The 57,671-nt window shown below is 51.7% G+C and carries 49 protein-coding genes, 1 pseudogene and 1 riboswitch (2 of these 51 only partly in view); of the genes and pseudogenes, 25 read left to right on the top strand and 25 right to left on the bottom strand.

The features are described 5' to 3' along the window. The 4 genes in view from JFY74_03810 to mraZ are tightly spaced (at most 23 nt apart) and all read right to left on the bottom strand, a layout consistent with a single transcriptional unit that may run on beyond the window. Positions 1 to 444, bottom strand: the start of a protein-coding gene (locus JFY74_03810; GenBank protein ID QQG29199.1) for a peptidoglycan glycosyltransferase FtsI. The gene continues 1,320 nt to the left of window position 1, outside the view; only the first 444 of its 1,764 coding nucleotides appear in the window; it begins with the start codon at positions 442 to 444; its stop codon lies beyond the left edge, outside the window. Positions 445 to 467: 23 nt separating this feature from the next. Next, positions 468 to 788 (bottom strand): cell division protein FtsL, encoded by a 321-nt coding sequence (gene ftsL / locus JFY74_03805; GenBank protein ID QQG29198.1) that lies wholly within the window; start codon positions 786 to 788, stop codon positions 468 to 470. Continuing rightward, positions 785 to 1,729 (bottom strand): 16S rRNA (cytosine(1402)-N(4))-methyltransferase RsmH, encoded by a 945-nt coding sequence (gene rsmH / locus JFY74_03800; protein QQG29197.1) that lies wholly within the window; start codon positions 1,727 to 1,729, stop codon positions 785 to 787. The genes ftsL and rsmH overlap by 4 nt, the downstream gene beginning before the upstream one ends. 2 nt (positions 1,730 to 1,731) lie before the next feature. Then, on the bottom strand, positions 1,732 to 2,190 hold the full coding sequence (mraZ, locus tag JFY74_03795) for a division/cell wall cluster transcriptional repressor MraZ (GenBank protein ID QQG29196.1): 459 nt from the start codon (positions 2,188 to 2,190) through the stop codon (positions 1,732 to 1,734). Between the two features lie 886 nt (positions 2,191 to 3,076). Between mraZ and JFY74_03790 the strand changes: the two genes are divergently transcribed. After that, positions 3,077 to 3,514, top strand: a complete 438-nt coding sequence (locus JFY74_03790) for an L-alanine exporter AlaE (protein QQG29195.1) — start codon at positions 3,077 to 3,079, stop codon at positions 3,512 to 3,514. 66 nt (positions 3,515 to 3,580) lie between these two features. Here the strand turns inward: JFY74_03790 and cra are convergent, their stop codons facing one another. From cra to JFY74_03770, 4 genes are all read right to left on the bottom strand, one after another. Then, positions 3,581 to 4,585: a catabolite repressor/activator gene (gene cra, locus JFY74_03785; protein QQG29194.1), complete on the bottom strand. Its 1,005-nt coding sequence runs from the start codon at positions 4,583 to 4,585 to the stop codon at positions 3,581 to 3,583. Positions 4,586 to 4,852: 267 nt separating this feature from the next. Further along, a complete protein-coding gene (ilvN, locus tag JFY74_03780; GenBank protein ID QQG29193.1) occupies positions 4,853 to 5,344 on the bottom strand; it encodes an acetolactate synthase small subunit in 492 nt (163 codons plus the stop codon). A 2-nt stretch (positions 5,345 to 5,346) separates the two neighbouring features. After that, positions 5,347 to 7,065 carry an acetolactate synthase 3 large subunit gene (gene ilvI / locus JFY74_03775; protein ID QQG29192.1) on the bottom strand — a complete coding sequence of 573 codons (1,719 nt, stop codon included), beginning with the start codon at positions 7,063 to 7,065 and terminating at the stop codon, positions 5,347 to 5,349. A 485-nt stretch (positions 7,066 to 7,550) separates the two neighbouring features. After that, positions 7,551 to 9,356: a long-chain fatty acid--CoA ligase gene (locus JFY74_03770; protein QQG29191.1), complete on the bottom strand. Its 1,806-nt coding sequence runs from the start codon at positions 9,354 to 9,356 to the stop codon at positions 7,551 to 7,553. 410 nt (positions 9,357 to 9,766) lie between these two features. Here JFY74_03770 and leuA point away from each other — a divergent pair, with 410 nt between their 5' ends. Genes leuA through leuD form a run of 4 tightly spaced genes read left to right on the top strand, consistent with a single transcriptional unit; the run spans position 9,767 to position 14,475 of the window. Next, on the top strand, positions 9,767 to 11,365 hold the full coding sequence (gene leuA / locus JFY74_03765) for a 2-isopropylmalate synthase (GenBank protein QQG29190.1): 1,599 nt from the start codon (positions 9,767 to 9,769) through the stop codon (positions 11,363 to 11,365). Further along, complete coding sequence (leuB, locus tag JFY74_03760; GenBank protein ID QQG29189.1) at positions 11,365 to 12,456, top strand: 3-isopropylmalate dehydrogenase; 1,092 nt, start codon at positions 11,365 to 11,367, stop codon at positions 12,454 to 12,456. The genes leuA and leuB overlap by 1 nt, the downstream gene beginning before the upstream one ends. 2 nt (positions 12,457 to 12,458) lie before the next feature. Next, positions 12,459 to 13,859 (top strand): 3-isopropylmalate dehydratase large subunit, encoded by a 1,401-nt coding sequence (gene leuC, locus JFY74_03755; GenBank protein ID QQG29188.1) that lies wholly within the window; start codon positions 12,459 to 12,461, stop codon positions 13,857 to 13,859. A 13-nt stretch (positions 13,860 to 13,872) separates the two neighbouring features. After that, complete coding sequence (leuD, locus tag JFY74_03750) at positions 13,873 to 14,475, top strand: 3-isopropylmalate dehydratase small subunit (GenBank protein ID QQG29187.1); 603 nt, start codon at positions 13,873 to 13,875, stop codon at positions 14,473 to 14,475. Positions 14,476 to 14,731: 256 nt separating this feature from the next. Here leuD and JFY74_03745 read toward each other — a convergent pair whose 3' ends face one another. The 4 genes from JFY74_03745 to JFY74_03730 all read right to left on the bottom strand — a co-directional run bounded on the left by JFY74_03745 (position 14,732) and on the right by JFY74_03730 (position 18,756). After that, positions 14,732 to 15,043, bottom strand: a complete 312-nt coding sequence (locus JFY74_03745) for an AzlD domain-containing protein (protein ID QQG29186.1) — start codon at positions 15,041 to 15,043, stop codon at positions 14,732 to 14,734. Next, on the bottom strand, positions 15,040 to 15,774 hold the full coding sequence (locus JFY74_03740; protein ID QQG29185.1) for an AzlC family ABC transporter permease: 735 nt from the start codon (positions 15,772 to 15,774) through the stop codon (positions 15,040 to 15,042). The genes JFY74_03745 and JFY74_03740 overlap by 4 nt, the downstream gene beginning before the upstream one ends. Positions 15,775 to 16,076: 302 nt before the next feature. Next, positions 16,077 to 16,913, bottom strand: coding sequence for an AraC family transcriptional regulator (locus JFY74_03735; protein ID QQG29184.1), 837 nt, complete (start codon positions 16,911 to 16,913; stop codon positions 16,077 to 16,079). Between the two features lie 223 nt (positions 16,914 to 17,136). Next, positions 17,137 to 18,756, bottom strand: coding sequence for a Tar ligand binding domain-containing protein (locus JFY74_03730; GenBank protein ID QQG29183.1), 1,620 nt, complete (start codon positions 18,754 to 18,756; stop codon positions 17,137 to 17,139). Positions 18,757 to 19,445: 689 nt separating this feature from the next. Here JFY74_03730 and JFY74_03725 point away from each other — a divergent pair. Next, a complete protein-coding gene (locus tag JFY74_03725) occupies positions 19,446 to 19,673 on the top strand; it encodes a hypothetical protein (protein ID QQG29182.1) in 228 nt (75 codons plus the stop codon). Between the two features lie 29 nt (positions 19,674 to 19,702). Beyond that, complete coding sequence (locus JFY74_03720) at positions 19,703 to 20,263, top strand: hypothetical protein (protein QQG29181.1); 561 nt, start codon at positions 19,703 to 19,705, stop codon at positions 20,261 to 20,263. 145 nt (positions 20,264 to 20,408) lie between these two features. Here the strand turns inward: JFY74_03720 and JFY74_03715 are convergent, their stop codons facing one another. Further along, entirely contained in the window at positions 20,409 to 20,573 is a 165-nt protein-coding gene (locus JFY74_03715) for a glucose uptake inhibitor SgrT (protein QQG29180.1), read from the bottom strand. A gap of 90 nt (positions 20,574 to 20,663) precedes the next feature. On the opposite strand from JFY74_03715, the gene sgrR reads away from it, so the two are divergent. The 4 genes from sgrR to thiQ all read left to right on the top strand — a co-directional run bounded on the left by sgrR (position 20,664) and on the right by thiQ (position 25,800). Beyond that, positions 20,664 to 22,322, top strand: coding sequence for an HTH-type transcriptional regulator SgrR (gene sgrR, locus JFY74_03710; GenBank protein ID QQG29179.1), 1,659 nt, complete (start codon positions 20,664 to 20,666; stop codon positions 22,320 to 22,322). A 37-nt stretch (positions 22,323 to 22,359) separates the two neighbouring features. Then, positions 22,360 to 22,456: riboswitch (TPP riboswitch) on the top strand. 83 nt (positions 22,457 to 22,539) lie between these two features. Further along, entirely contained in the window at positions 22,540 to 23,520 is a 981-nt protein-coding gene (locus JFY74_03705) for a thiamine ABC transporter substrate binding subunit (protein ID QQG30441.1), read from the top strand. Next, positions 23,496 to 25,103 carry a thiamine/thiamine pyrophosphate ABC transporter permease ThiP gene (thiP, locus tag JFY74_03700; protein QQG29178.1) on the top strand — a complete coding sequence of 536 codons (1,608 nt, stop codon included), beginning with the start codon at positions 23,496 to 23,498 and terminating at the stop codon, positions 25,101 to 25,103. The genes JFY74_03705 and thiP overlap by 25 nt, the downstream gene beginning before the upstream one ends. Further along, on the top strand, positions 25,090 to 25,800 hold the full coding sequence (gene thiQ, locus JFY74_03695) for a thiamine ABC transporter ATP-binding protein ThiQ (GenBank protein ID QQG29177.1): 711 nt from the start codon (positions 25,090 to 25,092) through the stop codon (positions 25,798 to 25,800). The genes thiP and thiQ overlap by 14 nt, the downstream gene beginning before the upstream one ends. 4 nt (positions 25,801 to 25,804) lie before the next feature. Here the strand turns inward: thiQ and JFY74_03690 are convergent, their stop codons facing one another. Next, entirely contained in the window at positions 25,805 to 27,427 is a 1,623-nt protein-coding gene (locus JFY74_03690) for a family 43 glycosylhydrolase (protein QQG29176.1), read from the bottom strand. A 517-nt stretch (positions 27,428 to 27,944) separates the two neighbouring features. On the opposite strand from JFY74_03690, the gene ilvB reads away from it, so the two are divergent. Continuing rightward, on the top strand, positions 27,945 to 29,609 hold the full coding sequence (gene ilvB / locus JFY74_03685; protein ID QQG29175.1) for an acetolactate synthase large subunit: 1,665 nt from the start codon (positions 27,945 to 27,947) through the stop codon (positions 29,607 to 29,609). A gap of 5 nt (positions 29,610 to 29,614) precedes the next feature. After that, entirely contained in the window at positions 29,615 to 29,926 is a 312-nt protein-coding gene (ilvN, locus tag JFY74_03680; GenBank protein ID QQG29174.1) for an acetolactate synthase small subunit, read from the top strand. A gap of 35 nt (positions 29,927 to 29,961) precedes the next feature. On the opposite strand, the gene JFY74_03675 is transcribed toward ilvN (JFY74_03680), so the two are convergent. Continuing rightward, positions 29,962 to 30,732, bottom strand: coding sequence for a DedA family protein (locus JFY74_03675; GenBank protein QQG29173.1), 771 nt, complete (start codon positions 30,730 to 30,732; stop codon positions 29,962 to 29,964). 359 nt (positions 30,733 to 31,091) lie between these two features. Between JFY74_03675 and JFY74_03670 the strand changes: the two genes are divergently transcribed. The 4 genes from JFY74_03670 to rluA all read left to right on the top strand — a co-directional run bounded on the left by JFY74_03670 (position 31,092) and on the right by rluA (position 39,062). After that, positions 31,092 to 32,672 carry a GGDEF domain-containing protein gene (locus JFY74_03670; GenBank protein QQG29172.1) on the top strand — a complete coding sequence of 527 codons (1,581 nt, stop codon included), beginning with the start codon at positions 31,092 to 31,094 and terminating at the stop codon, positions 32,670 to 32,672. Between the two features lie 112 nt (positions 32,673 to 32,784). Continuing rightward, a complete protein-coding gene (locus JFY74_03665; GenBank protein QQG29171.1) occupies positions 32,785 to 35,151 on the top strand; it encodes a DNA polymerase II in 2,367 nt (788 codons plus the stop codon). A gap of 185 nt (positions 35,152 to 35,336) precedes the next feature. Continuing rightward, positions 35,337 to 38,240, top strand: coding sequence for an RNA polymerase-associated protein RapA (gene rapA, locus JFY74_03660; protein QQG29170.1), 2,904 nt, complete (start codon positions 35,337 to 35,339; stop codon positions 38,238 to 38,240). Positions 38,241 to 38,408: 168 nt separating this feature from the next. Beyond that, complete coding sequence (gene rluA / locus JFY74_03655; GenBank protein ID QQG29169.1) at positions 38,409 to 39,062, top strand: bifunctional tRNA pseudouridine(32) synthase/23S rRNA pseudouridine(746) synthase RluA; 654 nt, start codon at positions 38,409 to 38,411, stop codon at positions 39,060 to 39,062. Between the two features lie 82 nt (positions 39,063 to 39,144). Here the strand turns inward: rluA and djlA are convergent, their stop codons facing one another. Then, positions 39,145 to 40,035: a co-chaperone DjlA gene (gene djlA, locus JFY74_03650; GenBank protein ID QQG29168.1), complete on the bottom strand. Its 891-nt coding sequence runs from the start codon at positions 40,033 to 40,035 to the stop codon at positions 39,145 to 39,147. Positions 40,036 to 40,184: 149 nt separating this feature from the next. Between djlA and lptD the strand changes: the two genes are divergently transcribed. The 6 genes and pseudogenes from lptD to apaH all read left to right on the top strand — a co-directional run bounded on the left by lptD (position 40,185) and on the right by apaH (position 47,061). Continuing rightward, entirely contained in the window at positions 40,185 to 42,590 is a 2,406-nt protein-coding gene (lptD, locus tag JFY74_03645; GenBank protein QQG29167.1) for an LPS assembly protein LptD, read from the top strand. Between the two features lie 96 nt (positions 42,591 to 42,686). After that, positions 42,687 to 43,982 (top strand): peptidylprolyl isomerase SurA, encoded by a 1,296-nt coding sequence (gene surA / locus JFY74_03640; protein QQG29166.1) that lies wholly within the window; start codon positions 42,687 to 42,689, stop codon positions 43,980 to 43,982. Positions 43,983 to 43,997: 15 nt separating this feature from the next. Then, entirely contained in the window at positions 43,998 to 44,999 is a 1,002-nt protein-coding gene (pdxA, locus tag JFY74_03635) for a 4-hydroxythreonine-4-phosphate dehydrogenase PdxA (protein QQG29165.1), read from the top strand. Next, positions 44,992 to 45,810, top strand: coding sequence for a 16S rRNA (adenine(1518)-N(6)/adenine(1519)-N(6))-dimethyltransferase RsmA (gene rsmA / locus JFY74_03630; protein QQG29164.1), 819 nt, complete (start codon positions 44,992 to 44,994; stop codon positions 45,808 to 45,810). Before pdxA ends, rsmA begins: the two co-directional genes overlap by 8 nt. A 12-nt stretch (positions 45,811 to 45,822) precedes the next feature. Then, positions 45,823 to 46,200 (top strand): Co2+/Mg2+ efflux protein ApaG, encoded by a 378-nt coding sequence (apaG, locus tag JFY74_03625; protein ID QQG29163.1) that lies wholly within the window; start codon positions 45,823 to 45,825, stop codon positions 46,198 to 46,200. A gap of 2 nt (positions 46,201 to 46,202) precedes the next feature. Continuing rightward, positions 46,203 to 47,061, top strand: a pseudogene (gene apaH, locus JFY74_03620) (bis(5'-nucleosyl)-tetraphosphatase (symmetrical) ApaH). Positions 47,062 to 47,098: 37 nt separating this feature from the next. On the opposite strand, the gene JFY74_03615 reads toward apaH, so the two are convergent. Both JFY74_03615 and JFY74_03610 read right to left on the bottom strand, forming a co-directional pair. Continuing rightward, a complete protein-coding gene (locus JFY74_03615) occupies positions 47,099 to 47,293 on the bottom strand; it encodes a hypothetical protein (GenBank protein ID QQG29162.1) in 195 nt (64 codons plus the stop codon). A 142-nt stretch (positions 47,294 to 47,435) separates the two neighbouring features. Continuing rightward, entirely contained in the window at positions 47,436 to 47,960 is a 525-nt protein-coding gene (locus JFY74_03610) for a DMT family transporter (protein QQG29161.1), read from the bottom strand. A gap of 110 nt (positions 47,961 to 48,070) precedes the next feature. On the opposite strand from JFY74_03610, the gene JFY74_03605 reads away from it, so the two are divergent. Then, positions 48,071 to 48,976: a LysR family transcriptional regulator gene (locus JFY74_03605; protein ID QQG29160.1), complete on the top strand. Its 906-nt coding sequence runs from the start codon at positions 48,071 to 48,073 to the stop codon at positions 48,974 to 48,976. Between the two features lie 89 nt (positions 48,977 to 49,065). Here the strand turns inward: JFY74_03605 and folA are convergent, their stop codons facing one another. The 3 genes from folA to JFY74_03590 form a co-directional block, all read right to left on the bottom strand. Next, positions 49,066 to 49,548 (bottom strand): type 3 dihydrofolate reductase, encoded by a 483-nt coding sequence (folA, locus tag JFY74_03600; protein ID QQG29159.1) that lies wholly within the window; start codon positions 49,546 to 49,548, stop codon positions 49,066 to 49,068. A 97-nt stretch (positions 49,549 to 49,645) separates the two neighbouring features. Further along, positions 49,646 to 50,116: a threonine/serine exporter gene (locus tag JFY74_03595; GenBank protein ID QQG29158.1), complete on the bottom strand. Its 471-nt coding sequence runs from the start codon at positions 50,114 to 50,116 to the stop codon at positions 49,646 to 49,648. Next, entirely contained in the window at positions 50,107 to 50,880 is a 774-nt protein-coding gene (locus tag JFY74_03590) for a threonine/serine exporter ThrE family protein (GenBank protein QQG30440.1), read from the bottom strand. Before JFY74_03590 ends, JFY74_03595 begins: the two co-directional genes overlap by 10 nt. 220 nt (positions 50,881 to 51,100) lie before the next feature. On the opposite strand from JFY74_03590, the gene JFY74_03585 reads away from it, so the two are divergent. Further along, positions 51,101 to 51,715: a LysE family translocator gene (locus tag JFY74_03585; protein ID QQG29157.1), complete on the top strand. Its 615-nt coding sequence runs from the start codon at positions 51,101 to 51,103 to the stop codon at positions 51,713 to 51,715. Positions 51,716 to 51,747: 32 nt separating this feature from the next. Here the strand turns inward: JFY74_03585 and JFY74_03580 are convergent, their stop codons facing one another. The 4 genes in view from JFY74_03580 to JFY74_03565 are tightly spaced (at most 59 nt apart) and all read right to left on the bottom strand, a layout consistent with a single transcriptional unit that may run on beyond the window. Further along, positions 51,748 to 52,488 (bottom strand): thioesterase, encoded by a 741-nt coding sequence (locus JFY74_03580; protein QQG29156.1) that lies wholly within the window; start codon positions 52,486 to 52,488, stop codon positions 51,748 to 51,750. 59 nt (positions 52,489 to 52,547) lie between these two features. Beyond that, complete coding sequence (locus JFY74_03575) at positions 52,548 to 53,288, bottom strand: hypothetical protein (protein QQG29155.1); 741 nt, start codon at positions 53,286 to 53,288, stop codon at positions 52,548 to 52,550. Further along, complete coding sequence (locus JFY74_03570; protein ID QQG29154.1) at positions 53,285 to 54,097, bottom strand: cyclase family protein; 813 nt, start codon at positions 54,095 to 54,097, stop codon at positions 53,285 to 53,287. Before JFY74_03570 ends, JFY74_03575 begins: the two co-directional genes overlap by 4 nt. After that, a protein-coding gene (locus JFY74_03565; GenBank protein ID QQG29153.1) for an amino acid adenylation domain-containing protein crosses the window boundary here: on the bottom strand, positions 54,084 to 57,671 show its 3' portion. Its footprint extends 2,127 nt past the window's final position; 3,588 of the gene's 5,715 nt are visible here — the last part of the coding sequence; its start codon lies beyond the right edge, outside the window; it ends in the stop codon at positions 54,084 to 54,086. Before JFY74_03565 ends, JFY74_03570 begins: the two co-directional genes overlap by 14 nt.

Below are 57,671 nucleotides of genomic sequence, written 5' to 3'. Positions count from 1 at the left end.
TTCACCAATGGCTGGGTTCACCTGACGAGCCAGATAAACGAAGCGACCTTTAGGGTTAGCATTAATCTTCGTTGCCAACTGATCCAACGGAATGTCGAGCGCATCGGAAAGTGCTTTCCAGCGCGTATCCAACGTAATGCCGCCACGTTCGTTCACTTCTTTCGGGTCAGCCCAGACGGCATTAACCGGCACGCTGACGGCCAAAGGACGGCCAGCACGATCGCTTATCATGCCACGCGCCGTTGGCACTTCCTGCACGCGTAGGGAACGCATATCCCCCTCGCGCACCAGTTTGTCTGGGTTGATAACCTGAAGATAAGCCGCACGCGCCATCAAGCCAACCATCGCAAGCAGGATACAGCCGCAAAGCAACGCAAAACGCCAGCTAACAAAGCTGGCTTGATCTTCCTGGCGCTTTAACTTTCCTGTACGGGCTACTTTCATGCTTAGCTGGTTGCCTATTTAGTTCATTGCTTAACCACAATGTTTTCCTGTGACGGATCAACATGCCCCATTTGCAGTTTTTCCGTCGCGATCCGCTCTACGCGGCTATGATCCCCTAGTGAGTTTTCCTCCAGGATCAGGTTTCTCCATTCGATATCCAGCGCATCACGCTCCAGCAAAAGCTGTTCGCGTTCTGCCGTCAGCAGACGTGTTTTATGCGCCGTGGTGACCACAAAGACCGCAGAAACCAGCACGGCAACCATCAGCAACACCGGGAGCTTTGCATGACGCAGCAAATCCTCACCGATGACGCCAACCAGAGTATGCCGCTCGTTACCGATCACGCTGGCAGTCTCTCAGCGAAACGCAGAACAGAACTGCGCGCGCGTGGGTTTTCCGCAACTTCTGCTTCAGAAGGCATCAGTTTCTTGCCGACAGCTTTTAACGTCTGTCCGCCCTGGCTGCGCAGTTGCTCTTCCGTTAACGGCAAGCCAGCTGGCACCTGTGGCCCACGGCTCTGATGGCGAATAAATCGTTTCACAATCCGATCTTCTAACGAGTGGAAGCTGATCACTGACAGACGGCCCTGCGGAGCCAGTACGCTCAGTGCGCCTTCTAATGCACGTTCGATCTCTTCCAGTTCGCTATTGATGTAAATACGGATCGCCTGAAAACTGCGCGTTGCTGGATGTTTATGTTTTTCCCGAAACGGGCTGGCGGCAGCGATCAATTCGGCGAGTTCTTTTGTCCGCGTCATCGGATCGAGACGATTACGTTCCACAATGGCGCGAGCAATACGCTTGGCAAAACGCTCTTCGCCGAACGTTTTTAAGACCCAGACAATGTCGTCAGCTTCCGCTTTCATCAGCCATTCAGCAGCAGACAAGCCACGCGTCGGATCCATACGCATATCCAACGGGCCATCGCGCATAAATGAGAATCCACGTTCAGGGTCATCAAGCTGAGGGGAAGAAACGCCAAGATCGAGCAGAACGCCATCGATCTGCCCGGTCAGTCCGAGTTCCGCAACATACTCCGCCATAGCGGAAAACGGCCCGTGAATAATAGAGAAACGAGGATCGTCAATCGCCTTGGCGGCTTCAATAGCCTGAGGATCGCGATCGATAGCTAACAGGCGCCCTTCCGGCCCCAGTTGGGAAAGAATCAGACGAGAATGACCACCACGGCCAAATGTACCGTCGATGTATATGCCGCCGCTGCGAATGTTCAGGCCATTTACTGCCTCATCCAACAGGACGGTGGTATGTTTATAATTTTCCAGCATGGCTATAGCGATAGGTCCTGCAACCGCTCAGACAAAGGTTCCTGAGTCGATTGTTCAGCGTCAATATCATCCCTGACCTGTTGATACCAAGTCTGTTCATCCCACAGTTCAAACTTGTTGAACTGCCCGACTAGCATCACTTCTTTTTTGAGGTCCGCATGCTGCCTTAACGTATTCGCAATCAACAAACGCCCTGCACTATCCATTTGGCACTCGCTGGCATGCCCTAATAACAAACGCTGAACACGACGTTCAGCAGGGTTCATGCTCGACAAGCGCGACAGTTTTTGTTCAATAATTTCCCATTCAGGTAAGGGATAAAGCAGCAGGCATGGCTGATGCAGGTCAATGGTGCAAACAATTTGACCTTGCGATTCCCCGTTCAGCATTTCCCGATATCGGGTAGGCACAGCAAGGCGCCCTTTACTGTCGAGGTTAACCAGCGTAGCCCCGCGAAACATACCTGACTTACCCCTCCATAACCTTTTTCACCACTTTGCTCCACAAAACCCCACCTTTAAGAGTGTACGGAGGGTATGAAAACCTTGTCAAGCCAGAGCGGACGCGCTTTGGGATTATTCCTGAATGAATTGGGGACTGTATAGAGATAAAAGAAATAAGGAGTAAGAATTAACAAAGATTAACGTCATGATAATTTAAGAAAATTTCACCGCTAAGCTGGAAAATTACAAACATATAACCACCAATTCCAGCATCTCGATTATTTTTATTGTCACAAGCTGATACCAAAGATAAAGGTTTTCAGACTAGTCTTATCAGGCTGAACACCTTGAGCACCAAGGGATACGTGGGCCTGCAGAATCATACCGTGGTTATTAATAGTTGTTCAATGTCACATTTTTAACATCAATATCACCGACTATTTATTAATCAGCCAACTTACTTAACGTTAAGCTATCATTACCGACAAATGCAGTTTCCTGAAAAAAACAGGTCCAGGAAACGTTCTGGATAAGCTGTACACCCTCCTCATCCAGACAAGCATTAAAAAGAAACGACACAAATAGCCTTTTTTATCGGTTATTTCCTCACTTCCTTCAATGCGTTAAAACTATTTAACCTTCATCGTTCCCCCACCTTCAAAAAATAAAATAACCATTTGTTTTTAAACAATTTTAACCTCATCACCACAATAAAAAAACAAGAAACATTACAACTAAAAATAAAATAGCGACAAAATATAAAAAAACGCTAAAAATAATTTTTTTCACTAATACCAAGCAATACAATCAGTGATGTACACTATAAAAAACAAAAAACACACAACAAAAAACCATACATATTGATTACACCAGTTCATCCATACTAGGAATGGAGCAGCCAGTTATGTTTTCCCCGACGTCACGATTGCGAAGTGCCACCGCCGATACCTTTGCGCTCGTTGTCTATTGTTTCATCATCGGCATGGCAATTGAAATCATGCTTTCCGGTATGAGCATCGAGCAATCGCTGTCTTCACGCTTGTTGTCGATCCCCGTTAATATTGCTATTGCCTGGCCGTATGGGCTTTACCGCGATCGCGTATTGAATATGGCCAGACGTCACGGTGGCGATCATTTCCTGGTGCGCAGCGTTGCCGATCTGTTTGCCTATGTCAGTTTCCAATCCCCCGTTTACGCCATCATTCTCTGGTCTATCGGGGCGAACCCCGCGCAAATCCTGACCGCCGTCACCAGTAATTTGGTGGTGTCGATGGTGACGGGCGTGATATATGGCTACTTTCTGGAATATTGCCGTCGGCTATTCCGGGTCGCATTGCCATAAAAGAGAATTGAGGCAGGGTAAGGAAGAGGCGCCATAGCAATCTATGGCGCAAAAAGCAGGTAGAGATTACGCGCGGCTCAAAGAACCACGACGATACAGATTGCGCCGGATACGATTCAAACCAGGTTTCGGCCTTTTCGGCTCATCCAGACTGGCGAGCACCAATTCAAGTACGCGCTCCGCGACTTCACGATGGCGCTGAGCGACAGACAATACCGGGCACTCCAGATAATCCAACAGTTCATTGTCCCCAAAAGTCGCGATAGCCAGATTATTCGGCAAACGCCCGTTAATCTTCAGGTTGACGTCCATCACTCCCTGCAATAACGGGAATGAGGTGGTGAATAACGCTTCGGGCATAGGATTATCTTTCAAATAATCCATAAACGCGGCAGCGGAAGCAACACGCTCATAGCTATTGGAATAAAGATAATTCACTTCACGCGGATCGCCCGCCCACGCCTGACGGAACCCCTGCTCACGCAAGAAACTGACGGAAAGCTCAGGCAAGGCACCAAGATAAAGTACCGATTTCGCAGGCACCTTCCTTAATTCCTGCGCCAGCATTTCAGCATCTTCAAGATCGGCACCCACCACGCTGGTGAAGTGCTCACGATCTAACGCCCTGTCTAACGCAATAATCGGCAGGCTGCCGTTTATCCAACGCTGATAAAACGGGTGCTCCGGCGGTAATGCGGTAGAAACAATAATCGCGTCAACCTGGCGCTGTAACAGATGCTCAATACACCGCATCTCGTTGTCCGGCTGATCTTCTGAACACGCAATTAATAGCTGATATCCGCGCTGTCTGGCCTGACGCTCCAGATAATTAGCAATGCGTGTATAGCTGGTATTTTCCAAATCGGGAATAACCAAACCAATTGAACGCGTACGCCCGGCACGTAATCCAGCCGCGACGGCGTTGGGATGATAATTGTGCTCCCTGACGACAGCCATGACTTTCTCAACGGTCTTATCGCTGACGCGATATTGTTTCGCTTTCCCGTTAATGACATAGCTGGCTGTCGTGCGTGAAACACCCGCAAGACGCGCGATTTCATCCAGTTTCACGGTAACCCCTTAGTAGGCCGGAAAATAAGTAGGCCGGCTCAATAAATAGTGTGATGACCATAAAATCATCATGGATATGGCGTAGATCTAACAGCAGAAGCTTTTGTACGGCAACTGCTTTTATCACGTTACCCACATATTTCAAGCTGCCATATCAATAATGGATGTCTTTTAAGCTGAATATATTGTGTTTATATAAGATAAGGGAAATAAAAAGGCCCGATACTATTATCGGGCCTCTTAAAAGAAAAAGCAGCGAAAAGTCGATTAACGCATGATTTTATCGCCGCGCGATACGCCGACGATACCAGAGCGCGCCACTTCAACAATTTCGGAGACTTCACGCACGGCGCTGAGGAATGCATCCAGTTTATCGCTGGTGCCAGCAAGCTGTACAGTATAAAGCGAAGAGGTGACATCCACGATCTGACCGCGGAAAATATCGGCGCAGCGTTTCACTTCTTCACGACCATATCCTGTCGCCTGTAGCTTCACCAACATGATCTCACGCTCAACGTGCGCTCCCTGCCCCAGCTCGCTGACGCGCAGGACATCCACCAGCTTGTGCAGTTGCTTTTCGATCTGCTCCAGCACTTTCTCATCGCCTACCGTCTGGATAGTCATACGAGATAGCGTTGGGTCTTCGGTTGGCGCTACCGTCAGGCTTTCGATGTTGTAGCCGCGCTGTGAAAACAGACCGACGACACGTGACAAGGCGCCTGATTCATTCTCAAGTAATACTGATAAAATCCGCCGCATGATCAGGTCCTCTCCGTTTTGCTCAACCACATTTCGTCCATCGCCCCGCCGCGAATCTGCATGGGGTAAACATGCTCGCTGCTGTCGATGTTGATATCAACAAACACCAGACGATCTTTCTGCGCCAGCGCTTGCAACAGCTTACTTTCCAGTTCGTCCGGCGTATCGATAGAAATCCCGACGTGACCGTACGCTTCAGCCAGCTTGACGAAATCCGGTAGCGATTCCATGTAAGAACTGGAATGGCGGCCAGAGTAGATCATGTCCTGCCACTGCTTCACCATGCCGAGGAAACGGTTGTTCAGGTTGATCACCACAACAGGCAAGTCATATTGCAGCGCCGTAGAAAGCTCCTGAATATTCATCTGAATACTGCCGTCGCCCGTTACGCAAATGACCGTTTCTTCCGGCAGCGCAAGCTTGATACCCAATGCCGCAGGCAGGCCAAAGCCCATCGTGCCCAGCCCACCGGAGTTCACCCAGCGGCGCGGTAAATCAAACGGATAATACAGCGCGGCGAACATCTGGTGCTGACCGACGTCCGATGCCACATAAGCTTTACCTTCCGTCAGTCGGTGCAGCGTTTCAATCACCGCCTGCGGTTTAATCTTGTCGCTGTCAGTGCTGTATTTCAGACAGTGGCGCCCACGCCATTGCTCGATACGCTGCCACCAGTCGCGCAGCGCATCAAACTTCTGCGGTGCGCCATCTTGTTCCAGTAGCTCCAGCATCAGGCTTAGCACCTGTTTAGCATCGCCAACGATAGGGATATCGGCATTTACCGTTTTGGAAATCGACGCGGGATCGATATCAATATGCAATACCGTCGCATTCGGACAGTACTTCGCCAAATTGTTCGTCGTACGGTCGTCGAAACGCACCCCTACGGCGAAAATCACATCGGCGTTGTGCATCGCCGTATTGGCTTCATACGTCCCGTGCATCCCCAACATGCCGAGGCATTGACGGTGCGTTCCGGGAAAACCGCCCAGCCCCATCAGAGAGGTTGTCACTGGCAGGTTAAGTTTTTCCGCCAGCATCAGCAGTTCTTCGTGGCACTCCGCGTTAATCACACCGCCACCGCTGTAAATAATCGGCTTTTCTGCTGCCAACAGGGTTTGCAGCGCGCGACGAATCTGCCCTTTGTGCCCTTGAACCGTTGGGCTATAGGAACGCATGCTGATGCTTTCGGGGTAAACGTACGGCAGCTTATTCGCCGGATTCATGATGTCTTTCGGCAGATCGACCACCACAGGCCCCGGACGTCCGGTTGATGCCAGATAAAATGCTTTTTTCAGAATTGTCGGGACATCTTCCGCTTTCTTGACCAGAAAACTGTGCTTAACGATAGGCCGGGAAATCCCCACCGTGTCGCATTCCTGAAAGGAATCGTAGCCAATCAGCGAAGTTGCAACCTGACCGGACAACACCACCATAGGAATGGAGTCCATATAGGCAGTCGCGATACCGGTAATCGCGTTGGTCGCACCGGGACCAGACGTGACCAGCACGACGCCGACCTCACCCGTCGCACGCGCATAGCCATCCGCCATATGTACCGCACCTTGCTCATGCCGCACCAAAATATGCTCGATACCGCCAACCGTATGCAGGGCGTCGTAAATATCCAGCACCGCACCGCCCGGATAACCGAACACATGTTTTACGCCCTGATCGATCAACGATCGGACCACCATTTCGGCGCCTGACAACATCTCCATGGGTCTGCCTCTTTTGTTCAGAAAGCGGAATCCGCTTCTGTATTGACCGGGGAAATCCCCGCGCTCACATTGTATTAATACTGCTAATTTTTAGTATATCCTAAATAGTTCGAGTTTCAGGAAGGCGGCAAGAGAAGGAATCCCGATGAGCTTACTCAAGTAAGTGATTCGGGTGACTAAACGCAGCCAACATACATGCAACTTGAAGTATGACGGATAGACAAGAATACGAAATATTATAGGGATTGCTAATAACCCATTAACATAACGCCAGATTATGGCGCAGACAAACGGCAAAAAACCACCGCCCTTAATCAGGCCTAGGGGAAATCGAACGTGGGGGAAAAAGGAACTGAGATAAAATACTAACTGGGAACCTTCAGACCTGAGAGATCGTCCATAAAGGCCACAAATTACAGAGTGAAATATTGAGGCCGAAAATCACATTTCTTTTCAGGAAACGCGCTTCTCGGCCTACGACAGCATCAAGACTCTGCGTACATCGCATCAATTTCCAGTTGGTAACGCTGGTTGATGATCTTTCTGCGCAGCTTGAGCGTTGGCGTCAATTCCCCTTCCGCCATCGAAAACGGCACAGGCAATAGCGTGAATTTCTTCACCTGCTCAACGCGGGAAAGCTCTTTCTGCATCTCCCGCAGACGCTGCTCGAACAGCTCAATAATATGGCTGTGGCGCAGTAGCTCCAGGCGATCGTGGTACTTCAGATTGATGGAGTGAGCGTATTCTTCCAGCGCCTCGAAACAGGGAACAATCAGCGCAGACACGTACTTACGCGTGTCCGCAATAATCGCAACCTGTTCAATGAAGCGATCCTGCCCCAGCGTGCCTTCCAGATGCTGCGGTGCGATATATTTACCGCCCGAAGTTTTCATCAGATCTTTCAATCGTTCGGTAATAAACAGGTTACCGTTGGCATCCAGTTCCCCCGCATCGCCGGTTTTCAACCAGCCATCTTCGGTAAAGGTTTCTGCGGTTTCCTGCGGACGGTGGAAATAGCCCCGCATGATGGTCGCACCACGTACCTGAATCTCTTTTTCCTCGCCAATACGGACCTCAATGCCCGGCAGCGGCGTACCAATAGAACCTAAGCGGAAGCGGCCTTCTTCCCAGCAGGAAACCGTCGCACAGGTTTCAGTCATGCCGTAGCCATAGATGATGCGAATCCCAATCGACCGGAAAAACAGAATGATGTTGTCATCCAATCGCGCGCCCGCAGCTGGCATAAAGCGAATCTCGCCCCCCAGCAGTTGGCGCAGTTTCCCTAACACCAGTCGGTCTGCATAGCGATGCATCACGCGGCGGAAAAGACCACCCTTCTTCGCGGCCTGGCTAGCCAGAAAAGCGTGTTGCCCCTGCGCAAGAGCCCAGTTAAATAGACACTGGCGATACCACGGTGCCTGCGCCACTTTTTCATGGACTGCGCTGTAAACTTTCTCATAAAAACGCGGTACGGCACACATCACGGTAGGCTTCACCGCCTGCATCGCGGCACGCACCAGATTCGTATCACTGAGATACACGTTCTGCGCGCCACGGTGTATAATGACAAAGCTCCATGCGCGCTCAAATACGTGAGAAAGCGGCAAGAAACTGAGCGATACGTCGTTTTCTGACATATCCAGACGATCGTCGTGCAGCTTTAACTGCATCGCCATGTTGGTGTAATCCAGCATGACGCCTTTCGGTTCACCAGTGGTGCCAGAGGTATAAATCAGCGTAAACAGATCGTTGAGATCGCGGCTGTCGATGCGCGTTTGCCATTCCTCACGCCAGAAATCGTCTACCGCCTGCGCTTCAAACTCGCGCAGCGATTGCACAATGTCGCTGCCGCGCAGGTTAACACCTTCATCCATCACGATGATGTTTCGCAGCTGTGGGCAGGTATCGCGCAGCGCCAGCAGCGCATCCAACTGTTCCTGACCGCCAACGAATATCGTACGGATGTCCGCATCATTGATAATGAATGCCGCCTGTGCCGCCGTATTCGTGGCATAGATTGGCACGCTAATCGCCCGCAGGTGCAGCAATGCCAGATCGGCCAGCGACCAGTTCATTGAATTATGAGAGAAAATCGCAACCCGTTCCTGAACATCCAGCCCCAGCGCTAAGAGCGCGCTGGCAATGCGCTGAATGCGCTGCCCGGCCTGTGTCCAGGTGAGCTGCTGTTCGCCCGCAGGCGTCCACTCGCGCAACGTAATACGGCCTGCGCAGTGATTGATTTGATCTTGGACCCGGTGCACCACATGGTATGGCTGTAAATGATTATTCATCTGTAAAAGAATTTCTAAGGGGGAAGAATTTGACAGCATTTCAGCGTACAGCTGTACATTATTTGGCGTGCAGTCTACCGTCATTGTTCAAAACCGCAACGATCTTTCGTTCATTCGGCGCAGGCTATCGCTGGTTTACTTGACGCATGTCACACCAATCAACAGTTGACATAACCCTGGTAATCGCGTACCAATAAAGGAACACCGAATTTCAGATGACGAGACACCATGTTCAACTTTACTGTCCTACTAGGCCTACTACTAAACGCATCCTTCTTGCGCGGTAGGTTTGTGGGCAGAGTTCAGAACTAAGTTTCTCGCCACACGATACAAAAACCCGCGCCGATGCGCGGGTTTTTTTTTACTCGCCGAGCGCTAAGTACAAGTAGACACGACAAGGAACTAAACCGATGAGCGAGCAAGTCATTATTTTTGATACCACATTACGCGATGGTGAACAGGCTTTACAGGCGAGTCTGAGTGTAAAAGAAAAGCTGCAAATTGCCTTCGCCCTGGAGCGTATGGGCGTTGATGTCATGGAAGTTGGCTTTCCTGTATCCTCTCCCGGCGACTTTGAATCCGTTCAGACGATTGCCCGCAACATCAAAAATAGTCGTGTGTGTGGCCTGACCCGCTGTGTTGAGAAAGACATCGATGTCGCCGCAGAAGCGCTGCGTGTCGCAGAAGCTTTCCGTATTCACACCTTTATCGCGACCTCACCGATGCACATCGCCACCAAGCTGCGCAGCACGCTGGATGAAGTGATCGAACGCGCCATTTACATGATCAAACGCGCGCGTAACTACACAGACGACGTTGAATTTTCCTGCGAAGATGCGGGTCGTACGCCAATCCCAGACCTGTGTCGCGTGGTTGAAGCCGCCATCAACGCCGGTGCTCGCACGATTAATATCCCAGACACCGTCGGCTACACCATGCCGCATGAGTTCGGCAATATCATCGCCTCTCTGTACCAACACGTTCCCAACATCGATAAAGCTATCATTTCTGTTCACACTCACGACGATCTGGGCTTGGCCGTCGGCAACGCCATGGCAGCGGTGCATGCAGGTGCTCGTCAGGTAGAAGGCACATTGAACGGTATCGGCGAACGTGCGGGTAACTGTTCACTGGAAGAAGTCATCATGGCGATCAAAACCCGCCATAACATCCTGAATGTGCACACCAACATCAATCATCAGGAAATCTACCGTACCAGCCAGCTGGTCAGCCAGATTTGCAATATGCCCATTCCTGCCAACAAAGCGGTTGTGGGTGCCAACGCCTTCGCCCACTCCTCTGGTATTCACCAGGATGGCGTGCTGAAGAACCGTGAAAACTACGAAATCATGACGCCGGAATCCATCGGCCTGAAAGAAGTACAGTTGAACCTGACTTCCCGTTCTGGTCGCGCGGCGGTGAAACACCGCATGGAAGAGATGGGCTATCAGGACAGCGACTACAATCTGGACGATTTGTACTCTGCCTTCCTGAAACTGGCGGATAAGAAAGGTCAGGTCTTTGATTACGATCTGGAAGCGTTGGCCTTTATCAGCCGTCAGCAGGAAGAGCCTGAGTTCTACCATCTGGATTATTTCAGCGTTCAGTCCGGCTCCAGCGTGATGGCAACCGCCTCTGTCAAACTGATCTGCGGCGAAGAAATCCAGTCAGAAGCCGCGACAGGCAATGGCCCGGTGGATGCCGTTTATCAGGCGATCAACCGCATTACGGGTTATCAAGTTTCGCTGGTTAAATACCAACTGACCGCCAAAGGTCAGGGCCGTGATGCGCTGGGTCAGGTTGATATTGTCGCGGACTATCAAGGGCGTCGTTTCCACGGCGTCGGTCTGGCAACGGATATCGTTGAATCTTCCGCGCAGGCAATGGTAAATGTATTAAACAACATCAAACGTGCTCAGCAGGTAGAAAAAGAAATTCAACGTCTGCAGCAGCACAGTAACCAACAACAAAACGATAGCAAACAACAAAACAGTCAGGAAACAGTGTGATGACAAAGAGCTACCATATCGCCGTTTTACCCGGAGACGGCATTGGCCCAGAAGTAATGGCACAGGCCCATAAAGTACTGGATGCGGTACGTCAGCGTTTTGGCATCCGCATTACCACCAGCGAATATGACGTTGGCGGCATCGCCATTGACCGTCAGGGCACGCCGCTGCCGCAGGCGACCGTCGCGGGTTGTGAGCAGGCCGATGCGATTCTGTTTGGTTCCGTTGGCGGCCCGAAATGGGAACACCTGCCACCGGCAGAGCAGCCGGAGCGCGGTGCGTTATTGCCTCTGCGTAAACACTTCAAACTGTTCAGCAACCTGCGTCCTGCTCGCCTGTATCAGGGACTGGAAGCGTTTTGCCCGCTGCGCAGTGATATCGCCGCGAAGGGCTTTGATATCCTGTGCGTCCGCGAACTGACGGGCGGCATCTACTTCGGCCAGCCAAAAGGTCGTGAAGGTAGCGGTCAGTATGAGCGCGCTTTCGATACCGAGGTCTATCACCGTTTCGAGATTGAGCGCATCGCGCACATCGCGTTTGAATCCGCTCGCAAGCGTCGCAGCATCGTGACCTCTATCGATAAAGCCAACGTGCTGCAAAGCTCGATTCTGTGGCGCGAGATAGTCAACGAAGTCGCACAGCACTATCCCGATGTGAAGCTGTCTCACCTGTATATCGATAACGCAACGATGCAGTTAATTAAGGATCCGTCTCAGTTTGACGTGATGCTGTGTTCTAACCTGTTCGGTGACATTCTGTCCGACGAGTGCGCCATGATTACCGGCTCAATGGGCATGCTGCCTTCTGCCAGCCTGAACGAGCAAGGCTTTGGCCTGTACGAACCTGCTGGCGGTTCCGCACCAGATATCGCTGGTAAAGATATTGCCAACCCGATTGCACAGATTCTGTCGCTGGCACTGCTGCTGCGCTACAGCCTGGGTGCAGACGATGCCGCAGAGGCGATCGAAAAAGCCGTTAATACCGCACTGGCTGAAGGCTATCGCACCGCCGATTTGGCAAGCACCGGCAGCGCGATCGGTACCAATGAAATGGGCGACGTGATTGCGCGTTTTGTCGCGCAAGGGGCATAACCATGGGTAAGACGTTATATCAAAAATTGTTCGAAGCGCACGTGGTTCATGAAGCGCCGAACGAAACGCCGCTGCTGTATATCGACAGACATCTGGTACACGAAGTGACTTCCCCACAGGCCTTCGACGGCCTGCGAGCGATGGGCCGTAAGGTTCGTCAACCGGGGAAAACCTTCGCGACCATGGACCACAACGTGTCCACGCAAACCAAAGACATCAACGCCAGTGGCGAGATGGCCCGCATTCAGATGCAGGAGTTAATCAAGAACTGTGCAGAATTCGGCGTTCAACTGTATGACCTGAACCACCCGTATCAGGGCATTGTTCACGTTATCGGCCCTGAACAAGGGATGACGCTGCCGGGTATGACCATCGTCTGCGGTGACTCACACACGGCAACGCACGGCGCGTTTGGCTCACTGGCTTTCGGTATCGGTACGTCGGAAGTGGAACATGTGCTGGCAACGCAAACCCTGAAACAGGGTCGCGCTAAAACCATGAAGATTGAAGTCACCGGCGATGCACCACACGGCATCACCGCGAAAGACATCGTGCTGGCGATCATCGGTAAAACCGGTAGCGCAGGCGGCACCGGTCATGTGGTTGAATTCTGCGGTACAGCTATTCGTGCGCTGAGCATGGAAGGCCGCATGACGCTGTGTAATATGGCGATTGAGATGGGTGCGAAAGCAGGTCTGGTCGCGCCGGACGAGACAACCTTCAACTACCTGAAAGGCCGCCAGTTTGCACCGAAAGATGCCAACTGGGATGCCGCTGTTGCGTACTGGAGCACGCTGAAATCCGATGATGACGCGCAGTTCGATACGATCGTCACGCTGGACGCCGCGCAGATCGCGCCGCAGGTTACCTGGGGTACTAACCCCGGTCAGGTTATCGCCGTCAATCAGGAAATCCCTAGCCCTGACTCTTTCAGCGATCCGGTAGAACGCGCCTCCGCGGCCAAAGCACTGGCCTATATGGATCTGCAACCCGGCATTAAACTGACCGACGTGAAGATCGATAAAGTCTTCATTGGTTCCTGCACCAACTCGCGCATTGAAGATTTGCGCGCAGCAGCAGAAATCGCCAAAGGGCGCAAAGTTGCCGCTGGCGTTCAGGCTATCGTCGTACCTGGCTCCGGTCCGGTAAAAACGATGGCGGAGCTGGAAGGGCTGGATAAAGTGTTCATCGAGGCGGGCTTTGAGTGGCGTTTACCGGGCTGTTCTATGTGTCTGGCGATGAATAATGACCGCCTGAACCCCGGCGAGCGTTGTGCATCAACCAGCAACCGTAACTTTGAAGGCCGTCAGGGCCGCGCGGGTCGCACCCATCTGGTCAGCCCGGCAATGGCTGCGGCAGCGGCAGTGACGGGTCGCTTTGCCGACGTCCGCGAGTTGAATTAAGAGAGAAACCGACATGGCTAAATTTACCCAACACACAGGTCTGGTGGTTCCTCTGGATGCCGCTAACGTCGATACCGACGCCATCATTCCCAAGCAGTTTCTGCAAAAGGTGACGCGTACCGGTTTCGGCCAACACCTGTTCCACGACTGGCGTTTTCTGGACGATGCGGGCCAACAACCCAACCCTGAGTTTGTGCTGAACAAGCCGCATTACAAAGGGGCGAGTATCCTGCTGGCGCGGGAAAACTTCGGCTGCGGTTCTTCCCGTGAGCACGCACCGTGGGCGCTGACCGATTACGGCTTCAAAGTCGTTATCGCCCCAAGCTTCGCTGATATTTTCTACGGCAACTCGTTTAACAACCAGCTGCTGCCGGTGAAGTTGAGCGATGAAGAAGTGGACGAGCTGTTCAAGCTGGTTGACGGGCAAGAAGGTATTACCTTCACGGTAGATCTGGAAAATCAGGTCGTTCAGGCGGGCAGCAAAAGCTATCCGTTCGAAATCGACAGCTTCCGCCGTCACTGCATGATCAACGGGTTAGACAGCATCGGCCTGACGCTGCAACACGAAGCGTCTATCACCGAGTATGAAAAGAATCAGCCAGCCTTTTTGAACTGATTAAAGTATTACGGATAGCCCGAAGCCCGCGCTTCCTTGCGGGCTTTGGGGGCTAACAAAGCTCATTGAGCGGCAGTAACGGATAGATCGTAAAGACGCTGTAAACACATCCCTGTGCGCTCGGCTTGCGCCATCCATGGCGCAAACGCTTTACTCTTCTATTCCGTTACTCCCGTTTTCGTTCGGCAAATAGGTTTGTCAACAGTCTGAGTCCGCACTTTATTGCGGGCTTTTTCTTTTGGAAGAATGACGTGGATTACAGCAACCCAGCAATGAGATAAAAAGCCAACATACTCAAGAGGACCGCAACCACTATATTTCTGATAAAGAATGAAATCACGACACTCACTATCGCGCCGAGAAAATACGGATTATCAGGAAATGCGCGAATAACGCCGTGGTCCATCAAAATAATCGGTCCGCAAATCGCAGTGAGTAAACAAGGTGCTGAATACTTTAACGCCCGATGGAGTAAAACCGGGATTTTTACCGGCACCGCGGGTTCAAGAAAGATATAGCGATTAAAAAACACGATCCCTGCCAGAACGAATATCAATAACCAGCTCATTTTTCTTCCTTAAGCACAGATGCGATGAGAACAGAGAAAAACATGCCGCCGACACCGGCAATAGCAATGGCACCTTCTACCTTGAAATAGCTCAATAGCATCGACAGCAGCAGAGAAAACAGGACGCCAGAGAAGGTGCTGATCTTCTTTATCATCGGTACAACGATGGTGATAAACGTGGCAACGATAGAGTAATCAAGGTGATACTTATCCAAATCGGGCACAGATGACGCCATGACCACGCCAAGAATACTGAAAATATTCCAGAAAATATAAAAGGTGAAACCCGCACCGATTAAATAGCTGGTGCTAACGTTGTTCTTCCTGTCTTTCTTTTCACTAAGTGCAAAAAGCTCATCCGATAATAAAAACCCGATAGGAAGCCGTTTTCTTAATTTCAACGTTGAAACATATTCACGCAGCGTCAGGCCATATATCAGGTGCTGTGCGGTGATAAAAAAAACGGAAATTAATAGCGTCGCAACATTCGCCCCAGACATAAGCAACCCAAGCGACACGAGTTGCGCCGCTCCCGCGAAAATAATCGCGGACATCCCGATACTTTGCCCAACGGATAATCCCGATTGAATAGCCATAGAACCGGCCAGAATGCCCCAGGGCACCACGGACAAACAGAGCGGAAGCATTTCAACCACGCCGGTCATAAAATGCTTCCACGGACTCACGGTGTATTTTGATTCAGACGATGAACGGGCTACGGTGTTTTCCATATAACATTGCACTACCATAAATAAATCGATAGCGGAAAACTAACAAACCGTTTTTTAAGAGTATTGGATAAAGTTGCTTACCTCGGAATAGAGGGAAAGCCTATTAATACCCTAAATAATTCGAGTTTCAGGAAGGCGGCAAGGAAAGGAATCCCGATGAGCTTACTCAGGTAAGTGATTCGGGTGACAAATCTGCCGGGAGCAGATTTGAACGCTGCTTGCAGCGGCCCTTCAGGGCGAGGCCCACGACGAGCCGAGTATTTAAGCGCAGCCAACGCACATGCAACTTGAAGTATGACGGGCTATGCGTTGCCTTTAGCAAACTCGCCAGGCGTCAGCCCCAACGAGTTTTTGAAATGGCGATGGAAGTGGCTCTGGTCGGTAAAACCACACGACACGGAAACATCAAGGATAGCATCGCCTTTGCGCAATAATTCCTTAGCCTTGTGCAGGCGAGCCTGAATCAAGTAGGCGTGAGGCGTAATCCCCACCACCGCTTTAAACTGTCGCAAGAAGTGCCACACACTGAGTTCAGCCAGCGCGGCTAATTCAACGAGAGCCAGTTCTCTCTCAGGATAGCTGTCCATAAACGCTTTAACATTCAGTATATTTTGGGTCGCAACGGGCAGTATCTGTGGCGTCAGGCGCGTCTTGCTATAGCGCATCGTCAGCCAGGTTAATGACGACAACAGCAGCGTTTCTTTCAAGAGCATATTGCCCGGCTGAGCGAGCATATTGAACGTCATGAGCAACTGATCTGCCAGTCCTGGATCGTGAACAACAGCGTCGGGAAACCACGGAATGGAATCCTTCGAGCGTTGAAGATCCTGATTAATCGAACGAAAAAGATCGGGATGTGGATAAATGGCGCGATAGGCCCAGCCTGTTTCTACCTCGGAACTCCCCGTGTGTACATCGTCAGCATTCACCAGAATAATGTCACCTTTGGGGGCGACATGCTCTGCACCGGAACGATAAAAACGCTGAGCCCCCTGCTCAATCACGCTGATACAATACGTATCATGCACATGGCGAGGAAAGCGCTGCTGATAGTACTGCGCCTGCAACATATCCAGACCACCTAATGCTTCCAGATGCCTGAAATGTGTCTGCTCTTGCACTACCGGCTTTTTCTGCACGCGTTAACCCTCTTATCATTTGTACAAAATTGCTCTGGCGGAAACGACATCTGCATACTTCTTTATAGATAGCCAGAAACAGCGTACCTGTTCACTGATTCTATCAGAAGCGGATTCACATCCCCATGCTGGAAAAAACTGCAAAAAAAGCCAGCGACAAAGCCGCTGGCCATTAATGATACATTCTTGTCTTTTTACGGCTCTTGGCTTTTTACCAACCGGGTCACATCAGATGAAACCGGGAAACGCCAAGATTCAATCGCTCGGCCTGCTGCTCCAGCGAGGCGGCAGACGAGGAAGCCTCCAGCACCAGCGTTGCGTTTTGTTGCGTGACCCGATCCATTTCTGATATCGCTAACGACACCTGATTGATACCGCTGCTCTGTTCATCAGACGCCAGCGCAATCTCATTCATGATGCGGGTGACGTTATTAATTTCAGCCACAATCTCGGCCATCGCTTTACCCGCTTCGGATGCCAGCGTCGTTCCCTCTGTCACTCTGGCTTCGGATTCTTTAATCAGTGCTGCAATTTCCGTTGCGGCGTTAGCCGAGCGCTGTGCCAGATTACGCACTTCTCCTGCAACTACCGCGAAGCCTTTGCCCTGCTCGCCCGCTCTCGCTGCTTCAACCGCCGCATTCAACGCCAGAATATTGGTCTGAAATGCAATCCCGTTAATGAGCGCGATAATCTCAGAAATCTTATCTGAACTCTTGGCGATATCCGCCATAGACCCCACAACCTGTTCAACAATGCTGCCACCGTTCACCGCTTTGGTTGAGGTCTCCGTCGCCACAACGCTTGCATGATGCGCATTATCGGTATTCTGCTTCACCGCAGCCGTAAGTTGCTCCATGCTGGCCGCCGTTTCCGCCAACGCCGCAGCCTGCTGTTCAGTTCGTGCAGACAAATCCGTATTACCGACGGCAATTTTCGTCGAACTGCTGTGAATCGACTCTGCGCTGTCGCGTACCGAGCCAACCGTTTCGGAGAGCGAGTCCTGCATTTGCTGGATGTTTTTCCCCAAAATACCGATTTCATTCCGCCCGACATCTACACTCGCGCTCGTTAAATCTCCGTGCGCGATTGCCTGTATGCGCGACACCCAATACTGCACTGGGTTAATAATGACTCGACGAATTAATAAGAACGTCATGCCCGTTAATACGATCGCCAGAATAAAGGCACCTATCATGAGCGTATAGCCCAGAGTGGAATGCCTTTCAGCCGTCACATTAATATTTTTTGCCATCTCAACCCGATAAAGATAGGACGCCTTCAACGGCACATCATATTCATCATCCAATTTAGACAGGGTCGTCGACTCAAACGCATTGAGTTCTTCCACATTGCCCTTCTTCGCTATGTCAAACATAGGTTTAATACCGCGTTCAACATAATCGCCATAGCGCGCTTTTAATTCGTTATCGCGGGCGAGTTCAACATCAGCGCGAACCGACCTATTTTGATAGCCATTAAACATTTGCTGAGACAGCGACAGGCGTTCTTCAGCCGCTTTCATACTCGCATTGTAGTTATCAGTAAGACCATTACGTAAGTGATTCACAGCATGTAGCAAATTCATACGCGCCGCACGCATATGATTAGCACTATCAACAAGTTCCATTCGAACATTCAATTCCAGCGTCGAACTATTTAACGACTGTTCAGCCTGCTTAAGAAAATAGGACGATGTGGAAACCGCCAAGGCAAAAAGTAGTAAAACACCAGAAAAAACAACGACAAAAAGGGGTGTCAGTTTGATGTTGTGCACGCCGGGTGCAGCATGCCAAGGTTCTGGTTTTTCGTAAATCGCTATTGACTGATAAGGAACATCGCTCATTTTTACATCCGTCGAGTTATTCAAAAAATTGCTGTGAAGTAAATTGCTGGTAAACAAGAAAAAATAAAACGCCGCTACATGTTACATAATATTTAAAGGTTGTAACAATGTGCGTTAAACACAAGATAAAAAACAGTGGACTATAAAAAATAATTTTATTCATAGGACCGCCATCACAAAAAACCGCCTATAATTTCAACTAAAATAGTTTCCCCAAAAAACAATTTAGAATGAAAATCATTACACTAAATTAGTGAATTATTTTAGTCATTATTCTTACATTAATATTAATTATAAGAGAAAAAACAGATTAACGGAGTTATTCTTTTTTATTGAAAATAAATACGCTTTAACATTCAACATTACTGATTGATTTATTACTTCGTCATTCGGAATATAAAAAAATCACGCTACGACACGCCCGGATTAACATTCACCTATGCCCTCGAGCTTCGGCACTTTGTCGCCCGTCTAAAATCGGTGGAGTAACCCGCCGTAAGCATGCCCGGTGTCTTTCTCTGCGGGCATGCTTCCTCTCCAGTCTTCTTCTTTAATTTGCTTTTGCGAAGCCGCGCGCAGGCCGCTCACGCCGTTTAAATGTCAGCTAAATAAGTAGGTATATTTCATTCTCGATCAACACCATCGTTGACAACCGTCAACACATGAATTTACCATGACCCTATATCGCGATGAAAAAACACCCAAACAAGCATGTTCAGGCAGCCATTGAATACGCATTAGCGCAGGGCTGGCGTTTTTATCCCAGCAACGGGCATGCATTTGGCAGACTTATCTGCGGCACGCCGGATCACAGTACCCATATGATGAGTATTTGGTCCACGTCATCAGTCCCGGAAAATCACGCAAAGCAAATCCGCCGCAACGTCGATAGCTGTCAGGCAATACTAAAACAATAGAAGACACACACAGCTTACCGAGGTAATTTATGACAACGTATCACTTTTCTCTCACGCTATCGGGCGTTTCCGCAGACACAGCAGGGCTGGAAGATGCGCTTTTTACCAGCGGCTGCGACGATGCCTTGATCTGCTTCTATGGCAGTGCCGTCTATCTCGAATTTGATCGAGAAAGCCCGCGTTTTTCTACCGCAGTCATTAGCGCTATTCATGATATTGAATCCGCGAGCATCAAAGCCAAAGTCCACTCCGTCGATGCAGCCTGGGTTGGGATCAGTGACATCGCGGCCTTGTCCGCGCTGTCTCGTCAGGCGATTGCGCTTCTCAAAGACGGAAAACGTGGTGCAGGTGATTTCCCCTCTCCGGTCCAGCGCTTACGCGGTACATCACCGCTGTGGGAATGGAGCGATGTTGCCGATTGGCTGGCCAAACAAAAAAAAATACCACAAGAATTAGCCGACAATGCTCAGGAACTTGCCACGATTAATCTGGCCTTGCAGATACGCAATACCCGTCAGCAGGACGAATTAGCACGTTATTGCACATTGCTAAGTGAAGGTATGCCATTACGTGAACAAATCATTACGTGAACACTGCCGCTAATATCTCCTTACCATGCAAATCGTCCGCGGCAGCCAAAAAGAGATACAGGTAAACACCATAAAAAAAACCAGCGAAAAAACTCGCTGGCTGGTGAAACGTCACCATTACTCAGAATTCTTTTTCTCACACCATCTAGAGCCAATGACGATATTCGTCGTCGGACATGTCTTTCAGGTGCCACTGCGTCGCCTGTTGCAGTAATGCAACGCGCTGTTGGGTAGACATCCATCGTAACCACTTCGCTTGACAGGTCGATAAGTAGGTTCGATAGAACTGGGACAAACGGGAAATTACCATAAGCCACCCCCTCTCTTTCCTTGTTGGAAAGTATCGACGTAATATAGGGAAAGATAAATTGATGACTTTAGTGCAAGGAGTTCCTCTTTTATGTCTTCTCCTCGATTGCAGCAACAGTTCATCCGCCTGTGGCAACATTTTCAGGGACAAACTACCGACACCACGCTGCAAGAGCTGGCTGGTGTATTGAATTGCTCACGCCGCCATATCCGTTCGCTGCTGAACACGATGCAGCAAGAAGGCTGGCTTGTTTGGCAAGCCGAAGCCGGAAGAGGAAAACGCTCGCAGCTCTCCTTTGTGTGTACCGGATTGGCGCTACAGCAACAACGTGCCGAAGATTTGCTGGAACAGGATCGCATTGAACAACTGGTTCAGTTGATGGGTGACAAGGAGGCGGTGCGCCAGATGCTACTTGCCCACCTTGGGCGGAGTTTCCGGCAGGGGAAACATATTCTGCGCATCCTCTATTACCGTCCTTTACGCAATTTACTGCCCGGCTCTGCGCTACGGCGTTCAGAGATGCACATTGCCCGGCAAATTTTCAGCGGACTCACCAATATAAATGAGGAAAATGGGGAAATTGAACCCGACCTGGCTCATCACTGGCAGATGATCTCTCCCCTGCATTGGCGCTTCTATCTGCGCCCGGCCATCCGCTTTCATCATGGGCGCGAGCTCACAATGGATGACATCACCACGTCACTCTCTCGTCTTATTCCGCTTCCACTCTTTTCTCATATTGAAGCCGTAACGTCGCCGATGCCATTCGTGATCGATATCCAGCTAAACAGCCCGGATAAATGGCTGCCGTGGCTATTAGGCAGCGTGCACGCCATGATTTTGCCGCAAGAGTGGAAAACGCTACCGGATTTTGCCCAACACCCGATTGGCACCGGCCCTTACGCCGTCGTGCGTAATAACAGCAATCAACTGAAGATCCGCGCCTTCGATGATTATTTTGGCTATCGGGCGTTGATTGATGAGGTCAATATCTGGGTCCTGCCGGACGAACCGGAGGAAATGCCGGTGTCCATCCAACTCCAGTCTGACAATTCTCGTCACGAACAGTTGGAAAGTCGGATGGAAGAAGGCGGCTATTTCCTGCTGTTCGACAAGCGTTCGCCGTTAGCATCACAACCGGAAGCGCAGCAGTGGCTCAGGCAGGTATTTAACCCGATTTCGCTACTCAACCACGCCAATACCAGCAACCAGCGTGACTGGTCACCGGCCTACAGCCTACTGCCGCGCTGGCACCATCACCATCCCGATGTGCCGCAATCCCTTCCAAAAGGGCTGACTGAAGTCACACTCACGTTCTATCAGGCACACCCTGAATACCGAATATTAAGCGAGATTATGCGTACGCTACTGGCGCAGCACGGCGTCACGTTGCATATCCAGACGGTCAGCTATGAAGACTGGTATCAAGGCAACGCCGAGAGCGATATCTGGTTTAGCAGCGTGAATTGTTATTTACCGCTCGAGTTCTCCCTGTTTGCGATGCTCTACGAACTCCCGCTGGTGCAGCACTGTCTGGATGACGATCTACATGCGGACGCGCAGCAGTGGCGTAATCACTCGCTGCCGATGGCGGAATGGTGTGAAAAACTGATCGATAGCGGCCAACTGTATCCGCTGTTGCATCACTGGCTGCAACTTCAAGGGCAGCGCAGTATGCGCGGCGTCAGGATGAATATGCTGGGCTGGTTTGATTTTAAATCCGCCTGGTTTGCGCCGCCGGAACGCTGAGAGCCTTTCACTGCCCGACTTAACCCTTTACAATGTGCCGTTCTCAACGGGGTGCGGAAAATTTTTCGCTGAGAAGATACCCGTCGAACCTGATCCGGTTAATACCGGCGAAGGGATTTGAGAGTGCGGCTTATTGCTGCCTCAAAGTCCTTTGCCACCCTATGATTCTCAGGAGTGCAAAGTGTTAAATCAATTACTACACCGTTCAGCCACCGCGCTGAAAATCAGCCTGCCTTGCCTGTTACTGCTCTCTGCTTCGGCTTTCGCCAAGCCTGCGCTTACCGTTTATACCTATGATTCATTCGCTTCCGAATGGGGTCCGGGCCCTGTCATCAAGACCGCATTTGAAAAAGAGTGTGAGTGCGAACTGAATTTTGTCGCACTGGAAGACGGTGCCTCGCTGCTAAACCGTCTGCGTATGGAAGGCAAAAACAGCAAAGCGGACATCATTCTGGGGCTGGACAACAATCTATTGCAGGCAGCAGAGCAAACCGGCCTGTTTGCGCCACACGGTCAGGACACCCGTGCCGTCACGGTGCCAGGCGGCTGGAGCAATAAGACGTTCGTTCCTTACGACTACGGCTACTTTGCGTTTGTGTATAACAAAGACACGCTGAAAAACCCGCCGAAAAGCCTGCATGAGCTGGTGGACAGCAATGCACCGTGGAAAGTGATCTATCAGGATCCGCGCACCAGCACGCCGGGACTGGGCTTACTGCTGTGGATGCAGAAAGTGTACGGCAACGATGCGCCACAAGCCTGGCAGAAGCTGGCGAAGAAAACCGTTACCGTAACCAAAGGCTGGAGTGAAGCCTACGGTCTGTTCCTGAAAGGGGAAGCGGATCTGGTGCTGAGCTACACCACGTCACCGGCCTATCACATCATTGAAGAAAAGAAAGACAACTACGCGGCGGCCACCTTTAGCGAAGGGCACTATCTGCAAATTGAAATCGCCGGGCAGTTGGCTTCCAGCAAAAATCCCGAACTGGCAAAACGCTTTATGCAGTTCATCCTGAGCCCAGCCTTCCAGCAGGCTATCCCTACCACAAACTGGATGTATCCAGCGGTTAAAACCGACCTGCCAGCAGGCTTCGCTGCGCTCGCGGTTCCTGAGAAAGCCATGCAGTTCAGCGCACAGGAAGTTGCCGACCAAAGGACGCAGTGGATTCAGGCATGGCAACGCGCCGTCAGCCACTGATCGGCGGACGTCTGTGGCCGGGGCTACTGGCCACAACGCTGTTAATTTCCGTTGCCGTCCTGGCTTTCGGCGCGCTATGGCTACAGGCGCCCGAAAGCCAGTGGCGTACGCTATGGCATGACAGCTATCTCTGGCATGTCATTCGGTTTACCTTCTGGCAGGCCTTTCTCTCTGCGCTGTTTTCTACCGTTCCGGCGATCTTCCTTGCCAGAGCGCTGTATCGACGGCGCTTTCCCGGCCATCGCTGGCTGCTACGCCTGTGCGCAATGACGCTGGTGCTGCCGGTGCTGGTCGCTGTTTTTGGCCTGCTCAGCGTTTATGGTCGGCAAGGCTGGCTGGCCTCTGCGCTGGGCTGGTTTGACCTGAAATACACGTTTTCGCCCTATGGGTTGCAGGGCATCCTGCTGGCGCACGTCTTCTTCAACCTGCCGCTGGCGACCCGATTGCTGTTGCAGTCGTTAGAAGGCATCGCTACCGAGCAGCGTCAGTTGGCCGCCAATTTGGGTATGAACAGTTGGCAGCATTTCCGCCTGCTGGAATGGCCCGCTCTGCGCCGACAGATTTTACCCACTGGCGCACTGATTTTTATGCTCTGCTTCGCCAGCTTTGCCACAGTGCTGTCGCTGGGCGGCGGCCCGCAGGCAACCACGATCGAGCTGGCTATTTATCAGGCATTAAGCTTTGATTACGATCCGGGGCGCGCGGCGCTGCTGGCGTTAATTCAAATGGTTTGCTGTCTTGGTTTGGTGCTGCTGAGCCAGCGACTGGGGCGCATTCTACCCGTCGGCAGCACACAACAGCTTGCCTGGCGCAATCCTCAGGATAGCGCCTTAAGCCGCCTCACCGATGGCCTGCTGATTGGTGCGCTGTTGCTGCTGGTCATCCCACCTTTACTGGCCGTGGTGGTGGATGGCGTAAACCGATCGCTGGTTACCGTGCTGCAACAGCCTGTACTCTGGCAAACGCTGTTTACCTCGCTGCGCATTGCCTTAGGCGCGGGACTCCTGTGTCTGGTGCTAACCATGATGCTGCTCTGGAGCAGCCGCGAGCTAAAATTACGCCAGAAACCACTCTACGGGCAGTTAATGAACCTGAGCGGTATGCTCATCCTCGCCATGCCGGGCATTGTGCTGGCAACCGGCTTTTTCCTGCTGCTGAACAACAGTATCGGGCTACCGCAATCTCCTTACGCACTGGTGGTGTTCACCAACGCGCTGATGGCAATTCCCTACGCGATAAAAGTGCTGGAAAACCCGATGCTGGACGTTGCCGAACGCTACAACCGACTCTGCACGTCACTGGATATTCGCGGCTGGCAGCGGCTGAGACTGATCGAACTCGCCGCGCTAAAACAGCCGCTGGCGCAGGCATTGGCTTTTGCCTGCGTGCTGTCGATTGGTGATTTCGGCGTCATTGCGCTGTTTGGTAATGAGCAGTTCCGCACGTTGCCGTTCTATCTGTACCAGCAAATTGGTTCCTATCGCAGCGCCGACGGCGCAGTCACGGCGCTACTCTTAATGCTGCTGTGCTTTATGTTATTTACCCTGATTGAGAAACTGGCAGGCCGTCATGATCGCGCTTGAGAAATTGACCTACTTCTATCAACACTTGCCCATGCGCTTTGATTTTCACGTCAGGCCGGGCGAGCGCATCGCTATCCTCGGCCCCAGCGGCGCAGGGAAAAGTACGCTGCTGAATCTGGTTGCGGGCTTCCTGATGGCAGACAGCGGGGAATTACGGCTTAACGGAGAATCTCACCGCGAGGCGCCTCCCGCTAAACGACCAGTTTCGATTCTGTTTCAGGAAAATAACCTGTTTCCTCATCTGACAATTGGGCAAAACATCGCGCTGGGGCTACACCCCGGCCTGCGGCTTAGTGCAGAACAGCGCGAGACGTTACGGCAGATTGCCGATCGGGTCGGTCTGGCCGATCTTCTGGATCGTCTACCCTCGCAGGTTTCTGGCGGACAGCGCCAGCGCGCGGCATTGGCACGCTGTCTGGTGCGTCATCAGCCGATTCTGCTATTGGATGAACCGTTCTCGGCACTCGATCCCGCGCTGCGTCAGGAGATGCTCGATCTAGTTGAAAGCGTGTGTGAGGAGCGTCAATTCACGCTGTTGATGGTGTCCCACAATTTGGATGATGCCATGCGGATCGCAAAACGTACGGTGCTGATCGTGGACGGGCAGATTTATTATGATGGGCCGACTCAGGCGCTACAGGATGGCAGCGCCGAAGCGGCCGCCATCCTGGGAATTTCACGTCCGCCTTCGGATTGAAGAATTAAGGCAAAGCCTGATAGCGCAAGTTGCTGAACGTGACGTCACCCTCGCCTGAAGCATACAGTGCAGGCCGCAGACTGAGGAAATCATACGCGACGTTGTGATGGTAGCCGGACACTTCCATCTGCACCGGATATTTCTTCCACGGTTCCTGATCTGAGGTGCGGGTGTAGAACGTCACAATGTGGCGATCGTTTTTCATCAGAATCTGCACCTCGTTACCCGTAATATGCGGCAGTTTCTTCTCCGCCCTTTCCAGCCCGTAGCGGTGCATTACGGTGCCGTCCTGATTAAACGACAGCCCGACGTATAGCTTCGCGTTATAGAACAGCAGCAACCCTGCCTGTGCGCCGGGGGCAAAATTCGCCGTGACTTCAATCTGGTAAGCCTGATCGCCAGGAATCATCGTGAGCGGCGCGCTGTCCTTCGGCGACGTGCCTTTTGCCTTCAGGTGCAGCTTGCCCTCACTGAGCGTGACCCGTTTCAATTCCTCCGCATTGGCGCGGTAGAAATGCCAGCGAGCCGGAAATTTCTCGTCGGTAAAGCTATCAGACCAGCCGATGCCGTGAGGCACCGCCTCGCCGCCTTCCGGCTTGCGAATCGGTTTGCCGGTATCGAATCCAGCGGATGTAAACCAGCCATCATCACCCCAGACGATCGGCTCCAGCATTGCCTGCCGCCCCAGTGTCATAAAGCCGTTTTCATAACCGTGATACACCATGTACCAGCTTTTATCCGGCCCTTCGATCAGCGTCGCATGGCCGCGCGACCACCATTTATCTGAACGATCCTGCGTGCGGATAATCGGGTTATGCGGCGAATTATCCCACGGCCCATTGATCGATTTCGATCGGGCGGCAATCACCATGTGTCCGGTCGGAGGCCCAGCCGTTCCACCTTCCGCCAGCACCATGTAGAAGTAGTCACCGTGGCGCAGCATCTTCGGCCCTTCCTGCGAGAAGCTTTCCACATCCCACTCTTCCGGGTACTGCCATCCCTGATAGACCACCGCCATTTCACCGACCGTCGATAGCCCGTCGTCCGTTAATTGCACGCGGTTGCCGCCAGACATAAAGATGTAACGCTTACCGTCCTCCCCTACTACATGGCCGGGATCGCTGGCCGGATTTTTCAAGCCGGTATCTTTCGGTGGCGTCCACGGGCCATGAATGTCATCAGCGGTAATCACATACAGCGTTTTCTTTTTCGTCCCTTTGGCGTCGATGATCCGGTTCGTGGTGAAGTAGATATAGTATTTGTCGTTGTGCTTCACCAAATCCGGCGCCCAGATGGCATCAACGGGTGTCGTTATCGCCGGGCCAAGCGGTTCCCAGTTCACTAAATCACGCGAGTGCCAAATCAGCAGTCCGGGAATGTCGTCAAATGACGAGAACGTCATGTAATAGTCATCCCCATCCTTGATAATCGTGGGGTCAGGATGATCGCCCGCAATAATCGGATTGAGATAACAGCCATTGCCCAAATCCGCCTGCCGCTGCTGTTCAATACCCCGCATCCATTCATTGGCAGGGCCAGCCTGACAGGCTATCGCCTGACCAATACCCACTGCCATCAATAAGATACCGCTCAATACGCCTTTCCCTACCACTCGGGACACGCCCATTTGTCACCACCCACTATCCCAATGATTATTTTATAATTTATAACATTGAAACCCTGTTCCAATTGTGAAAGTAATCACGCTTCTCTCGGTTATACGGCGAAAAATCAGGCGGTAATAACACTGTGCCATTTTCAATATATTGTGACCACTTCGACATATTCAGTTTTTATCCCTTGTAGGTATTGTGTCTTTTTGTGCTGCTGTGCTTATATGAATTGGCGATTGAATAACTCATTCAAACACAACACTCGACCGCAATTAGTTCGAACATAACTAACTTGAACATAAATAGGATTCCCGTGACGCACTACACTTCTTCCACTTCAGCACTACTACACACCGCGCATGTTGACGCGGTCGTCGTCGTGCGCGTGGTCGTCGTGGTCGTCGTCGGCAGCGCGCCGTAACGGGTTCCGAATCGAAGATTCTCAAACCCCGCCGGCGCAAGCCGAGCGGGGTTTCTTGTTTCTACCCTCCCCGCTCCGACACCGCACCGGCCCTGATGAAGGATGTAAACATGCGTTATACAGGCGCTCAGTTAATTGTTCGGCTGCTCGAACAGCAGGGTATCACCACCGTAGCGGGCATTCCCGGCGGCGCGGCCCTGCCGTTATATGATGCACTGGGTCAAAGTAAGACGATTCGCCACGTTCTGGCTCGCCACGAGCAAGGCGCTGGATTTATGGCACAAGGCATGGCGCGAGCCAGCGGACGCGCTGCGGTTTGCATGGCTTCCAGCGGGCCGGGGGCGACCAACCTGCTCACCGCCATCGCCGATGCCAAACTGGATTCGATCCCGCTGGTGTGTATCACTGGTCAGGTGCCTTCCAGCATGATCGGTACCGATGCGTTTCAGGAAGTCGACACCTACGGCATTTCTATTCCCGTCACCAAACATAACTATCTGGTTCGCGACATCAACGAACTGCCGCGTGTGATTCCAGAAGCCTTTCGCATCGCACAGTCGGGCCGTCCCGGTCCGGTGTGGATCGATATTCCAAAAGATATCCAGAATGCGACCATTGAGCTGAGCGAACTGCCAGACGTCTTTCCTCTCGATACGCCACCCGCTATCCCTCAGCAGGAAATCGAGCGTGCTGCGGCCATGATTAACGCGGCTCAGCGTCCGGTGCTCTATCTCGGCGGCGGGATTGTTAGCGGCGTCGCGCACGAACAGGCGGTTCAACTGGCGGAACGTTCCAGCCTGCCAACCACCATGACGCTGATGGCGCTGGGTACGATGCCTGTCGATCATCCCCTGTCGCTCGGTATGCTGGGCATGCACGCCGCACGATCAACCAATCTGATCTTACAACAGGCAGATTTGTTAATTGTGCTGGGGGCGCGTTTTGACGATCGCGCGATTGGTAAAGCGGAACAGTTTTGCCCGAATGCCAGCATCATTCACATCGATATTGATCCCGCCGAACTGGGTAAGATCCGCCAGCCACACGTGGCGATCAATGCAGATGTCGCGCAAGCGCTGGATCAGCTGCTGCCACATATTGCGCCACAGCAGCGTGACGTATGGCGTGCCACCGTCTGCGGGCTGCAACAGGAATTTCCGTTCAGCATGCCGGGCGCTGACGATCCATTGAGCCATTATGGTCTGGTTCAGGCCACGGCACAGGCGCTGACGGATGATGCCATCATCACGACCGATGTCGGCCAGCATCAGATGTGGGTCGCGCAGTCTTATCCTCTGCGTCGTCCACGCCAATGGCTGACATCCGGCGGGTTTGGGACGATGGGTTTTGGCCTGCCTGCGGCGATTGGCGCGGCGCTGGCTGAACCGGATCGCACCGTGGTGTGTTTCTCTGGTGATGGCAGCCTGATGATGAATATTCAGGAAATGGCAACCGCGGCAGAAGAAGGACTTAACGTAAAAATCGTCCTGATGAACAACCAGTCACTCGGTCTGGTTCACCAGCAACAGGATATGTTTTTCCAGAAGCGCATCTTCGCGGCCGATTACCGCTACAGCGCGAATTTCCTCGCGATTGCCGCAGGCTTCGGCTTTGCAACTTGCGATCTGAACGCCGCCGCCGATCCACAGGCCGCGCTGCAAGAGATGCTCAACCAACCAGGCCCTGCGCTGATCCACGTACTCATTGACGCCAATGAAAAAGTGTTACCCATCGTGCCACCGGGCGCCGCGAACATCGATATGATCGGAGATTAATGACTATGTCAATTCAACTAACTTCGCCAACGCAATCAACGTCAAATCAGGTCACGCTGGAGCTCTCGGTACGCAACCACCCCGGCGTCATGTCACACGTTTGTGGCCTGTTTGCCCGTCGCGCATTTAACGTGGAAGGCATTCTGTGTATGCCGCTGGCAAATGGCGAGGAAAGCCGGATCTGGCTACTTGTCAAAGATGACCAGCGGCTACAGCAAATGATCAGTCAGGTGGAAAAACTGGAGGACGTCCTTCAGGTACGCCGTCACGGTGAAGAAATGCGTATTTTCGAGCAGGTCGCCGAGTTCTACTGCTAAATGGCTTGGCCGGGTCTTTCCCGGCCTGCCCAACCTTACCCGTTTAACACCTGCCATAGCAGATGGCGGTAAACTGGCATCAGCGGGTGCTGAATCAGTACGATCGACAAGGCAACCGCCGCCACAGACATCACGGGCGCGACCCAGCGCAGACGTCTGAGCGGCATCTTTCTGCTAAACCAGTCATGATGTTTACGCTTATCACTGTGCCACCAGCGCCAGTTTAGCCAGCCTGCGCCCCACACCATGATGGCAGTAATCAGCAGCAGCCACTTAAATCCTGCGCTATTCGTCCCCGCGGGAATATCAATCGCAACGCCAGCCAGAATGCCAGGTAAGAAGTAAGCCGGCGGCCACAGCAGGCAGCCGATGATATTCGGCACGGCAAATTTATAAGGCGGTAACCCCAGCATCCCCGCCACCATCGGGATAAGCGGACGCGTCGGGCCGACAAAACGCCCGATCAGTATCGTCGGCATCGGGTGCTGATACAGGGCATATTCGGTTTTACTCAGCAACGCCTGATGCTTTTTCAGGAAAGACCAGTTATGCAGCGGTGCCTTAAAGCGCATGCCAATGAAATAGGAAATCCAGTCCCCTAGCAGGCAACCGATAATCCCTGCCGCCCACGCCGGGTAAAGCCCCATTTGTCCGCTGCCGATCAGTGCTCCCAGCGTTGCCATCATCACCGTTCCCGGCAACAGCAGCCCTACCAGAGCCAGAGATTCTAAAAAGGCAACCAGCATGACGGCGATCAGTGAATACGCCAGCGATTGAGTAACCAGATGATCCAGCCACGCTTCCATAAACCTACCCATATTTTATAAAAACAAGGATTGTCTGGATCATAGCAGAAGCCGTCAACTCCTGATTTCTCCCCATAATTCTACTGCCGCTACAGCAAAAACCAGCAATATCCTACTGAAAATATGTAGCAGGGTTTATCTATCCAGTACTGAAGCTCTCTCAGCCTTCAGATGGTGAAAGCATGTACATTTTGATAAATATCAACTATTAAAATTATTAGCACACACCCAATATCATTTTCCAATTCAAGCCGTTAGCTCAACTTGAGTCATGTCGTTTTCTGTTCAATTCTTTTGCACCGACGAGCGTCAACACTTATGATAGCAGTCATTTTTTGCCACTGTGCCGCGCTGCCACTATGTTTTTTAAACTACTCAACCATTTCGGATTACGACGTCTTATCCTACTTCTGGCAGTGGCAAGCGCACTGGTGACGCTGGCAAACAGTTTTTATGCCAGCTATCGCGTCCAACGAGAGCTTCTGATTGATAACACACTGGAAGCCAACCGCGTCTACGCCACCAAACTTTCGGCAATGACCCATTCTTTCTTTAAAGAAGCCCAGCAGCAGCTAGCCTATAGCGCCAATATCGTCGCAACCCAGATGGATGATAAGACTAGCCTGCTTAAAGAAGCCGACCGCCTGCGGCTACAGACCAGCAACTTCAATTCTGTTGTCATTGCTGATGAAAAAGGTATCGTCAGAGCCACGTCACCCGATACGTTCCAATTAATCGGGAAAAGCCTGACAACAGACGGCGCTCTTGAAGCCCTGAAAGAAAAGCAGCCTCTTATCAGCCAGCCCTATGTGTCTGCCGCCAATAACTTCATCGTACTGATATCTTCGCCGATTTTCACACGGGACGGCCGCTACAAAGGGTTTATCGGTGGATCGATCTACCTTAAACAGCCCAGCGTTCTCAATACATTATTAGACAAACACTATTACCGCGACGGCTCTTATATCTATGTCACCGATAAAGATAGGAAGACGTTGTACCACCGTGATATGGAGCGTATTGGCAAAATAGATACCAACGACCTGACACTCGAGGCACTGCCCGATAGTAACAGTAGCCAGCATGTCACTAACTATTTAGGTGAAAAAATGTTGGCAGGCTACGCTATTGAATCAACCTCACAGTGGGTGATTGTGGCGTTACGCCCAACGGACATTACACTGAAACCGTTGGATGGCTTAATGCTGAACGTGTTACGCCACACGCTCCCACTCGCGCTTTTGACCATCTTCTGCGTCTGGCTGCTTGCTCGGCTCATCGCCCAGCCTCTGTGGCTATTGGCGCGTAGCGCCAATAAGATGGATGCAACGGACGTTTCCGACGATATTCGAAATATTCACTCCTGGTATTTTGAAGCTTCGCAGCTCAAACAGGCGATGTTACTGGGTATCGATCTACTCCAGCGCAAGATTGGTAAGTTGCGTTCTGAGGCACACTCAGATCCAATGACCGAACTGCTCAATCGTCGTGGGTTGGATAGCGCTCTCCGTTACTGGCAGATGGGACAGAAAAGTTTTGCCGTCGTCGCACTGGATATTGATCGCTTCAAACGCATCAATGACACCTATGGGCATGACGTTGGGGACAATGTCATTCGTTATTTGTCACAGTTGATTCGTACCAGCTCGCGTGACTCAGATATTCTGTGCCGCAGTGGCGGTGAAGAGTTTCTTATCCTGCTACCGGAAACCAGCCTGGATGTCGCACTCAACATTGCCGAACGGTTGCGGCAGCGCACACAGGAATCAACCATTCCTGTCGTAGGTAGCATTACGATCTCATTGGGTGTCGCGCTGTGGCAGCCGAGCGTGAGTAATATATCGATCGAGCGAACCTTCAAACTGGCGGATGAAGCCCTATACCAAGCCAAACAGGAAGGCCGCAACCGTGTGGTCTCTGCCTCCAGCGGAGAGCAGTAATCCAATCCCCCTTCTTTATATACAGGTGATGTTGCTGGACATTACCTGTATAAATAACCATACTTATCCCTACTATCCTTCCTTAATCCCGCTTGCTATAAAAGGCCGCTTAGTGACTCAGGTTCGTCAAGGGTTTCTACTGACCCGCCACTGGAACGACACACCAGCAGGCACGCAGGTTGAATTCTGGCTGGCCACCGATGAGGGGCCACTTCTTGCACGGCTACCGGTACAAGAGTCCATTGCCTTTATTCCCGCGCAACAGGAAGCTCGGGCAAGAACGCTCTTACAGCAGGAAAAACGCTGGCAGTTAAAACCACTCGCCATGCAGGACTTCCACCATCAGCCGCTGTTGGGGTTGTATTGCCCACAATATCGTCAGTTGCTGCGGCTGGAAAAATTGCTACGCGAGGGAGGTGTTCAAGTCTACGAAGCGGATACTCGCCCGACGGAACGTTTTCTGATGGAGCGCTTTATCACCGCGCCCGTGTGGTTTAGCGGTAACCCAACGTCAGGTAGCTTGCTGACGGAAGCCCGCATGAAACCCAATCCCGACTATCGCCCTACGCTCAAACTGGTGTCGCTGGATATCGAGACCACCCGCCACGGCGAGCTTTACTGCATCGGGCTGGAAGGCTGCGGACAGCGTCAAGTTTACATGCTCGGCCCGCCGAACGGCACGCCTGCTAAACACGAAGATTTTAATCTTGAGTACGTCGCCAGCCGCCCGCTACTGTTGGAAAAGCTGAATACCTGGATGCAGCAGCACGATCCCGATGCCATCATCGGCTGGAATCTGGTGCAGTTTGATCTACGTGTCTTGCAGAAACATGCCGAACGCTACAACATTCCGCTCAAGCTGGGGCGTAACGGACAGGCGTTAGAATGGCGGGAACACGGCTTTAAACAGGGGCATTTTTTTGCCAGCGCCACCGGCCGCCTGATTATTGACGGCATTGAAGCCCTCAAATCCGCAACGTGGAATTTTGCCTCGTTTAGTCTGGAATTTGTCGCACAGTCGCTGCTGGGGGAAGGAAAAGCTATCGGCACACCCTATCAGCGAATGGATGAAATCGACCGCCGTTTTGCCGAGGATAAACCTGCTCTCGCTCGCTATAACCTGCAAGACTGCGAATTGGTCACGCGTATTTTCGACAAAACCGAGCTGCTGCCTTTTTTGCTAGAGCGCGCTAGCGTCACCGGACTGGCAGCCGATCGCAGCGGGGGTTCCGTCGCAGCATTTTACCACCTTTATTTACCGCGCATGCATCGCATGGGTTACGTTGCCCCGAATCTCGGTGACGTCGCGCTTGAAGCCAGCCCCGGCGGATTTGTGATGGATTCGCGTCCCGGCCTGTATGATTCAGTGCTCGTACTGGATTACAAAAGCCTCTACCCTTCGATTATCCGCACGTTCCTGATCGACCCGGTCGGGCTGGTGGTGGGAACACAGAATCCAGACGCTCAGCACGCAGTCTCCGGTTTTCGCGGCGCGTGGTTCTCCCGCGAACAGCACTGCTTACCGGCGATTGTCGAGCAAATCTGGCAAGGGCGCGAAGCGGCGAAGCGCGCCAATAATAAACCGCTGTCTCAAGCGCTAAAAATCATCATGAATGCCTTTTACGGCGTACTAGGAGCCACAGGCTGCCGCTTCTTCGACCCACGTCTCGCCTCCTCCATCACCCTACGCGGCCATGAAATCATGCGCAAAACGCGCGAACTGATCGAGGAACAGGGCTATCAGGTGATTTATGGCGATACCGACTCCACCTTTGTCTGGTTGAAGCACGCACATAGCGAAGAAGAAGCAGCAAAGATTGGCAAAACGCTGGTGCAACACGTTAACCAATGGTGGACACAGCACCTGCAAGACACTCAGCAGTTGACCAGTGCGCTGGAGCTGGAATTTGAAACGCATTTTCGCCGCTTCCTGATGCCAACGATTCGCGGCGCGGAACAAGGCAGTAAAAAACGCTACGCCGGCCTGATCGACACGCCACAAGGCGAAAAAATGGTGTTCAAAGGGCTGGAAACCGTGCGTACCGACTGGACACCGTTGGCGCAGCAGTTTCAGCAGCAGCTCTATCTGCTGATTTTTCAGCAACAGCCTTATCAGGACTGGCTGAGGGATTATGTCGATCGTACCCTGAACGGGGATTTTGACGATCTGCTGATCTACCGTAAACGGCTGCGCCGTCGGCTCGATGATTACCAGCGCAACGTGCCGCCCCACGCCAGAGCCGCGAAAATCGCCGATGACTATAACCGCCAGCAGGGACGACCGCTGCAATACCAAAACGGCGGCTGGATCAGCTATGTGATGACCGTCAATGGCCCCGAACCATTGGAAACCCGGCATGCTCCGCTGGATTACCAGCATTATGTCGAACGCCAGCTCCAGCCCGTCGCGGATGCCATTCTACCGTTCCTGCACGACGATTTTGCTACGCTGGTAACAGGTCAGATGGGCCTGTTTTAAATGGCAGACATTCATGTTTTTAGATGAAAGGGGTTAATTCGCGCCATAGCAAGTTTGAGGGGTGACGAACGCACCGTCATCTATTACCATAACGCCCTTTCTGAATTTGCATCAGCAGCATTATCGGCAACCGATAATGTAATCAGACATTCCTCCGACACAGACGAACATCGAGCTAAGAATTTATGCCTTTTACACTTGGTCAGCGCTGGATCAGCGATACGGAAAGCGAACTTGGACTGGGAACGGTTGTTGCCGTCGATACACGTATGATTACGCTGCTTTTCCCTGCCAGCGGTGAAAACCGACTTTATTCCCGCAGCGACGCCCCCATCACCCGCGTGATGTTCAATCCCGGCGATACCGTCACCAGCCATGAAGGCTGGCAGCTCAAAGTGGATGACGTGCGAGAAGAAAAAGGGTTGCTGGTGTATTGCGGCCAACGCCTGGACGATGAAACGTCGGCGGAACTGCGTGAAGTCTTCCTCGACAGCAAACTGACGTTCAACAAACCGCAAGATCGCCTGTTCGCCGGACAGATCGATCGTATGGATCGCTTTGCTCTGCGCTATCGCGCCCGTAAGCACCAGAACGAGCAGGCTCTGCAACAGTGGGGCGGATTGCGTGGCATGCGTGCCAGCCTTATCCCCCATCAGCTTCATATCGCTCATGAAGTCGGCCAACGCCACGCGCCACGCGTTTTGCTGGCGGACGAAGTCGGTCTGGGAAAAACCATTGAGGCAGGGATGATCATCCACCAGCAGCTGCTGGCGGGTCGTGCCAGTCGCGTGCTGATTGTCGTGCCGGAAACCTTGCAACATCAGTGGCTGGTCGAAATGCTGCGCCGCTTTAACCTGCTGTTCTCACTGTTTGACGACGAGCGCTATGCCGAAGCCAAGCTGGACAGCAGCAATCCGTTTGAAACTGAACAGCTGGTGATCTGCTCACTGGGATTTGTTCAACGCAGCGCCCAGCGCTTTGCGCAGCTCGTCAACGCCGACTGGGATCTGCTGGTGGTGGATGAAGCCCACCATCTGGTCTGGAGCGAAGAAAGCCCTAGCCCGGAATATCAGGCCATTGAAACGCTGGCACGCGCCACGCCAGCCGTTCTGCTCTTAACGGCAACGCCAGAACAGCTCGGCCAACAGAGCCACTTTGCGCGCTTACGCCTGCTCGATCCCAACCGTTTCCACGACTATCAAGAATTCGTTGCTGAACAGCAGCAGTACCGCCCGGTTGCCGATGCCGTCACGCTGCTGTTAGCAGGCGAAAAAGCCCAAACGGCTGAACTGAATGCGCTAAGCGATCTGCTGGGCGAGCAGGACATTGAACCACTGCTGAAAGCCATCAACAGCGACAGCGATGACAATCAGAAGGCGCGTCAGGAACTGATCACCATGCTGATGGATCGCCACGGCACCAGCCGTGTGCTGTTCCGTAACACGCGTCAGGGGGTTAAAGGCTTCCCGCATCGTGTCCTGCATCAAATCCGCCTGCCGCTGCCGGCGCAGTACCAAACGGCGATTAAAGTGTCCGGCATTATGAACGCGAACAAGGCGCTGGAAGTCCGCGCCCGCGACATGCTGTACCCGGAACAAATTTATCAACAGCTCGAAGGGGACGATGCCACCTGGTGGAACTTCGATCCACGCGTAGAATGGTTACTGAACTACCTGACCGCCAATCGTGATGAAAAAATCCTGGTGATCTGTGCACAGGCAGCCACCGCGCTACAGCTGGAACAAGTGCTGCGCACGCGTGAAGCCATCCGCGCCGCCGTCTTCCATGAAGGGCTGTCGATTCTTGAACGTGACCGTGCCGCCGCCTATTTTGCTTCTGAAGAAGAAGGCGCACAGGTGCTGATTTGTTCAGAGATCGGTTCCGAAGGCCGTAACTTCCAGTTTGCCAGCCATTTAGTGATGTTCGATCTGCCGTTTAACCCCGACCTGCTGGAACAGCGTATTGGTCGTCTGGACCGTATCGGGCAGGCAAAAGAAATTCAGATTCTGGTGCCGTATCTGGAAAACACCGCGCAGGCGTTGCTGGTTCGCTGGTATCACGAAGGGCTGGATGCGTTTGAGCACACCTGCCCGACGGGTCGTACCATTTATGATACGCACCATGCTCAGTTGATCGAGCGGCTGACAACGGTTGGCGAACAGCAGGGACTGGATGAATTTATCCATACGTGCCGCCAACAGCACGACAACCTGAAGCAACAGCTTGAGCAAGGCCGCGATCGCCTGCTGGAAATGCATTCTAACGGTGGCGAACAAGCTCAACTGTTAGCGCAGGCCATTGCCGAACAGGATAATGACGTCAATCTGGTGACATTTGCACTGAACTTGTTTGATATTGTTGGCATCAATCAGGAAGATCGCAGCGATAATCTGATCATCCTAACGCCATCCGATCATATGCTGGTGCCGGATTTCCCGGGCCTGCCGCAGGACGGCTGTACGATCACTTTCGATCGCGATCAGGCGCTCTCTCGCGAAGACGCACAGTTTATCAGTTGGGAACATCCGCTCATCCGTAACGGACTCGATCTGGTGCTGTCCGGCGATACCGGAAGCTGTGCAGTGTCGCTGCTGAAAAATAAAGCGCTGCCAGTCGGCACGCTGCTGGCTGAGCTGGTTTACGTGGTGGAAGCACAGGCACCGAAACACCTGCAACTGACCCGCTTCCTGCCGCCAACACCGGTTCGCCTGCTGATGGACCGTAAAGGCACCAATCTGGCGGAGCAGGTTGAGTTTGAGAGCTTCAACCGCCAGCTCAACGCCGTAAACCGTCATACGTCCAGCAAGCTGGTGAATGCGGTACAGCCCGATGTTCACGCCATGCTGCAACAAGCGGAAGCGCTGGTAGAAACGCAGGCGCGCCAGCTCATCACCGAGGCTCAGGAGCAGGCTGACCTGCAATTGCGCCGCGAACTGGAACGTCTGGAAGCGCTGAAAGCCGTCAACCCCAACATTCGTGAAGATGAGCTGACCGCACTGGAAAACCAGCGCGAGCAGGTGCTGAGCAACCTGCACGAAGCCAACTGGCGTCTGGATGCTATTCGTCTGGTTGTGGTGTCACATCAGTAAACGTTTCTGACAGCGGTATAGGCATAAACCTCATACCGCTGTTATAAAGACACGTTGTTTGCAAAATCGAGATACACGGGCATACCACGGGGCGAGGTCTCCCTGCGGGAACCTCATCCCCGTGTTCTCCCTAATATCACACATTATATGTTGTCTGAAGGTGCTCCGATGGAACCCTATAACCCACCTACCGATCCTTGGTTGCATATTCTGTATCAGGATCAGCACATCATGGTGGTGAATAAACCCAGCGGTCTGCTGTCGGTTCCCGGCCGCGCGCCAGAACACAAAGACAGCGTCATGAGCCGCATTCAGGCTGACCACCCGACGGCAGAATCTGTGCATCGTCTGGATATGGCAACCAGCGGCGTGATTGCCGTTGCACTCACGAAAGCCGCCGAGCGTGAATTAAAACGTCAGTTTCGCGAGCGTGAACCCAAGAAATCCTACCTTGCCCGCGTCTGGGGACATATGGCGCAGGATGAGGGCGTCATCGATCTGCCGCTGATCTGTGACTGGCCGAACCGCCCGAAACAGAAAGTCTGCTTTGAAACAGGAAAATCGGCACAGACGGAGTATCAGGTACTGTCGCGTGACGCTGACGGTACAACACGCGTCAAACTGATGCCGATTACCGGTCGCTCTCATCAACTACGTGTCCACCTGCTCGCGCTGGACCACCCTATTCTCGGCGATGGCTTTTATGCGCATCCCGATGCCAAAGCGCTGGCCCCCCGCCTTTTACTGCACGCACAAGAACTGGCCATCACCCACCCAGCATTCAATACCCCAATGCACTTTCGTTGCGAAGCGGATTTCTGAAGCAAACTCACTGACGGTATTTGCAAATCGGGTTTGGTGGAGCAGTAAAACGGGGAAGTAATAAGAAGAGGAAGGATGCGGATTATTTTGTCTGATTCGCGCTTTTCAACAGTTCATAGGCGGCCTGAATATCCTGCGCTTTGCGTTTGGCCATCTCCATCATCCTTGGCGAAAGCTTCTTGGCGACCAGCTTATCGGGATGATGTTCGCTCATGAGTTTGCGGTAGGCGCGCTTAATCGTCACGGCGTCATCGCTGCTGCGCACGCCCAGCGTACGACAGGCACTTTCGACTGTTGGCCCTCGCGGCGGTGAGGCTGGACGTTGGCCGCCATAAGAGTGTCCGTTGGAGTAGCCCCCGCTGGAGTGACCGTTACTGTGGCGCTGATGCGATTTACCGTTCTGGCGTGACTGATTCTGCCGCGACTGCTGCCCCGTGGTACTTTCCATATTCCGCAGAAAAAACTCAAACTGCTCACGCGTCACGCCCAGCTCATCGGCAATCACGTACAACACGCGTCGCTCGTTCGGATGCAGAACGCCATCAACAAACGCGACCTGAAGCTGAATTTCCAGAAACATCTTAATTAAATCAAAACGTCCCAGACAAGCATCGCGCAGCTTGCGTAATTTTATTCGCAGAGGGAAATGGGTGGTCTTTCCTTCGCGGAATGCCCGTTGAGCGGCAGCTCTAGCCTCACCAAACAGCTCAAGACGATCCATCATTTTGGTTGCGATCTTGATATCGGCTTCCGTCACCCGGCCTTTGGATTTGGTCAGGTGTCCCATGGCCTGAAAGGTCGTGAGAAAGAACAATGACTGGCGAGTAGACTGAGCGGAGAAATAATCACGGCGACGCGATGCCCGGGCTTTGTCAACCCAATGCCCCATCAGTAAGCCCATGACCATTCCCCAGATGCCAGCGCTTGAGACGATTCCCAGCGCCAACCCCAGCAACTTTCCCCAATACCGCATATACTCCTCAAATCCTCATGCCGTCAGCCAAAAATTGCTTTATCATACCTGTCATTTATCTTTGCACCTAACGGCGGTGCGTATAGGCGGTGGGGATTTAACACTGGCGCAACGCTAACGAGTGATATAGTCTCTGACCGTTTGCCGGCATGATGCCCCTGATGACGGAACACCTGATACCACGTATGAAAAAAAGTTTCCCAACTCTGCTGGCCACTCTGGTTTGGTCGGCGCTTTACAGCCAGCACGCGCTGGCCGATCTCGCTCAACAGTGCATGCTGGGTGTACCTACGTACAACAGACCACTGGTAACAGGCGATCCCAACCAGCTGCCGGTCAATATTCAGGCCGACAAAACCGAAGCCAACTATCCCGACAATGCCAAATTCATCGGCAATGTTAACATCCAGCAGGGTAACAGCGTCATGACCGCCGAACAGGTGGAGCTGAACCAGTTGGATCCGGCAACGCAGGGTAGCACACCCACGCGTACTATTACCGCGACGGGAAATGTCCACTACGACGACAATCAGGTCATCCTGAAAGGCCCTAAAGCCTGGGCCAACCTGAACACCAAAGATACCGACGTCTATGAAGGCGACTATCAGATGGTGGGCCGTCAAGGGCGTGGTTCCGCCGACAAAATGAAAATGCGTGACAGCAATCGCTACACCATTCTGGAAAACGGCTCCTTCACTTCCTGTCTGCCGGGAGATAATAGCTGGAGTGTCGTCGGTTCGGAAGTGATTCAAGACAGAGAAGAGCAGGTTGCTGAAATCTGGAACGCACGTTTCAAGATTGCTGGCGTACCTGTGTTCTATAGCCCGTATTTACAGCTTCCTATCGGCGATAAACGACGCTCTGGCTTCCTGATCCCCAATGCGAAATATGGTAGCAGCAATGGCTTCGAACTGCTGACGCCCTATTACTGGAATATCGCCCCTAATTTTGACGCCACGATCACCCCGCATCTGCAAACTAAACGTGGTATGCAGTGGCAGAACGAATTCCGCTACCTGACCACACCGGGTCTTGGTGTCATTCAGTTCGACTGGCTGCCCAGCGACAATGAATACGCTAAAGTCTCCCCGCAAGATAGTAACGACAACCGCTGGTTGTTCCACTGGGGTCACAGCGGCGTGATGGATCAGGTGTGGCGTTTTAACGCGGACTACACAAAAGTCAGCGACGACCGCTACTTTACCGATCTAGATTCGCATTACGGTTCGACCACCGATGGCTACGTCCCCCAAAAGCTCAGTGCAGGCTATGCGAACCAAAACTGGGACACCACGTTGTCCAGCAGACGGTTCCAGGTCTTTTCTAATGCGACTAGCCATGATGTTTATCGTGCTGAGCCACAGCTCGATATCAATTATTACCAGAATGATATCGGTCCAATTGATATACACCTTTATGGTCAGGCGGTAAAATTTACCAACGTCAACGACAATCGCCCAGAAGCGACTCGTCTGCATGCTGAGCCAACGCTGAGCCTCCCGCTAGCAAACCGCTGGGCCAGCCTGAATACCGAAGTTAAGCTATTAGCGACGCATTACCAGCAGGATAATCTGGATCGTTACCGTGCTTCCTCGACTCCAAACATTGACCAAGGTACAAAAGATGCACTGAAAGACTCGGTTAACCGAGTCATGCCGCAATATAAAGTCGATGGCAAAATGGTCTTTGAGCGCGAGATGGACTGGTCGCAGGCTTATACCCAGACGCTGGAACCTCGAGCGCAGTACCTGTACGTCCCTTATCGCGATCAGAGCAGTATTCATACCTATGACTCCACGCTGATGCAGACCGACTATTCCGGCCTGTTCCGCGATCGCAGTTACAGCGGTCTGGATCGCATCGCGTCCGCAAATCAGATTGCGACGGGTGTCACGACACGTATTTATGATGATGCGTTGGTTGAACGTTTTAACGCTTCTATTGGTCAAATCTATTACTTCGATCGCCCACGCACGGGTGACCGTAATACGTCGCTCGATAAAAGCGATAACAACGGTAGCCAGGTATGGGCAGGTGACTCCTTCCTGAGAATCGATGACGGGTGGGGCATTCGCGGTGGTCTACAGTATGACAATCGACTGAACGAAGTCGCACTGGGCGATGCCGTGTTAGAATACCGCCGCGATGCAGAACGTCTGGTGCAGCTAAACTATCGTTATGCCAGCCCTGAATACATTCGGGATATGATTCCGAATGTGACGAACCCTGGCTTCCAACAAGGTATCTCACAGGTTGGTGTTACCGCGAGCTGGCCGATCGCCGAACGTTGGGCAGTGGTTGGGGCTTATTACTACGACACCAAAGCCAATCAGCCAGCAAACCAGCTAATTGGCTTACAGTATAATACTTGCTGTTGGGCCGTGAGCGTCGGTTATGAACGCAAAATTACCGACTGGAACAGTGCCAGCCGCAGTAGTGAATACGACAACCAAGTGTCATTTAATATTGAATTACGTGGTTTAAGCAGTAATTACGGTCTGGGTTCCGACAAAATGCTGCGTTCAGGTATTTTGCCTTACCAGCGTGCATTCTGATGTCATACAGAGTGCAGGGCCGATAAACACAAACAGTCTGTCTTACGGAAATGTTGGAACTTTAACCCGCCTTGCGGATGAAATAATGGGAAAGGTATGAAGAACTGGAGAACGCTTATTCTCGGATTGGCACTGAGTGCCTCTACCGCGTTCGCAGCACCACAGGTGGTTGATAAAGTCGCAGCAGTGGTCGACAACGGCGTCGTATTGGAAAGTGATGTAAACAGTCTTTTACAGTCGGTAAAATTGAACGCCCAACAAGCCGGGCAGCAGTTGCCGGATGACGCCACGCTACGTCATCAGATTACCGATCGCCTGATCATGGACAACATCATCCTGCAAATGGCGCAGAAGATGGGCATTCAGGTGACGGATGAGCAATTAGAGCAGGCGATTACCAATATTTCCGCTCAGAACCGGATGTCCCTGGATCAGCTAAAAAGCCAGTTGGCTTATGAAGGTCTGAGCTACAACACCTACCGTAACCAGATTCGCAAAGAGATGCTGATTTCGGAAGTGCGTAACAACGAAGTCCGTCGTCGCGTCACCGTACTGCCTCAGGAAGTCGATACGCTGGCTAAGCAAATCGCCACCCAGACTGGTGAAAACGATGAGCTGAACCTGAGCCACATTCTGATCCCATTACCGGAAAACCCGACTCAGCAGCAGGTTGATGAAGCGGAAAATCTGGCAACATCGCTGGTGAAGCAAATCAGTGAAGGCGCAGATTTTGGTAAGCTGGCCATTACTTATTCATCTGATTCTCAGGCGCTGAAAGGCGGCCAAATGGGCTGGGGCAAGCTACAGGAGATCCCAACACTGTTTGCCGAACGCTTAACACAGGCGCAGAAAGGTCAGGTCGTCGGCCCGATCCGTTCTGGTGTAGGTTTCCACATTCTGAAAGTGAACGATATTCGCGGCGGTAACAAAAGCGTATCGGTAACTGAAACGCATGCTCGCCATATTCTGATCAAACCGTCTGTCGTCATGACGGACAGCCAGGCGCAAGCCAAGCTGGCCGAAGTGGCACAGCAGATCAAAAACGGCAGCACTGATTTCGCTTCACAAGCCAAACTGCTCTCTCAGGATCCAGGTTCAGCAAATCAGGGCGGCGACCTTGGCTGGGCTTCTCCAGATATGTACGATCCGGCCTTCCGCGATGCGTTGTTGAAACTGAAGAAAGGCGAAATCAGTCAGCCCGTTCATTCCTCTTTTGGCTGGCACCTGATTCAGCTGCTGGATACCCGTCAGGTTGATAAAACCGACGCAGCGCAAAAAGAGCAGGCGTACCGTATGATCTTTAATCGTAAATTCGCTGAAGAAGCGCAAACCTGGATGCAGGAACAGCGTGCAGCGGCCTATGTCAAAGTGATTAATGGTGCCAGTAACTAATGCAGATTGAAACTCATGCAGACTGAGAGCAATACGCCACGCGTTGTGATCACCCCCGGCGAACCCGCCGGGATTGGCCCCGATCTGGTGATTGCTCTGGCTCAGCAGGCCTGGCCTGTAGAGCTCGTGATCTGTGCGGATCCTGACCTGTTGCTCAGTCGCGCAGTGCAGTTGTCGATGCCGCTGACGCTGCGTGACTATCAACCCGGCCAGCCCGCACAGCCACAACAGGCGGGTAGCCTGACCATTCTGCCGATCGCCGCACCAGCAACCATCATTCCAGGCCAATTGAATGTCGCTAACAGCGCTTATGTCGTTGAGACGTTGGCGCGTGCTTGCGATGGCTGCCTGAACAGCGAATTCGCCGCGCTGATTACCGGCCCGGTGCATAAAGGCATTATCAACGATGCTGGTGTCCCATTCAGCGGACACACTGAATTTTTCGCCGATCGCAGCCGCTGTGACCGTGTCGTCATGATGCTGGCAACAGAAGAACTGCGTGTTGCCTTAGCGACCACGCATCTTCCGCTGGCCGCTGTTTCTGCAGCGATTACCCGCCAGAGCCTGCACGAAGTCATCACGATTTTGCACCATGATTTGCAGACAAAATTCGGCATTGCTCAACCGCAGATTTATGTGTGTGGGCTAAATCCCCATGCCGGTGAAGGCGGCCATATGGGCCGTGAAGAGCTGGATGTAATTAACCCCGCGCTGGACGAACTCCGGCAACAGGGCATCACACTAGTTGGACCGTTGCCTGCCGACACGCTTTTCCAGCCCAAGTATCTGCAACACGCTGACGCCGTTTTGGCGATGTACCACGATCAAGGGCTCCCGGTTCTGAAATATCAGGGCTTCGGGCGCGCCGTTAATATCACGTTGGGGTTACCTTTTATTCGTACGTCGGTCGATCACGGTACAGCGCTAGAGCTGGCCGCAACTGGCAGCGCCGACCCCGGCAGCTTCATCACGGCATTAAATCTTGCCATTAAAATGATAAAACACAGTAATGAATAATCGCGTACACCAAGGTCACTTCGCCCGTAAACGTTTTGGGCAAAACTTTTTAAACGATCACTTCGTGATCGATAGCATCGTTTCGGCGATTCATCCTCAGCCAGGTCAAGCGATCGTTGAGATCGGTCCCGGCCTCGGCGCGTTGACCGCGCCCGTTGGCGATCGAATGGATCGTTTTACCGTTATTGAGCTGGATAGGGATCTGGCCGCGCGGTTGGAAACGCATCCGACGCTGAAAGACAAGCTGACGATTATTCAGCAAGATGCCATGACGATCGATTTCGCCGCGCTCGCTGAACAGGCTGGGCAACCGCTGCGTGTTTTCGGCAACCTGCCGTATAATATTTCCACGCCGCTGATGTTCCACTTATTCACCTATACTCAATCTATCCGCGACATGCACTTTATGTTGCAGAAAGAGGTGGTTAACCGCTTGGTGGCAGGACCGAACAGTAAAGCTTTTGGACGCCTGAGCGTCATGGCACAGTATTATTGTCAGATAATCCCAGTGCTTGAAGTACCACCAGAGGCATTCAAGCCCGCGCCTAAAGTTGACTCCGCCGTAGTGCGACTCGTTCCTCATGCCGAGATCCCCTACCCGGTCAGCGACATTCGCGTGCTGAGCCGCATCACGACGGAAGCGTTTAACCAGCGCCGTAAGACATTGCGTAACAGTCTGGGCAACCTGTTCACCCCGGAAATCCTCACCGAACTGGGGATCAATGTCACCAGTCGCGCAGAGAATGTGACCGTTGAGCAATATTGCCGATTGGCGAACTGGCTGAGCGAGCATCCTGCAAAACAGGAATAACTGGAGTTCATCATGATTAATGCGCCCCGTGTTTGTTTACAGGTTCAGAGCTTCTACGTGGAATCACAGTCGGAGCCTGATGAAGAACGTTTCGTGTTTGCTTACACGATTACGATCCGCAATCTGGGGCGTCATGAAGTCCAGCTTTTGGGGCGTTATTGGCAGATCACCAACGGTAACGGTCGCCAGACTGAAGTTCAGGGTGAAGGCGTCGTCGGCGAAAAGCCGATTATCCAGCCCGGTGGCGAATTCCACTATACCAGCGGTGCCGTCATAGAAACGCCTCTTGGCACGATGGAAGGCCACTACCATATGGTTGACCATCAAGGTAAAGCGTTTCAGGTCCCAATCCCCGTTTTCCGTCTGGCTATCCCTTCACTGATACATTAATTATGTCTACCTATTTAGTTGGCGATGTTCACGGCTGTTACGTTGAACTCAACGCGCTATTGGCGCAAGTTTCCTTTAATCCAGAACAAGATACACTTTGGTTAACGGGCGATTTAGTCGCACGGGGGCCGGACTCGCTTCAGGTTCTGCGGCTTGTTCGTTCTCTCGGTTCCTCTGTCCGTATGGTGCTTGGCAATCACGATCTGCATCTTCTGGCCGTTTATGCCGGTATCAGCCGTAATAAGCCGAAAGATCGTCTCAACGATCTCTTCACCGCACCGGACGCCGACGAGCTTATCAACTGGCTACGCCGCCAGCCGATTCTACAGGTTGATGAAGAGTTGAAACTGGTCATGGCGCACGCGGGCATCACACCGCAGTGGGATCTGCCGACGGCGCTCATGTGCGCACGCGAAGTCGAGTCGATCCTGAGCAGCGACAGCTACCCGCTTTTCCTCGATGCCATGTATGGCGATATGCCGAACCATTGGAGCCCAGAGCTCAGCGGTCTGGCTCGTCTACGCTTTAGCACCAACGTCTTTACCCGTATGCGCTACTGCTTCTCTGCCGGACAACTGGATATGCTCTGCAAAGAGCCGCCGAGTCAGGCTCCTTCTCTGCTCAAACCGTGGTTTGAGCTGCCGAGCCAGGTTGCAGGGGAATACGCCATTGCCTTCGGCCATTGGGCATCACTGGAAGGGAAAGGCACGCCGGAAAACATTTACGCACTGGATACCGGGTGCTGTTGGGGGGGGAGAACTGACAATGCTACGTTGGGACGATAAGCGCTATTTCACGCAACCATCACTCTCATCAAGCACCGAACTCTCTGGCGAGATCGCACCCTTAGCGGATGAGTAAAGGCTAGAAAGCATTCACTCTATCGCCAGTGCTGGTTTCATAGAAAAGGGAAAGCCGTCCCAGACTGAGCCTTTTGGGATGGCGGCACGACCAACTCCTCGGTGGGAATCGACCAGATGCCACCACCAAGAAACCCAGCTAAACCAACGGCTTCTACGTCGCCTGACGGTAATTCACGGCGGCGTGGATCGCTCAGACGGTCAGTATTCAGATTACGGTTTCTATTCGTCATGCGTACTGTCTCCTACCTATCAAAGGCTGCGACTCAACGGAATTTCGATTTAACGACGAAAGCCGTTACTCATTTTTATACTAACGATGACAGATGACGGAAATGTGACCCATTCGCGCGACGAAATGAAGAGATAACCTCCTTACTGTGGTTGCTTATAGGTTTCAACGCCGGATTTTGTCAGCGGTTGAGATGCCGCAGAATATTGCACCACCAGCATCCCTATAACGATTAACGCGACACCCGCTATTCGCCCCAGCGTAGCAGGCTTCACTGCCAGCCCCATCAAACCAAAATGATCGATAATCAGCGATGCCACAACCTGACCCGCAATCACACAGACAATAAAGCCTGAGGCACCGAGCTTTGGCGTCAGCAATAACGCAGCGGTGATATAAGCGACACCCGCCACCCCACCCAGCCAGATCCACCACGGCCCCTGCAAGGCATTGCCAAGCGTTGGCGTAGGCACCCGAGCAGCAAACAGAATCGGCAGCAGCACGCAGATGCTGACCAGCAGGGACACCAGCGTTGCCCAAAGCGGATGACCTAACGAGCGACCCAACACCGCATTGCTGGCAGCCTGAAAAGGCACAATGCTCCCAGCAAATACCGCAATACCCAGCGGCAGCAATAATGAGAGAGAAAAAGAAGAGAATAACGACATGGAGCCCCCTGATTCACAATATAAGTTCACAACACAATTGGGATGTTCCAATACTCACCCATCCATTAAACTGATGGAAATTCGTAATTCATACGGAAGGCATTCACAGAATGGATGATTTACGTCGTATCGATATGAATCTGCTGCTCACGCTTCATGCGCTGTTGACGGAAAAACACGTCACACGGGCAGCGCTTCGTCTACACCGCAGCCAGCCTGCCGTCAGCCATTCATTATCACAGCTACGCCAGATTTTTAACGATCCGCTGTTAGTTCGGCGTGAGGCTGGCCTGACGCTCACGACCCGTGCTCAGGCGCTACTCGGCCCGCTGGAACAGGCGCTTGATCAGTTGAACGAGCTTATCCAGGCACCGAAGTTCGATCCGCGTCATAGCACGCGGCATTTCCGGTTAGCGCTCTCCGATTACGGTACGAATGCCGTCTTGCCAACGCTCATGCGGCATCTACGCACACAGGCACCCGGCATTTCTCTGGCCGTCAGCCATGCCGGCCGTGAAATGATGCTGGCACAGTTGATCGATGGACAAATCGACTTAGGCCTCGGCGTGTTTCCTGAGCGCCCATCCGAGGTAAACGCCGAACTTCTCTTTGAAGAACAGTTTGCCTGTCTGGCCGACCGCGCCACGCTGCCAGAAAACGGTACGCTGTCGTTTGAGGCATGGCTGGAACGGCCACATATTCTGGTCACGATGCATCCTGATTCAGCCAATGAAATTGACAGCGCGCTGGCTACAAACGGCCTAGCGCGCAATGTCGTGCTAACTCTGCCCCACTGGCATGCCGCCATCAATCTCATTGCCGGTACTGATCTGATTCTAACCGCTGCACGGCGCAGCATGGCCCGCATCACTACGCCAGATTTGTACATTTTTCCGCCGCCGTTCACGATACCCGATTTTGCATTCCAGCAGGTGTGGCATACGCGACGCGAGAGCGATCCTGCACATCGCTGGCTGAGAAACGCCATTTGGGAAAGCTGTCAGTCGGGGAAGTAAACATCGGGCCAGAAACGAAAAAAACCCGCAACAAGGCGGGTTTAGCTCTTCACCGTTTACTGACAGAATGTTATCGCAGGAAAGCGCGCTTAGCGACGCTCCAGAATTTCGAAGCAGTAACTGTGTGAGTTACGCTCGTCAGCATCATGGAACTCGCTGAAAACAGACTGCCATTCATCCGGCTCATAGTCAGGGAAATGCGTGTCGCCTTCCACTTCGGCATCAATGTGCGTCAGATAGAGGCGGTTAGCCTGCGGCAGCATTTGTTGATAGATACTGCCGCCGCCAATCACCATCACTTCCTCGACGTCGCCCGCCGCCGCCAGCGCAGCGTCCAACGAGGAGACCCAGGTCACACGATCGTCATCACTGGGATGATTGCTGACGACAATGTTCAGTCGGCCGGGCAGCGGCTGGCCGATAGAACGAAAAGTGTTACGCCCCATAATAATCGGCTTATTAAGTGTATTACGCTTAAACCATGCCAGATCGGCTGGCAAATGCCACGGCATCGCGTTTTCCATGCCAATCACGCGATCCACTGCCAGTGCAGCAATCAAACTAATAACCATGGTGAAAAACCCTGTAGGTCAGAAAATTGCTGACACTATACGGAAAGCCCTTTCGCTCGTCGACATAGATACAAGACCGAAACGTAATATAAGAGTTTTATACTCCCGGCCGTTTACGGTAGAGCCAGATCCCCGGTAAAGACAGACCGATAGAGAGCGCGCCGACGATAAAACTGGCCTTCAGGAAATTGGTCATCATGGCGTTCATCAGCGCTTCGCTGTAGCCAAGATGCGAAATTTCCACCACCGAAATCATCGCCGTGTAGGCAGAAATGCCGGGGAACATCGGGATCACCGCCGCTACGGTAAAGACTTTCGGATGCGCCAGCAGCCAGCGTGACCAGCGAATACCGATAATGCCAATTAGGATCGCCGCCAAAAACGACGCCCACTCGATATTCATGCCGAAATGTATCGCCAGAAACCGTACGCCATGCCCGACACCGCCCAGCAGCGCACAGTAAGGCAGCACTTTCAGCGGTACGTTGAAGACCATCGCAAACCCCAACGCAGGGACCGCCGCCAGCACCATATCCTGCAACAGTGCCCACAGTAAACTTAAGCCCATCCGCGTAACCCCCACAACGACATCGCCATCACGACCCCAATACAGGTTGCCAGCGTCAGTAAACTCGCGACCGTCCAGCGTGCCAGACCGGTATTCACGTGCCCTTTAAACATATCGGCCACGGCGTTAATCAGCGGGAAACCGGGAACCAGCAGCAACACGCTCGCCGCCATCGCTACCGTCGAGGTTTGAGAAAAAGCAGGTAAACGCATCAGCAGCCCAGATGCCGACGTCGCCACAAACGCCGTAATACAGAAGTTGATCAACGGGTTCAGGTGTCGCGCCGTAAACACTTGGCGAACATACATTGCCAGACCGCTAGCAATCAGCGTGACGATAAACGCATCCCACCCGCCACCGTTCAAACGGCTGAAGCAGCCGCAGGAGAGTGCCACAACGGAAACCATCAGCCAACGCGGATAGCGCAGCGGTTTGATATTTCCCAGACGCTTTTCTACGCCCGCCACATCCAGCAGTTTATGCTCGGCCATGATGACCGCATGCTGAACTTCAATCACGACGTGCATATTAATGCCGCGATCCACATTCTTGCGTGTCGACGTCATACAATGCCCCTGCATGATGGTGGTCAGTACAATCGAATTTGCTGAGATGGAGCTCTCAACGCTATCAGCACCGAGCGCCATACCCAGCCGTGACGACAGCTGTTCAACCACCATACTCTCCGCGCCATGCTGTAACAGCAGCAGCGCACATTGAATGCACAGTCGGGTTATTTCCCGCTGCTGTGGCGCTTCATCCATCCGTTTTTCGCCACTTAGTAGTTTTGCACTACTTAATAGTTCACGGTTCTCACGTTCACTGACCATGTTGTTATCTCAACCTGCCCCTGAAATTAACCACAAAAAACCAAAGGATAATTGTTAACATATCGCCGCCGAATAACCAATAAGTGTGATGCGAATTCATTATTCTGACGCTATCATTTCAAACGTTCTTACTATTTCACTCTCTGGGATGACCATGTTAGAAACATCGCTGTTTGTCGCCACTATCGCCACGCTGGGGATGCTCTCTCCCGGCCCCGACTTTTTCCTCGTCATCAAGAACGCGACACGCTACCCACGCGTTGCCGCACTGATGACCGCGTTTGGCGTAATCTGCGGCGTGGCAACTCACATGGCATACTGCGTCGCTGGGCTAGCCGTCGTCATCACCACCACGCCGTGGCTGTTTAATGTACTGAAATATGCGGGCGCCGCCTATCTGATCTGGATCGGTATTCAGACATTATTATCGCGTGGCGGCGGCAAGATGGACATTTCACAACAGGGGCAGCAAAACGTCAGCTTGAAAAAAGCCTTCCTGCAAGGCTATCTCTGCAATCTGCTTAACCCAAAAGCCACACTGTTCTTTCTGGCGATGTTTACACAGGTGCTGAACATTCACTCCGGCTTTGGTGAAAAACTGTGGTACGCCATGATTATCTGGCTGTTATCCGTTGTCTGGTGGCCGCTGCTGGTGCTGCTTTTCCAAAGCGAGCCGGTACGACGTGGGCTGGCTAAAGCACAGAAACTGGTGGATAAGCTGCTGGGCACGGTGTTGATCGCGTTGGGTATCAAAGTGGCGCTGGGTTAACGCCTGAAATGTGATATCAGGCCAAGGGATGATTACAGAATACAAAATTTACGTTGAATAGCCCTTATCACACTTTCCCTGTGCTGATAAATAAACATGTGATCACCTGGAAAATTCTGTTGTTGAAAATGACCGCAGGCCAGTCTTTCCCAATCACTTACATCCTGTTGTTCTACCCAGCAATCGTCTTCACCACTAAGGAATAACACTGGCGAAGAGCAACGGGTTTCCATAGGGAAAACCAGTTGGTTTGCAAGATACAAGTCGGCACGTAGAAGGGGAAAATAAAAATCAAGCAAGTCTGCATTGCTGTAAACCGCAGCGTGAATTGCTCCTGATTCACGTAACACTTCTATCATCGAGCTACGCGTCAACCTCAGCAAGTGATGGTGCCTAGCGGCATAAGGAGTAGTACACCCAGAGACAATGAGCTGTGCGGGCGGCTGAGAACTTTGCAACGTAACCGCCAGCGCCAATCTGCCGCCCAAGCTGTGCCCCAAATAGATACAGGGTTTGTCTTGTATCAGCCTCAGCGCCTGTACAATGTCATCAATCAGGCGCTGAGGCTGGCAAGCAAGCGTTTCTTGTATGCGTTCTTCGCGGCCAGGATACTGTACAGCAAACAGCTCTATATTCGGATGCAATTGCTCAGCCCATGAACGGAAAATGCTGGCGCTGCCCCCCGCATGGGGAAAACAAATTATCCGCACAGAGCCTTGACTATGCGGCGTGAATTTTTTTAGACAACGTTGAGCAGTGAGTAAATGCACCATGTATGTAGGCCTTCCTTACCAAAAACATTAAAAATAAAAGAAAGTGATCTCCCTTTTACTTAACAATTGATTGAATCCCACAGTTCTTCAAAGATCGGCGTAAATAACGTGGATTTTAAGTAATCAACTCCCGACGACCCTCCCGTACCTCTACGCTGACCAATCGTTCGCTCCACTAATTTAATGTGCCGATAGCGCCACTCTTGCAATAACGAATCCAGATCAAGGAGCTGGTTCAACAATAAGGATTCGCATGAGGGCTGTTCCAGAGAAGTTTTAATGACATTCCCAATACTATTGGTTGATCCTTCCAAGCGGTCAGTGCAACGCAATAAATGGTTTTTAACCGCCCCCCACAATGGTACCGGCCGCATAATATCTCTTAACTTCTGCTGGATATCTTCATTTTCAATGTGTTGCTGCAATTTCTTACCATTTTCTTTCCCCAGAAGAGCCTCGATTCCAGCAAACTGCCAAGACTGAAACCCGCTTGCAGTGCCTAGATAATGACGAAATCGCTGAAACTCATGAAACTTCAACGTACATATGACCCCAATCTGATTCACCACTGTCTGAGTGATAACATTCACACGTTGCAGCACACTTATAGCTGTGGGAATATTACCTTCCTCAACCTGATCGATAAGATAGTGAAGTTCATCAATTAATTGTCGGAACCAAAGTTCATAAGTCTGATGAGTGATAATAAACAAATTTTCATTACGGTGTTCACTGAACGGAGACGCAGGTTGTTGAAGCGCAAGCAATTGGTTCAGTTGCAAATAATCTGAATAATTCATTTAGCGTCCTTACTTCGAGAAAATGAGAACAATACTGGCATGCTGGGAAGCGCGTCACCCGATATGTCTGGTAAATGTATAGACAAAAAGTAATGCCCAGAAGGGAGTTCCTGAGGTACTTGAATCATTTCAGTAACTGAGCAATCTACGCGGGCTGGCTCCATAATAGTGCCATAGCTAACACCCCAAAAAATTCGATGATTATCCATTCGACCACCATCGTGCAGACGGTCAATTGAAGGAATATCTACCAATAAATGGCGAACCCCCAAAGCGACGATTCGCTCCATCGCCTGATGAGTAAAATAAGGCGCAGATTCCCCTTCTGGTAACCAATCTGGCACACTAGTGGAAATAACCAGTGCCTGAAGATAATCTGACGTCATCAGTGCCAAAGCGTCATCAATCGCAGCTCGTGTAATCACCAAATCCTTTTTTTGGGCACTCGCGTTATACCCATCCTTCACATTTTCAATAAATTGCAATGGTACTCGAATCAAGGTCGCAGCCATGAACGGTTCAAATAGCAGTTCCGCAACATGGTATTCTCCTTCCAAAATATGGCCAATACACTCAGTATGAGTACCGTGGCAATGCGGAACTAAATTGATACTTGTCGCGTTGCACGAACCTCCTTCGCTAACGCTTGCAACACAAGAACCATAGTGCAACGGCTCTCCACTAGCTGGGGCGATGCCATAAATGTTAATCGGGTTATCATTCAAGTGGATTCTGGATGATAAACGAACTGGCTGATGATGCTCTATTCGGTGAAGACGCCCACAGTAGCTAATATCAATGTGCGTCATTTCCCACCTCATGTGTTTTAGCCTGTGCCAATGCAGCCAATTCACGGATCTGGCTATGCATAATGAATTCACGGATTGTGAGAGAAATGCCCATTTCCTGACGAATAGCATGAAGTAACTGCGGGATTTGTAGCGAATTGCCACCCAAACTAAAAAAACTGTCAGTAACGCTGATCTGTGTTTGCACCAAGACCTGCTGCCAGAGGTGTTGCATTACACGCTCTGTCTCATTGGCCGGAGAAATATAGTCCACGTCAGAAAAAGACCACATCATTTCAGGTGCAGGCAACTGACGGATATCGATCTTGTTGTTATTGGTTAGCGGAAATGCGTTCAATACGACGAAACCAGAAGGAATCATGATATTGGGTAGGGTTTCCCGCAATGTGCAACGTATCAGCTTTTCATTCAATTCACTGCCGAGTGCTAGTTGTACATAGCTGATAATTCGCGACTGATTACCCTCTCCGACAATCAAACTCAGAGCCCGGACAATACTATCCATTGAGGATAGTTTTAAATCAATTTCGCTTAATTCAATACGGTGACCACGAATTTTAACTTGCTGATCATTACGCCCTATATATACCAGTTCACCATGGCGATTAAAGCGCACAATATCGCCAGTTCTATAAAGGTAACGCATCTCACCACATACCTCTCGCCACACAAAAACGTTGTCACTTAAGGCCTGCTTTTTCCAGTATCCGGGTGAAACACCAAGCCCCCCGATACACAACTCACCAAATGCACCACTGGGCATCAAGGCACCATGTTCGTCCATCACGAAAACATCCGTCATGTTGATCGGCTTACCAATACAGGCGCTATCACCTTCGTGTGTCAGGTCGATGCAGGTTGACCATATTGTTGTTTCCGTTGGCCCATAGACCTGCAACACTCGGTCAGCAACCCGACGCAGAGGACCAAGTAGTGCCGCGGGCATTTTTTCACCACCGCACAACACAGTGAGTGGTTGGTTTGCCGCGTTGGGAAGATGGTTGACAATCGTTCCCCAGACAGTAGGAGTAGCTTGAATAACGGTAGGCTGTTGTTGCTCAATAAAATGATATAACTTCACTGGATCCATCGCAGTTTCTCGTGCACACAGCACTAAATGAGCACCACAAACCAGAGAACAAAATAGCTCCAGACCAAAAATATCAAAACTAATGCTAGTCAGGCTTAATACCCTGTCATTTACGCCCAAATTGAGTCTGTCAGCAAAATCGTTGATAAAGTTGTTTAGGTTACCGTAGGTGATCATGACACCTTTAGGATTTCCGGTAGAACCGGAGGTGTACATAATATACGAGAGACAATCATCAACAGGATCCATCAGCGACGATGAAACTCCACTGCCAGCAGCCAACTTGCTAAAATGGATCTGAGCCACATCGTCTTGTAATAGCTCTGTACCATCATCCCTCACCAAAATTTTCGTTTTCGCATTATCAATCATGTAACGTACACGCTCTGCTGGGTAATGTACGTCAATGGGAACATAATGTTTACCAGCTTTAAGTACGCCTAGTATCAGCGCCACCACTTTGCAACTTTTCTCCATCATAATGCCCACAGAGAACGTCTCGTTTTCCAACGCTTGCAAAGCCTGCGCAATACGATCAGAAACAGCCCACAATTGCCCATAGCTGTATTGCTCGTACTCACAGCAGACCGCGATATCATCAGGCCTGCTATGAACAATGCTGCGAATCTGTTCTAGCAGCGTACCGCGTGCACTCATATTCTCATTACTGGCCTGCTGCAATAACCAACGTTGTTCTGCTTCGCAAAGCGGATTGATTGACGTAAGCTGCGTCGCCTCTGAACAAGTCAGTAACTCTTCCAAGACTTGAGCATAATTACCCAGCATCATCTGCATCGCCGAATGATGAAATAATTCTGAGGCATAGTGCAGTTCAATCTTCAGGCCATGGTTTTCCTGATTAAAATTCCACGTCATATCGAACATGGAAAATCCAGATGTCACAGGTAAGCGCCGCAATGTACAGCCATATAAATCCGTCTGACAAATATCACCTGCATTTTGCAGAATCGCCATAATTTGAAAGAGTGGATTTTTGTTCAATACGCGTTCGTGATCGATCAGATGGAGAATCCGATCAAAAGATAGATGCTGATGTCGCCAAGCATTCACACAGGTCGATGACGTTTTACGAATTAAGCTGCCAATGGTCTCTTCCGTACTCAATTCCGTTCGTAAAGGCACCGTATTCACATGAAAACCACTGACTAACTCAACATCTACATCGTCACGTGCAGCAATAGCCGTGCCGATGACAATATCCTGCTGATTCGTATATTTACTCAACAAATAGTTCAGTGCAGCAGTCAATATTACAAAAGGCGTTACACCCCACTGTTTCGCTCGTTGTATCAAGCTTTCTGCAAGTTCGGCATCAAATTGATAATGAACGCACTCTCCTATATGGCTCGGCGATACAGGACGTGGCTTATCAAGTGGGAAATCCAGTTCTTTGCATCCACTTAAATGTTGCTGCCAGTAAGCCGAATCACCCTCATAGGTTTGCATCGTTGGGTTATTAATAAGATCTATCGTCTGTATTTGCGGAGACAAAACAGCTAATGGTATATGGCGGCTCAAATCATTATATCTCTGCCACAGATCATTAAAGATTAAGTATTCACTCCAAGCATCCGTAATAATATTGTGCTTCACCCAAACCAGTACATAATGTTCTTCATCGTATTTCACCAATCGCAGAATGACAGGAGGGCGTTCAGTAATATCAAATGGTGTAGCACACAAATTTTTTACTAATTCATCCAGCGACTGCTCTTGGCCACTGATACAGTAATCACATAGCTTCAATGACACATGGGGCTTAGCATATTGATACGCAATCCCCTGTGATTCACAGAATAGTGTTCGCAAACTTTCATGCTTTTCATAGACAAAATTTACTGAATCTTCAAACAATTCCAGATCCAGTAAACCGTAAATTTCTACACAAACAGGCAAATTGTAACTACAGTCATCTGGGTTCAACGCACTCAGATACCACAAGAGATTTTGCTGTGGATTAAGTGATGCGCGCCGCTCCTCACTAAGGAGAACGATTGTGTGGGCTACGGTAGCCTGTTCATCAATATACTCAGCTAGGCTGCGAATAGTATTATGATGAAAGATATCCGCCAGATTCAGGCGACAATGAAGATCTCGGGAGGTCAACGCTACAATTCTACTCATAGTCAATGAATGTGCGCCTAGGCTAATAAAATCCTGGGTTACATCCACATAAGCACAGCCAATTGCATCAGCAACGATCCGTTCCAAAAGTGCTTCGGTCTCTGTTTCCGCCTTGGCAACGCTGCTATCAGCGTCCTCCAACGGCCTATTCTCAAGTTGCCGTCTATCAACTTTACCGTTGACGGTCAGCGGTAAGGCGGATAGAAAAACAAACGCACTAGGGATCGCCGCAGAATGAAGCTGCGTTATCAACGAATAACGTAAGATATCTGCTTGTAGCGTGGATGAAGATGGCTGCACAAATGCCACCAACACCTTGCCGACACGTTGCTTGCTAGC

The organism is Pectobacterium carotovorum (assembly GCA_016415585.1).
Classification (GTDB): Bacteria; Pseudomonadota; Gammaproteobacteria; order Enterobacterales; family Enterobacteriaceae; genus Pectobacterium; species Pectobacterium carotovorum_K.
This window is presented reverse-complemented; position numbering and strand designations above follow the sequence as displayed.

What these genes read in the sequence shown, in the direction of transcription:
- JFY74_03790 (QQG29195.1), top strand. Translation starts at nt 3,077, where the DNA reads ATGTTTTCCCCGACGTCACGATTGCGAAGTGCCACCGCCGATACCTTT.
- djlA (QQG29168.1), bottom strand. Translation starts at nt 40,035, where the DNA reads ATGCGGTATTGGGGAAAGTTGCTGGGGTTGGCGCTGGGAATCGTCTCA.
- JFY74_03585 (QQG29157.1), top strand. Translation starts at nt 51,101, where the DNA reads ATGTTAGAAACATCGCTGTTTGTCGCCACTATCGCCACGCTGGGGATG.
- leuB (QQG29189.1), top strand. Translation starts at nt 11,365, where the DNA reads ATGACAAAGAGCTACCATATCGCCGTTTTACCCGGAGACGGCATTGGC.
- JFY74_03745 (QQG29186.1), bottom strand. Translation starts at nt 15,043, where the DNA reads ATGAGCTGGTTATTGATATTCGTTCTGGCAGGGATCGTGTTTTTTAAT.
- JFY74_03605 (QQG29160.1), top strand. Translation starts at nt 48,071, where the DNA reads ATGGATGATTTACGTCGTATCGATATGAATCTGCTGCTCACGCTTCAT.
- leuD (QQG29187.1), top strand. Translation starts at nt 13,873, where the DNA reads ATGGCTAAATTTACCCAACACACAGGTCTGGTGGTTCCTCTGGATGCC.
- JFY74_03580 (QQG29156.1), bottom strand. Translation starts at nt 52,488, where the DNA reads ATGGTGCATTTACTCACTGCTCAACGTTGTCTAAAAAAATTCACGCCG.
- JFY74_03675 (QQG29173.1), bottom strand. Translation starts at nt 30,732, where the DNA reads ATGGAAGCGTGGCTGGATCATCTGGTTACTCAATCGCTGGCGTATTCA.
- leuC (QQG29188.1), top strand. Translation starts at nt 12,459, where the DNA reads ATGGGTAAGACGTTATATCAAAAATTGTTCGAAGCGCACGTGGTTCAT.
- JFY74_03615 (QQG29162.1), bottom strand. Translation starts at nt 47,293, where the DNA reads ATGACGAATAGAAACCGTAATCTGAATACTGACCGTCTGAGCGATCCA.
- folA (QQG29159.1), bottom strand. Translation starts at nt 49,548, where the DNA reads ATGGTTATTAGTTTGATTGCTGCACTGGCAGTGGATCGCGTGATTGGC.
- lptD (QQG29167.1), top strand. Translation starts at nt 40,185, where the DNA reads ATGATGCCCCTGATGACGGAACACCTGATACCACGTATGAAAAAAAGT.
- JFY74_03570 (QQG29154.1), bottom strand. Translation starts at nt 54,097, where the DNA reads ATGACGCACATTGATATTAGCTACTGTGGGCGTCTTCACCGAATAGAG.
- surA (QQG29166.1), top strand. Translation starts at nt 42,687, where the DNA reads ATGAAGAACTGGAGAACGCTTATTCTCGGATTGGCACTGAGTGCCTCT.
- JFY74_03725 (QQG29182.1), top strand. Translation starts at nt 19,446, where the DNA reads ATGAAAAAACACCCAAACAAGCATGTTCAGGCAGCCATTGAATACGCA.
- ilvN (QQG29174.1), top strand. Translation starts at nt 29,615, where the DNA reads ATGTCAATTCAACTAACTTCGCCAACGCAATCAACGTCAAATCAGGTC.
- JFY74_03715 (QQG29180.1), bottom strand. Translation starts at nt 20,573, where the DNA reads ATGGTAATTTCCCGTTTGTCCCAGTTCTATCGAACCTACTTATCGACC.
- rsmA (QQG29164.1), top strand. Translation starts at nt 44,992, where the DNA reads ATGAATAATCGCGTACACCAAGGTCACTTCGCCCGTAAACGTTTTGGG.
- JFY74_03595 (QQG29158.1), bottom strand. Translation starts at nt 50,116, where the DNA reads ATGGGCTTAAGTTTACTGTGGGCACTGTTGCAGGATATGGTGCTGGCG.
- thiQ (QQG29177.1), top strand. Translation starts at nt 25,090, where the DNA reads ATGATCGCGCTTGAGAAATTGACCTACTTCTATCAACACTTGCCCATG.
- leuA (QQG29190.1), top strand. Translation starts at nt 9,767, where the DNA reads ATGAGCGAGCAAGTCATTATTTTTGATACCACATTACGCGATGGTGAA.
- ilvI (QQG29192.1), bottom strand. Translation starts at nt 7,065, where the DNA reads ATGGAGATGTTGTCAGGCGCCGAAATGGTGGTCCGATCGTTGATCGAT.
- thiP (QQG29178.1), top strand. Translation starts at nt 23,496, where the DNA reads ATGGCAACGCGCCGTCAGCCACTGATCGGCGGACGTCTGTGGCCGGGG.
- pdxA (QQG29165.1), top strand. Translation starts at nt 43,998, where the DNA reads ATGCAGACTGAGAGCAATACGCCACGCGTTGTGATCACCCCCGGCGAA.
- JFY74_03720 (QQG29181.1), top strand. Translation starts at nt 19,703, where the DNA reads ATGACAACGTATCACTTTTCTCTCACGCTATCGGGCGTTTCCGCAGAC.
- JFY74_03740 (QQG29185.1), bottom strand. Translation starts at nt 15,774, where the DNA reads ATGGAAAACACCGTAGCCCGTTCATCGTCTGAATCAAAATACACCGTG.
- apaG (QQG29163.1), top strand. Translation starts at nt 45,823, where the DNA reads ATGATTAATGCGCCCCGTGTTTGTTTACAGGTTCAGAGCTTCTACGTG.
- ilvB (QQG29175.1), top strand. Translation starts at nt 27,945, where the DNA reads ATGCGTTATACAGGCGCTCAGTTAATTGTTCGGCTGCTCGAACAGCAG.
- rapA (QQG29170.1), top strand. Translation starts at nt 35,337, where the DNA reads ATGCCTTTTACACTTGGTCAGCGCTGGATCAGCGATACGGAAAGCGAA.
- JFY74_03575 (QQG29155.1), bottom strand. Translation starts at nt 53,288, where the DNA reads ATGAATTATTCAGATTATTTGCAACTGAACCAATTGCTTGCGCTTCAA.
- JFY74_03670 (QQG29172.1), top strand. Translation starts at nt 31,092, where the DNA reads ATGTTTTTTAAACTACTCAACCATTTCGGATTACGACGTCTTATCCTA.
- rluA (QQG29169.1), top strand. Translation starts at nt 38,409, where the DNA reads ATGGAACCCTATAACCCACCTACCGATCCTTGGTTGCATATTCTGTAT.
- JFY74_03610 (QQG29161.1), bottom strand. Translation starts at nt 47,960, where the DNA reads ATGTCGTTATTCTCTTCTTTTTCTCTCTCATTATTGCTGCCGCTGGGT.
- ilvN (QQG29193.1), bottom strand. Translation starts at nt 5,344, where the DNA reads ATGCGGCGGATTTTATCAGTATTACTTGAGAATGAATCAGGCGCCTTG.
- JFY74_03590 (QQG30440.1), bottom strand. Translation starts at nt 50,880, where the DNA reads ATGGATGAAGCGCCACAGCAGCGGGAAATAACCCGACTGTGCATTCAA.
- sgrR (QQG29179.1), top strand. Translation starts at nt 20,664, where the DNA reads ATGTCTTCTCCTCGATTGCAGCAACAGTTCATCCGCCTGTGGCAACAT.
- JFY74_03770 (QQG29191.1), bottom strand. Translation starts at nt 9,356, where the DNA reads ATGAATAATCATTTACAGCCATACCATGTGGTGCACCGGGTCCAAGAT.
- mraZ (QQG29196.1), bottom strand. Translation starts at nt 2,190, where the DNA reads ATGTTTCGCGGGGCTACGCTGGTTAACCTCGACAGTAAAGGGCGCCTT.
- JFY74_03730 (QQG29183.1), bottom strand. Translation starts at nt 18,756, where the DNA reads ATGAGCGATGTTCCTTATCAGTCAATAGCGATTTACGAAAAACCAGAA.
- rsmH (QQG29197.1), bottom strand. Translation starts at nt 1,729, where the DNA reads ATGCTGGAAAATTATAAACATACCACCGTCCTGTTGGATGAGGCAGTA.
- JFY74_03690 (QQG29176.1), bottom strand. Translation starts at nt 27,427, where the DNA reads ATGGGCGTGTCCCGAGTGGTAGGGAAAGGCGTATTGAGCGGTATCTTA.